This window comes from Bradyrhizobium sp. ERR14, assembly GCF_014198235.1.
Lineage (GTDB): Bacteria > Pseudomonadota > Alphaproteobacteria > Rhizobiales > Xanthobacteraceae > Bradyrhizobium.
This window is the reverse complement of the sequence record NZ_JACIHD010000009.1, coordinates 167,380-222,778: the sequence shown is the minus strand read 5'-3', so window position 1 is coordinate 222,778 and position 55,399 is coordinate 167,380. Positions and strand designations below refer to the sequence as shown.

Annotated in this window: 56 protein-coding genes (1 of these 56 cut by a window edge); 16 read left to right on the top strand and 40 right to left on the bottom strand. The window is 65.5% G+C overall.

Annotated elements, in window-relative coordinates:
• The 7 genes from GGD62_RS25015 to GGD62_RS24985 form a co-directional block, all read right to left on the bottom strand.
• Nucleotides 1-904 carry the 5' portion of a tannase/feruloyl esterase family alpha/beta hydrolase gene (locus tag GGD62_RS25015; RefSeq protein ID WP_246800279.1) on the bottom strand. The gene continues 620 nt to the left of window position 1, outside the view, so the window shows 904 of its 1,524 coding nt (coding positions 1-904); the start codon lies at nt 902-904; the stop codon falls past the left edge of the window.
• Between the two features lie 183 nt (nt 905-1,087).
• A complete protein-coding gene (locus GGD62_RS25010; RefSeq protein WP_018321244.1) occupies nt 1,088-1,963 on the bottom strand; it encodes an amidohydrolase in 876 nt (291 codons plus the stop codon).
• A gap of 14 nt (nt 1,964-1,977) precedes the next feature.
• On the bottom strand, nt 1,978-2,370 hold the full coding sequence (locus GGD62_RS25005; RefSeq protein WP_183710724.1) for a RidA family protein: 393 nt from the start codon (nt 2,368-2,370) through the stop codon (nt 1,978-1,980).
• A 25-nt stretch (nt 2,371-2,395) separates the two neighbouring features.
• Complete coding sequence (gene hpaH / locus GGD62_RS25000; protein WP_183710721.1) at nt 2,396-3,199, bottom strand: 2-oxo-hept-4-ene-1,7-dioate hydratase; 804 nt, start codon at nt 3,197-3,199, stop codon at nt 2,396-2,398.
• Nucleotides 3,200-3,201: 2 nt separating this feature from the next.
• The gene (locus GGD62_RS24995) at nt 3,202-4,062 is read right to left on the bottom strand and encodes a fumarylacetoacetate hydrolase family protein (RefSeq protein ID WP_183710719.1); all 861 of its coding nucleotides are present in this window, start codon (nt 4,060-4,062) and stop codon (nt 3,202-3,204) included.
• A gap of 44 nt (nt 4,063-4,106) precedes the next feature.
• A complete protein-coding gene (locus GGD62_RS24990; RefSeq protein ID WP_179738325.1) occupies nt 4,107-4,724 on the bottom strand; it encodes a flavin reductase family protein in 618 nt (205 codons plus the stop codon).
• Nucleotides 4,725-4,727: 3 nt separating this feature from the next.
• Complete coding sequence (locus GGD62_RS24985) at nt 4,728-5,693, bottom strand: tripartite tricarboxylate transporter substrate binding protein (RefSeq protein WP_183710717.1); 966 nt, start codon at nt 5,691-5,693, stop codon at nt 4,728-4,730.
• A 127-nt stretch (nt 5,694-5,820) separates the two neighbouring features.
• Here GGD62_RS24985 and GGD62_RS24980 point away from each other — a divergent pair, with 127 nt between their 5' ends.
• The 4 genes from GGD62_RS24980 (at nt 5,821) to GGD62_RS24965 (ending at nt 9,522) form a co-directional block, all read left to right on the top strand.
• Nucleotides 5,821-6,612 carry an IclR family transcriptional regulator gene (locus GGD62_RS24980; protein ID WP_183710715.1) on the top strand — a complete coding sequence of 264 codons (792 nt, stop codon included), beginning with the start codon at nt 5,821-5,823 and terminating at the stop codon, nt 6,610-6,612.
• Nucleotides 6,613-6,868: 256 nt separating this feature from the next.
• A complete protein-coding gene (locus GGD62_RS24975; protein ID WP_179738320.1) occupies nt 6,869-8,164 on the top strand; it encodes an O-acetylhomoserine aminocarboxypropyltransferase in 1,296 nt (431 codons plus the stop codon).
• A 4-nt stretch (nt 8,165-8,168) separates the two neighbouring features.
• Complete coding sequence (locus tag GGD62_RS24970; RefSeq protein WP_183710713.1) at nt 8,169-8,951, top strand: alpha/beta fold hydrolase; 783 nt, start codon at nt 8,169-8,171, stop codon at nt 8,949-8,951.
• Nucleotides 8,952-9,018: 67 nt separating this feature from the next.
• Nucleotides 9,019-9,522 carry a DUF6496 domain-containing protein gene (locus GGD62_RS24965; RefSeq protein WP_183235572.1) on the top strand — a complete coding sequence of 168 codons (504 nt, stop codon included), beginning with the start codon at nt 9,019-9,021 and terminating at the stop codon, nt 9,520-9,522.
• Here GGD62_RS24965 and GGD62_RS24960 read toward each other — a convergent pair whose 3' ends face one another.
• Complete coding sequence (locus GGD62_RS24960; RefSeq protein ID WP_183710711.1) at nt 9,523-9,726, bottom strand: hypothetical protein; 204 nt, start codon at nt 9,724-9,726, stop codon at nt 9,523-9,525.
• Here GGD62_RS24960 and GGD62_RS24955 point away from each other — a divergent pair.
• Nucleotides 9,725-9,868 carry a hypothetical protein gene (locus GGD62_RS24955; RefSeq protein WP_157644432.1) on the top strand — a complete coding sequence of 48 codons (144 nt, stop codon included), beginning with the start codon at nt 9,725-9,727 and terminating at the stop codon, nt 9,866-9,868. The genes GGD62_RS24960 and GGD62_RS24955 overlap by 2 nt on opposite strands.
• Nucleotides 9,869-10,213: 345 nt before the next feature.
• Here GGD62_RS24955 and GGD62_RS24950 read toward each other — a convergent pair whose 3' ends face one another.
• From GGD62_RS24950 to phnG, 9 genes are read right to left on the bottom strand one after another with little or no spacing between them, the layout of a single operon-like run.
• Nucleotides 10,214-10,825, bottom strand: coding sequence for a pyridoxamine 5'-phosphate oxidase family protein (locus GGD62_RS24950; RefSeq protein WP_092251890.1), 612 nt, complete (start codon nt 10,823-10,825; stop codon nt 10,214-10,216).
• A gap of 22 nt (nt 10,826-10,847) precedes the next feature.
• Nucleotides 10,848-11,444: a phosphonate metabolism protein/1,5-bisphosphokinase (PRPP-forming) PhnN gene (gene phnN / locus GGD62_RS24945; RefSeq protein WP_183710709.1), complete on the bottom strand. Its 597-nt coding sequence runs from the start codon at nt 11,442-11,444 to the stop codon at nt 10,848-10,850.
• Nucleotides 11,441-12,598, bottom strand: coding sequence for an alpha-D-ribose 1-methylphosphonate 5-triphosphate diphosphatase (locus GGD62_RS24940; RefSeq protein WP_183710707.1), 1,158 nt, complete (start codon nt 12,596-12,598; stop codon nt 11,441-11,443). Before GGD62_RS24940 ends, phnN begins: the two co-directional genes overlap by 4 nt.
• Before the next feature lie 11 nt (nt 12,599-12,609).
• On the bottom strand, nt 12,610-13,308 hold the full coding sequence (gene phnL / locus GGD62_RS24935; RefSeq protein ID WP_179738307.1) for a phosphonate C-P lyase system protein PhnL: 699 nt from the start codon (nt 13,306-13,308) through the stop codon (nt 12,610-12,612).
• Nucleotides 13,309-13,330: 22 nt separating this feature from the next.
• A complete protein-coding gene (gene phnK, locus GGD62_RS24930) occupies nt 13,331-14,128 on the bottom strand; it encodes a phosphonate C-P lyase system protein PhnK (RefSeq protein ID WP_183710706.1) in 798 nt (265 codons plus the stop codon).
• Complete coding sequence (locus GGD62_RS24925) at nt 14,121-15,017, bottom strand: alpha-D-ribose 1-methylphosphonate 5-phosphate C-P-lyase PhnJ (protein ID WP_183710705.1); 897 nt, start codon at nt 15,015-15,017, stop codon at nt 14,121-14,123. Before GGD62_RS24925 ends, phnK begins: the two co-directional genes overlap by 8 nt.
• On the bottom strand, nt 15,014-16,117 hold the full coding sequence (locus GGD62_RS24920) for a carbon-phosphorus lyase complex subunit PhnI (RefSeq protein WP_183710704.1): 1,104 nt from the start codon (nt 16,115-16,117) through the stop codon (nt 15,014-15,016). Before GGD62_RS24920 ends, GGD62_RS24925 begins: the two co-directional genes overlap by 4 nt.
• A gap of 4 nt (nt 16,118-16,121) precedes the next feature.
• Nucleotides 16,122-16,730 carry a phosphonate C-P lyase system protein PhnH gene (phnH, locus tag GGD62_RS24915; protein ID WP_018321225.1) on the bottom strand — a complete coding sequence of 203 codons (609 nt, stop codon included), beginning with the start codon at nt 16,728-16,730 and terminating at the stop codon, nt 16,122-16,124.
• A gap of 4 nt (nt 16,731-16,734) precedes the next feature.
• Entirely contained in the window at nt 16,735-17,199 is a 465-nt protein-coding gene (gene phnG / locus GGD62_RS24910; RefSeq protein WP_183710795.1) for a phosphonate C-P lyase system protein PhnG, read from the bottom strand.
• 119 nt (nt 17,200-17,318) lie between these two features.
• Between phnG and phnF the strand changes: the two genes are divergently transcribed.
• The gene (phnF, locus tag GGD62_RS24905) at nt 17,319-18,047 is read left to right on the top strand and encodes a phosphonate metabolism transcriptional regulator PhnF (RefSeq protein WP_018321223.1); all 729 of its coding nucleotides are present in this window, start codon (nt 17,319-17,321) and stop codon (nt 18,045-18,047) included.
• Between the two features lie 129 nt (nt 18,048-18,176).
• Here the strand turns inward: phnF and phnE (GGD62_RS24900) are convergent, their stop codons facing one another.
• The 4 genes from phnE (GGD62_RS24900) to phnC form a co-directional block, all read right to left on the bottom strand.
• Complete coding sequence (gene phnE / locus GGD62_RS24900; RefSeq protein WP_183710703.1) at nt 18,177-19,025, bottom strand: phosphonate ABC transporter, permease protein PhnE; 849 nt, start codon at nt 19,023-19,025, stop codon at nt 18,177-18,179.
• Nucleotides 19,022-19,906 carry a phosphonate ABC transporter, permease protein PhnE gene (phnE, locus tag GGD62_RS24895; protein WP_092251874.1) on the bottom strand — a complete coding sequence of 295 codons (885 nt, stop codon included), beginning with the start codon at nt 19,904-19,906 and terminating at the stop codon, nt 19,022-19,024. The genes phnE (GGD62_RS24900) and phnE (GGD62_RS24895) overlap by 4 nt, the downstream gene beginning before the upstream one ends.
• A 71-nt stretch (nt 19,907-19,977) precedes the next feature.
• On the bottom strand, nt 19,978-20,913 hold the full coding sequence (phnD, locus tag GGD62_RS24890; RefSeq protein WP_018321220.1) for a phosphonate ABC transporter substrate-binding protein: 936 nt from the start codon (nt 20,911-20,913) through the stop codon (nt 19,978-19,980).
• Nucleotides 20,914-20,976: 63 nt separating this feature from the next.
• On the bottom strand, nt 20,977-21,786 hold the full coding sequence (gene phnC / locus GGD62_RS24885; RefSeq protein WP_018321219.1) for a phosphonate ABC transporter ATP-binding protein: 810 nt from the start codon (nt 21,784-21,786) through the stop codon (nt 20,977-20,979).
• 173 nt (nt 21,787-21,959) lie between these two features.
• Here phnC and GGD62_RS24880 point away from each other — a divergent pair, with 173 nt between their 5' ends.
• The 3 genes from GGD62_RS24880 to GGD62_RS24870 are packed head-to-tail and all read left to right on the top strand — an operon-like array spanning nt 21,960 to nt 24,538.
• The gene (locus GGD62_RS24880; RefSeq protein ID WP_183710702.1) at nt 21,960-22,631 is read left to right on the top strand and encodes a chloramphenicol acetyltransferase; all 672 of its coding nucleotides are present in this window, start codon (nt 21,960-21,962) and stop codon (nt 22,629-22,631) included.
• Nucleotides 22,628-23,821 (top strand): alpha-D-ribose 1-methylphosphonate 5-triphosphate diphosphatase, encoded by a 1,194-nt coding sequence (locus GGD62_RS24875; RefSeq protein ID WP_183710701.1) that lies wholly within the window; start codon nt 22,628-22,630, stop codon nt 23,819-23,821. Before GGD62_RS24880 ends, GGD62_RS24875 begins: the two co-directional genes overlap by 4 nt.
• An 18-nt stretch (nt 23,822-23,839) precedes the next feature.
• Nucleotides 23,840-24,538, top strand: a complete 699-nt coding sequence (locus tag GGD62_RS24870) for a DUF1045 domain-containing protein (RefSeq protein WP_183710699.1) — start codon at nt 23,840-23,842, stop codon at nt 24,536-24,538.
• 3 nt (nt 24,539-24,541) lie between these two features.
• Here the strand turns inward: GGD62_RS24870 and GGD62_RS24865 are convergent, their stop codons facing one another.
• The 6 genes from GGD62_RS24865 to GGD62_RS24840 form a co-directional block, all read right to left on the bottom strand.
• Nucleotides 24,542-25,165, bottom strand: a complete 624-nt coding sequence (locus GGD62_RS24865) for a hypothetical protein (RefSeq protein WP_246800286.1) — start codon at nt 25,163-25,165, stop codon at nt 24,542-24,544.
• Nucleotides 25,166-25,248: 83 nt separating this feature from the next.
• A complete protein-coding gene (locus tag GGD62_RS24860; protein ID WP_183710695.1) occupies nt 25,249-26,649 on the bottom strand; it encodes a selenium-binding family protein in 1,401 nt (466 codons plus the stop codon).
• Nucleotides 26,650-27,022: 373 nt separating this feature from the next.
• Entirely contained in the window at nt 27,023-27,961 is a 939-nt protein-coding gene (locus GGD62_RS24855; protein WP_183710693.1) for a dihydrodipicolinate synthase family protein, read from the bottom strand.
• A 129-nt stretch (nt 27,962-28,090) separates the two neighbouring features.
• Nucleotides 28,091-30,172 carry a methyl-accepting chemotaxis protein gene (locus tag GGD62_RS24850; RefSeq protein ID WP_183710691.1) on the bottom strand — a complete coding sequence of 694 codons (2,082 nt, stop codon included), beginning with the start codon at nt 30,170-30,172 and terminating at the stop codon, nt 28,091-28,093.
• 120 nt (nt 30,173-30,292) lie between these two features.
• The gene (locus tag GGD62_RS24845) at nt 30,293-31,063 is read right to left on the bottom strand and encodes an enoyl-CoA hydratase (RefSeq protein ID WP_183710690.1); all 771 of its coding nucleotides are present in this window, start codon (nt 31,061-31,063) and stop codon (nt 30,293-30,295) included.
• Nucleotides 31,064-31,075: 12 nt separating this feature from the next.
• Nucleotides 31,076-31,555, bottom strand: coding sequence for a MarR family winged helix-turn-helix transcriptional regulator (locus GGD62_RS24840; protein WP_183710689.1), 480 nt, complete (start codon nt 31,553-31,555; stop codon nt 31,076-31,078).
• A gap of 110 nt (nt 31,556-31,665) precedes the next feature.
• Here GGD62_RS24840 and GGD62_RS24835 point away from each other — a divergent pair, with 110 nt between their 5' ends.
• Nucleotides 31,666-33,045 (top strand): ATP-binding protein, encoded by a 1,380-nt coding sequence (locus tag GGD62_RS24835; protein WP_312014291.1) that lies wholly within the window; start codon nt 31,666-31,668, stop codon nt 33,043-33,045.
• Between the two features lie 31 nt (nt 33,046-33,076).
• On the opposite strand, the gene GGD62_RS24830 is transcribed toward GGD62_RS24835, so the two are convergent.
• From GGD62_RS24830 to GGD62_RS24795, 8 genes are all read right to left on the bottom strand, one after another.
• Nucleotides 33,077-34,738 (bottom strand): tannase/feruloyl esterase family alpha/beta hydrolase, encoded by a 1,662-nt coding sequence (locus tag GGD62_RS24830; protein WP_183710688.1) that lies wholly within the window; start codon nt 34,736-34,738, stop codon nt 33,077-33,079.
• A 96-nt stretch (nt 34,739-34,834) separates the two neighbouring features.
• Entirely contained in the window at nt 34,835-36,289 is a 1,455-nt protein-coding gene (locus GGD62_RS24825) for a GntP family permease (RefSeq protein WP_183710687.1), read from the bottom strand.
• A 3-nt stretch (nt 36,290-36,292) separates the two neighbouring features.
• The gene (locus GGD62_RS24820) at nt 36,293-37,312 is read right to left on the bottom strand and encodes a patatin-like phospholipase family protein (RefSeq protein ID WP_026202509.1); all 1,020 of its coding nucleotides are present in this window, start codon (nt 37,310-37,312) and stop codon (nt 36,293-36,295) included.
• Nucleotides 37,313-37,529: 217 nt separating this feature from the next.
• Nucleotides 37,530-38,774 (bottom strand): phosphoglycerate dehydrogenase, encoded by a 1,245-nt coding sequence (serA, locus tag GGD62_RS24815; protein ID WP_183235590.1) that lies wholly within the window; start codon nt 38,772-38,774, stop codon nt 37,530-37,532.
• A gap of 260 nt (nt 38,775-39,034) precedes the next feature.
• A complete protein-coding gene (locus tag GGD62_RS24810) occupies nt 39,035-40,267 on the bottom strand; it encodes a rhodanese-like domain-containing protein (RefSeq protein WP_183710686.1) in 1,233 nt (410 codons plus the stop codon).
• 69 nt (nt 40,268-40,336) lie between these two features.
• Nucleotides 40,337-41,518 carry a PepSY domain-containing protein gene (locus GGD62_RS24805; protein WP_183710685.1) on the bottom strand — a complete coding sequence of 394 codons (1,182 nt, stop codon included), beginning with the start codon at nt 41,516-41,518 and terminating at the stop codon, nt 40,337-40,339.
• A gap of 2 nt (nt 41,519-41,520) precedes the next feature.
• Nucleotides 41,521-43,845, bottom strand: coding sequence for a TonB-dependent siderophore receptor (locus tag GGD62_RS24800; RefSeq protein WP_183710684.1), 2,325 nt, complete (start codon nt 43,843-43,845; stop codon nt 41,521-41,523).
• Nucleotides 43,846-44,056: 211 nt separating this feature from the next.
• Nucleotides 44,057-44,941: a dihydrodipicolinate synthase family protein gene (locus GGD62_RS24795; RefSeq protein ID WP_183710682.1), complete on the bottom strand. Its 885-nt coding sequence runs from the start codon at nt 44,939-44,941 to the stop codon at nt 44,057-44,059.
• A gap of 181 nt (nt 44,942-45,122) precedes the next feature.
• Between GGD62_RS24795 and GGD62_RS24790 the strand changes: the two genes are divergently transcribed.
• Nucleotides 45,123-46,535, top strand: a complete 1,413-nt coding sequence (locus GGD62_RS24790) for an FAD-binding oxidoreductase (protein ID WP_183710680.1) — start codon at nt 45,123-45,125, stop codon at nt 46,533-46,535.
• 9 nt (nt 46,536-46,544) lie between these two features.
• Nucleotides 46,545-47,240, top strand: coding sequence for a GntR family transcriptional regulator (locus GGD62_RS24785; RefSeq protein ID WP_183710678.1), 696 nt, complete (start codon nt 46,545-46,547; stop codon nt 47,238-47,240).
• Nucleotides 47,241-47,246: 6 nt separating this feature from the next.
• Here GGD62_RS24785 and GGD62_RS24780 read toward each other — a convergent pair whose 3' ends face one another.
• A complete protein-coding gene (locus GGD62_RS24780; protein WP_183710676.1) occupies nt 47,247-47,411 on the bottom strand; it encodes a hypothetical protein in 165 nt (54 codons plus the stop codon).
• Nucleotides 47,412-47,536: 125 nt separating this feature from the next.
• Complete coding sequence (locus GGD62_RS24775) at nt 47,537-48,481, bottom strand: DMT family transporter (RefSeq protein ID WP_183710674.1); 945 nt, start codon at nt 48,479-48,481, stop codon at nt 47,537-47,539.
• Nucleotides 48,482-48,610: 129 nt separating this feature from the next.
• Here GGD62_RS24775 and GGD62_RS24770 point away from each other — a divergent pair, with 129 nt between their 5' ends.
• Nucleotides 48,611-50,632: a YgiQ family radical SAM protein gene (locus GGD62_RS24770; protein WP_183710672.1), complete on the top strand. Its 2,022-nt coding sequence runs from the start codon at nt 48,611-48,613 to the stop codon at nt 50,630-50,632.
• A gap of 18 nt (nt 50,633-50,650) precedes the next feature.
• Here the strand turns inward: GGD62_RS24770 and GGD62_RS24765 are convergent, their stop codons facing one another.
• The gene (locus GGD62_RS24765; protein WP_183710671.1) at nt 50,651-50,944 is read right to left on the bottom strand and encodes a DUF718 domain-containing protein; all 294 of its coding nucleotides are present in this window, start codon (nt 50,942-50,944) and stop codon (nt 50,651-50,653) included.
• A 358-nt stretch (nt 50,945-51,302) separates the two neighbouring features.
• Nucleotides 51,303-52,541, bottom strand: coding sequence for an MFS transporter (locus tag GGD62_RS24760; protein WP_183710670.1), 1,239 nt, complete (start codon nt 52,539-52,541; stop codon nt 51,303-51,305).
• A gap of 142 nt (nt 52,542-52,683) precedes the next feature.
• Between GGD62_RS24760 and GGD62_RS24755 the strand changes: the two genes are divergently transcribed.
• Both GGD62_RS24755 and GGD62_RS24750 read left to right on the top strand, forming a co-directional pair.
• Nucleotides 52,684-53,142, top strand: coding sequence for an Rrf2 family transcriptional regulator (locus GGD62_RS24755; protein ID WP_018321192.1), 459 nt, complete (start codon nt 52,684-52,686; stop codon nt 53,140-53,142).
• A 26-nt stretch (nt 53,143-53,168) separates the two neighbouring features.
• On the top strand, nt 53,169-53,852 hold the full coding sequence (locus tag GGD62_RS24750; RefSeq protein ID WP_183710669.1) for a class I SAM-dependent methyltransferase: 684 nt from the start codon (nt 53,169-53,171) through the stop codon (nt 53,850-53,852).
• A 34-nt stretch (nt 53,853-53,886) separates the two neighbouring features.
• Here GGD62_RS24750 and GGD62_RS24745 read toward each other — a convergent pair whose 3' ends face one another.
• The gene (locus GGD62_RS24745) at nt 53,887-54,447 is read right to left on the bottom strand and encodes a group 1 truncated hemoglobin (RefSeq protein WP_049815028.1); all 561 of its coding nucleotides are present in this window, start codon (nt 54,445-54,447) and stop codon (nt 53,887-53,889) included.
• 370 nt (nt 54,448-54,817) lie between these two features.
• Here GGD62_RS24745 and GGD62_RS24740 point away from each other — a divergent pair, with 370 nt between their 5' ends.
• Nucleotides 54,818-55,390: a hypothetical protein gene (locus tag GGD62_RS24740; protein WP_183710668.1), complete on the top strand. Its 573-nt coding sequence runs from the start codon at nt 54,818-54,820 to the stop codon at nt 55,388-55,390.
• The last annotated feature ends 9 nt before the right edge of the window (nt 55,391-55,399 follow it).

Below are 55,399 nucleotides of genomic sequence, written 5' to 3'. Positions count from 1 at the left end.
GAATCCAGCGCCGCCATCCCTCCGTGGCGATGCCGGAATCATAGGGATAGGGCGCATAGATCCTGCGGCCCTGTGCCGTGGTCGGTCCCTCGAAATAGTTCTCGACCGCTGTGACCTGCGCGGCGGAGAGACAACTCGCGGTCTTCTCGGCGGAACACTGCAGCGTGCGCGGCGAAAAACGACAGGCCGGCACGTTGTCGATGATGCCGTCGGCAAGCCCGTCGGCGGCATCGCAGGATTGAACGATGGCCTTGGACAGCAAATCCATATCGGCCTGGGACAAGGCCTGCGCCAGGATGGGGCGACCGTCCGGCGCCTTCGGTGCGATCGCCGCAAAGGCTTGCGTCACGGCGGCGCCCGAGAGCCCCTTCTCGGGCATTCGAAATGCCGGTGCACCGGCCGCCACGCCATCGAAATGGTCGGGGAAGCGCTGCGTGATCACCATGCCGTGCCGCCCGCCATTGGAGCAGCCCAGGAAATAGGAGTATTTTGGCAAGCGGCCGTAGTAAGCCTGGATGAAGTGCTTCGCCTGCCGTGTGACGACATCGTCGGCGCGATAGCCGAAATCGATCCGCGCCTGCGGATCGAGACCGAAGCTGGCGCCGCCGAGAGGGCCCGGCGCGTTGCTGTGTCCGGCGTCGGTCGTAACCGTCGCGTAGCCCTGATCGAGCGCACTCGGCTGTCCGCCGCCGGGCTGTGCATCGCCGCTGCCGAGAACACCGTCGGTGCCGCCCTGTCCCTGGAACACAAAGCGGCCGTTCCATGCGTCCGGCAATCGGAGATGCAGGCCAATCGCAAACTTCTGGCCGTCGGCGCCGGTTCGCTCGTCGAGATAAGCGATCACCTCGCAATGCGCGGCAAGCCCGCCGGCCGCCGGACGCGGCTGCGCCTCGCTGACGCGCATCGTCGGACCGGACTCCTGGTGGAGCCGGTCGCATGCGGTCACGGGCGGGACGGTGTCGCTTGCTGCTGCGATTGCGGTGGAGGCAACACTTGCGATGCAAGCAAGCGCGGCCTGCCAAACCGGACGACGCAGCCTACGTGCCGAAACGATCAACATGCGGTCCCCCGACCGTGAATGCTCCGGCTAGTCCGGAAAGCCGAACAGCTTGGCCGGATTGTGGACGAGAATCTTCTCCAGCTCCGCCTGGTCCGGGGCGTAGCGGTACATCAGCTCGAGCAGATCGGCGTCGTTGGGCGGCTGCTTGACGGAGACCGGATGCGGCCAGTCGCTGGCCCAGACGCAGCGGTCGACGGCGGCCTCGATATAGGCGCGCGCGATCGGGATCACGTCGTCATAGGGCGCGCCGGCCTTCGAGGTCTTCTCGCCGAGCGACAGCATCACCCAGAAATTGCCCTTCTTGAGCAGCTCGAGCATCTTGCGCAAATTCGGATCGCTCTTGCCGGCTTCCGGATCGGGGCGCGCCATGTGATCGATCAGCACGGGGACGTCGAGATTCTCGTACTTGGCGACGCTGGAGACGATGCCGTCCTTCTCCGGCTGGATCTTGACGTACCAGCCGAGCTCACGGATGCGGGCGATGGCGCGGGCGAAATCGGCATCCGAGAGCACGGCGCCGAGCTCCTGGCGGAAGCTGAAGCGCGCGCCACGCACGCCGGCGTCATGCAGCTTGGCGAGATAGGCGTCGTTCGCCTCCGCGAACACCAGTGCGTTGGCGCAGCCGCGATAGTTCGGGCCCATCGCGGCGAGGCCGTCAAGCACGACGGCATGGTCGGCGCCGTAGGTCGTGGTCTGCACGATGATGCCGCGCTCGATGCCGAGCGCCTTGTGGACGCGCAGCGCGGCCTCCCAGGTCGCGGTCGGCATGCGGTAGGCCGCGCCGGGTCGTTCCGGATATTTGTCGATCGGACCCAGCACGTGAAACTGGCTGTCGACCGTCTTCGGCGGCGGCGCCTTGATGGGGCGGCGCGGATTGGGATCGAATGGCAGATAGGTCGGCATGCGCTAGAACTCCTTCAGTCGATCACGGCGGTAAAGTCGCACTGCACCAGCGCGCCGCCGTCCATACTGTCCATCGGCAGCGCATGGCGCGCCGGGCGCGAATGCTCGTCCGGAAACATCTTGAGCCATTCGACATTGACCGGGCCGCGCTGCGTGCGGTCCTTCAGCCATACCGTCATCTTGATGATGTCGTCGGTGGTGCCGCCGGCGGCTTCCACCGTCGCCTTTATGTGCGCGAACATGTTGGCGCATTGCGCATCGAGACTTTCCGGCATGACGCCGGCGTTATCGCGGCCGAGGATGACGCCCGACATCACGAGATTGCCGATGCGGCAGGCGTTCGGAATCGGATTGGCGTGCTTGAAGCCGCCGATATGAATGCTCTTGCGTCGCGTGTGACCACTCATGGTGCGCTCCCTCTTTGTTATTGATTCAGACGAACTGGCACGACACCGAGCCGAAGGCGCCATAGTCGGCATGGAACGTGTCGCCGCGGCGGATGTCCACGGGGCGCGTGAACGAGCCCGCCAGCACGACTTCGCCGGCCTTCAGATGCTCGTCATGCGGCGCGAGGCGGTTGGCGAGCCAGGCGATGCCGTTGGCGGGGTGATTGAGCACGCCGGCCGCGAGCCCGGTTTCCTCGACCTCGCCGTTGCGGAACAAGAGCGCGCCGATCCAGCGCAAATCCGCATCGAGCGGGCGGAACGGCCGGCCGCCGAGCACCAGCGCGGCATTGGCCGCATTGTCCGAGATCGTGTCCATGACCTTTCGCGTCTTGCCGGTCTCGGGATCGACGCGGTGCATGCGCGTCTCCAGAATCTCCAGCGCCGGCGTCACGTAATCGGTGGCGTTGAGCACGTCGAAGATGGTGCAATCGGGCCCGCGCAGCGGCGCCTTCAGCACGAAGGCGAGCTCGACCTCGATCCGCGGCGCGTGGAAACGATCGAACGGAACAGGCATGGCGTCGGCATAGAACATGTCGGCGAACAGCACGCCGTAATCGGGCTCGTTGATGCCGACCGCGTTCTGCATCGCCTTCGAGGTCAGGCCGATTTTGTGGCCCTTGATGATTCGGCCGCGGCCAAGCTGGAGCTTGGTCCAGGCGCGCTGGACGGCGTAGGCATCCTCGATGCTGAAATCGGGATATTCCTTCGTGAACATCGGGATCAGCGACTTGGTGCGCTCGGCCTCATCCAGGCGCGCGGCGAGGCGCTCGATCGTGGCGGCATCCAGCATGGTTACTGCTCCGCGGCGACGGTGTTCCGGAGCACGCCGATGCGGCGCGACTCGACCTCGACGACGTCGCCGACCTTCAGCCAGCGCGGCGGATCGAAGCGAACGCCCGCCCCCGTCGGCGTGCCCGTGACGATCATGTCGCCGGGCTTCAGCGTCGCGAAGGTCGAGAGATAAGAGATCAGATAATCGAACGGGAACATCAGCCGCTCGGTCGTGTCCTGCTGCCGCACCTCGCCGTTGACACGCGTGGTGATGTCATGAGGGCCGCGCGGGTCGAGCTCGTCCGACGTGACGATCCACGGGCCGATGCTGCCGGAGCGATCGAAATTCTTGCCCTGCGTGACGTTGAACTTGCCGTGACGCAGCCAGTCGCGAATGGTGCCCTCGTTGCACAACGTCATGCCGAAGATGTGCGACCATGCTTTTTCGCGCGGAATGTGACGGCCGCCCTGCCCGATCACGATGACGAGCTCGCCCTCATAGTCGAGCTGCTCCGAAACCTTGGGCTTCTCGAGCGGCTGGCCGGAGCTTGTCATCGACGACATGCTGCGCACGAACAGGCTCGGATATTTGGGCAGGTCCGAATTGTCCTTGTACTCGGCATTGCGCTCGGCGTAGTTGACACCGATGCACCAGAGCTTTTCCGGCGCCAGCACCGGCGGCAGCAGGACGAGATCGTCGAGCGCATAGTCCGGCTTCGCGCCCGCGATCGCTTCCTGCGCGTCGGACAGCGCGTTGGCCGCGATCAGCGCCTTGACGTCGGAGAAGTCGCGGCCGATCCGCCTGGTCAGATCGATCACGCCGTCAGCGACGGCCGCGCCGTAGCGCGGTTCTCCGTCCACGAGATAGCTCAGGAGTCGCATAGTCGTTCTCCAATTTGTGTCGGGCAGCGCGGCAGGCGGCGCGCTCAGTCTTTCGATTTGGGCGTCTGAAATACGGTGTTCAGCGTCACGATCTCGCCGAGGCGGGCGTAACGGGGCCCGCCGATGCGGGCGATCGGGTCGAGCGCCTTAGTCTCGACCTTGCCGTCGTTCACGAGGCCGTCGCGCAAATGGAACATCACGACCTCACCAACGATCAGCCGGCTCTTGGCCTCACCGAATTCGAGGCACTGCCGGAAGCGGCATTCCATCGCCACAGGCGCGGCGGCGAGCCGCGGCACCCTGATGCGCTCGCTCGGAATCGTCTCCAGGCCAAGATGCTCGACCTCACTGATTTCAGGCGGATGCTCGACCGATGAGTCGTGCACCGCCGACATCAGCGGGGTATCGGCGATGTGGATGACGTATTCCTCGGTATCGAGGATGTTGTGCGCGGTGTCCTTGTAGTCGGCGCCCTTGCGGCCGACGCTGATGGCGAGCATCGGCGGCTTCTGCGAGACGAAGGTGAAGGCGCTGAACGGCGCGAGGTTGAGCACGCCCTTGCTCGACAGGCTGGTGACCCAGGCGATCGGACGCGGCACCACGATGCCGGTCATCAGGCGGTAGATGCGCTCGGCGCCGAGCTCGGTCGGATCGATCCGCATCGATCAATCCGCCCTGATGTTGGCCTTGCGCACCACCGGAATCCACTTGGCGTCCTCGCGCTCGAGGTAGGCCTTGAACTCGTCCGGCGTCATCGGCGTGGCTTCGCCGCCGAGCTTTTCGAATTTGTCGACCACGGCAGGATCCTTCAGGATCGCAACCAGCGTCTCGTGCAGCTTGTCCACGATCGGCGCCGGCGTGCCGGCAGGCGCGAACAGGCCGGTGAACGTCTGGCCGTCAAAGTCCTTGTAGCCGAGCTCGGCGAAGGTCGGCACGTCGGGCAGCGATTTCAGCCGGTGCGGGCTGGTGACGGCGAGCGCGCGGAACAGGTCGGCCTTGATGTGCTGGAGGCTGACCGTGAGCTGGTCGAATGCGAACTGCACCTGGCCGCCGAGCAGATCGTTGATCGCCGGCGCGTTGCCGCGGTAATGCGCGGTGACCCATTGCAGCTCGAGGTTCGACTGCATCAGCTCGCTGAGCAAATGGTTGGTGGTGCCGGGGCCAGGCGAGGCCATCGTCAGCTTGCCGGGCTCGCGCTTGGCGAGATCGAGGAATTCCTTCAGCGTCGTCGCCTGCACCGACGGATGCACCTCGAGCACCAGCGGCGTCATCGAGATGGTCGAGATCGGCATGAAGTCCTTTTTCCAGTTATAGGCTTCACGCTTGTTGATCTCGGTTGCGAACAGCACCGGACCGTTGGCGCCGACGAACAGCGTGTAGCCGTCGGGCGCGGACTTCGCGAAGGCTTCGCCCGCGATCATGCCGCCGGCGCCGGCCTTGTTCTCGATGATGAAGGGCTGGCCGAGCTTTTCCTGAAGCTTGTCGGCGACGATGCGCGCGGCGCTATCGACATTGCCGCCGGCCGGATAAGGCACGATCAGCTTGACGCTGCGGGCCGGCCATTGCTGGCCCGACGCGGGCCCTGCCAGCATCGCGGTGGCGGCAGCTATGGCAATCCAGATTAATCTCATGTTAACCTCCCGGCAGCGCTTCCAAATTCACGTCGCGTGCGGCGATGCGCGCGGCAGATCGACCGGGGCGCAATCTCCAGACACGCGCTTGTCCTGTCGAGCGAATTGTGGCGTTCTTGTCCATATTATGGACAAGACGAAAATCGCCCGCAACGCGATATCCCCGCGGCAGGGCGCGCAGGCGATCCGGCGCGCGCTCGCCGTGCTGCGCATTCTTGCCGCAGGCCGCGAGGACGGTGTGCCATTGGCCGAGGTGATCCGGGCGACCGGCCTCACCCGTCCGACCGTGCACCGCATCGTCCACGTGCTGATCGAGGAAGGCATCGTCGAGCGGCACGAGCGGACCGGCCGCTACGCGATCGGCAACCAGGTGCCGGAGCTGGCGCTGGCACGGCCACGGCCGTCGCGGCTGCTGATCGCCGCCAATCCATCGCTGCAACGTGCCTCCACCGAAATCGGCGACACGATGTTCCTGACGGTGCGCACCGGCAACGACACGCTGTGCGTCGACCGCAGGATCGGAATCTATCCGATCCAGGTGCTGTCGATCGAGATCGGCGCGCGCCGGCCGCTCGGCGTCTCCAGTGCGGGCGTCGCCATCCTCGCGGCGATGCCGGCGCAAGACGCGCGAAAGATCGTCGCAGCGAACGAGAAGCGGTTCGAGGCTTACAAGACCGATGTGGCGACAGTCCTCGGCGAGGTCACCGCCGCGCGACGGCTGGGATATGGCCTGAGGGAGATCGGCCTCGTGCAGGGCACGAAATCGATCTCGACCTGGATCAAGACCCCGGACGGGCGACCGGCTGCAGCCATCACTGTCTCCGCGGTGCGAACGAGGCTCGGCCCCCGCCGCGAGCAGGAGGTCGCGGAGATCTTGTTACGGGAGGCGCGGAGTATCGAGCAAGCGATCGGGGGTTAGGCGCGGACGGTGCTAGTCCTTCGCCTCTCCCGCCTGCGGGAGAGGCCGACGCGCGAAGCGCGGCGGGTGAGGGCTCTCGCCACGCAGGGACATTCTCCGCAATCAGCAACAATCCCGACGCGGAGACACCCCCTCCCCAGCCCTCCCCCGCAAGCGGGAGAGGGAGCGCACCGTCATCGCGGCTATCAATGGGCTGACGTCCCGCACAATTTTATGGCACAACGCCTCCTCCGCCGACCGACAACGAGGCCCCCGCATGCCCGCGCCGAAACCGCCTGCCTTCGAGACCCTGAGCCTGCATGCGGGCCAGCATCCGGATCCCGTGACCGGGGCCCGCGCGGTGCCGATCTACCAGACCACGTCGTACGTGTTCCAGGATTCCGATCACGCCGCCGCACTGTTCAATCTGGAGCGCGCCGGCCACATCTATACGCGCATCTCCAATCCGACCACCGGCGTGCTGGAGGAGCGGCTGGCCGCGCTAGAGGGCGGCGTCGGAGCGATCTGCACCGCGAGCGGCATGGCCGCGCTGCACCTGGCCATCGCGACGCTGCTCAATGCCGGCGACCACATCGTGGCGTCGAGCTCGCTCTATGGCGGCACCATCAACCTGCTGGCACACACGCTGCCGCGCTTCGGCATCACCACCAGCTTTGTGAAGCCGCGCGATCTCGATGCGTTCCGCGCGGCGATCAAGCCGAACACCAAGCTCGTGATCGGCGAGACCATCGGCAATCCCGGGCTGGAGGTGCTCGACATTCCCAAGGTCGCTCAGATCGCCCATGAGGCAAAGATTCCGTTGCTTATCGACAACACCTTTGCCACGCCCTATCTCAGCCGCCCGATCGAGCTGGGCGCGGACATCGTCATGCATTCGGCGACCAAATGGATCGGCGGCCACGGCATCGCGATCGGCGGCGCGATCATTGACGGCGGCCGCTTCGACTGGCGCGCTTCCGGCAAGTTCGGCGTGCTGACCGAGCCCTATGGCGGCTATCACGGCATCGTCTTCGACGAGCAGTTCGGCACTGCCGCCTTCATCATGCGCGCGCGGACCGAGGGCTTGCGCGATTTCGGCGCCTGCCTGTCGCCGACCAACGCGTTCCAGCTGCTGCAGGGCGTCGAAACGCTGGGCGTGCGCATGGACCGCCACATGCAGAACACGCATCTCGTGCTGGAAGCCCTGAAGTCCAACAAGGCCGTCGACTGGGTGCTGCATCCCTCGCTGGAGACGCACACGGACTATCAGCTCGCCAAGCAGCTCCTGCCGCGCGGCGCCGGCTCGATCATCTCCTTCGGCATCAAGGGCGGCCGCCCTGCGGGCCGCAAGTTCATCGAATCGCTGCGCATGATCAGTCATCTCGCCAATGTCGGCGATGCCAAGACGCTGGTCATTCATCCCGCCTCGACCACGCATCAGCAGATGGACGCCGAACAGCTCAAGGCGGCCGGCATCGGCGAGGAGCTGGTGCGGCTGTCGGTCGGCATCGAGACCGCCAGCGACATCATCGACGATCTCGCGCAGGCGCTGCGCATCTCGCAGAAGGTCTGACACCATGAAGTTCTCCGTCAACGGCGCTGATGTGTTCGTCGCAACCGGCGGCCGCGACTTCGACAAGTCCCTGCCCGCGGTCGTCTTCCTCCACGGCGCCGGCTTCGACCGTTCGACCTGGGCGCTGCATACGCGCTGGTTCGCCCATCACGGTTTTGGCGTGCTGGCGCCGGACCTTCCCGCTCACGGTCGCTCCAGCGGACCTTCGCTCGGCAGCATCGCCGAGATGGCCGACTGGACCGCGGCGCTGCTCGATGCGGCGGGAGCCGCGAAGGCGCATCTGATCGGCCATTCCATGGGATCGCTGATCTCGCTGGAGACGGCGGCGCGTCACCCCCACAAGGTTTCCGCGCTGAGCCTGATCGGCACCGCCGCGACCATGACGGTCGGCCCGGATCTGCTGAAGGCCGCCGAGGCCAACTCGCAGGATGCCAACGACATGGTTTCGATCTGGGGCCTCGGCTTCAACGCCGAGCTTGGCGGCAGCCTCGCGCCGGGCCTATGGATGCATGGCGGCGCGCAGGCGGTGCTGAAGTCTTGCGAGCCCGGCGTGCTGTTCAGGGATCTGTCGGCCTGCAATGCCTACGCGAATGCGCTGACCGCCGCAGCGAGCGTGAAGGTGCCGACGACATTAATTCTCGGCGAACGGGACATGATGACCCCGGCGAAGGCGGGCAAGGCTCTTGCGGCCGCCATCCCGCATGCAAAGACCGTCATGGTGCCGGGCGCCGGGCATATGATCATGGCAGAGCGGCCTGACGAATTGCTTGCGGCCTTGCGGAACTGAGAAGGATCAATCGATCATTCTGCGCGTTGCGGTGAGACATCCCTGTACATCTTGAGGGAACTCACCCATGCCAAGACAAGAAGTGATCCGCAAAGCGAAGCGGGACAAGCGCGCGGGCAAATCGGCAAGCACGCAGGCCGGCGAATTCGTCAAGGACGAGATCGACAGGATCCGGAAAGGCAAGCACGGCGCACGGTCGACCAAGCAGGCCATTGCGATCGGCCTGTCCGAGGCGCGCCGCGCCGGCGTCGATCTGCCGCCGCCGCGCAAAGGACGAACCAAGAAATCGACACGCCGCAGCGCCAAATATGCTTACGAGGTCGGCCAAGGCAAACGCACGCCGAAGCGCCGGCCGAAAGTGTCGCGCGCGGTCGAGAACGTCCTGAAGAAAGAGCCGCGCTCGACCGCATCGCGCAGCGCGCTGTCGAAGCAGGGCAAGCGCGCCGCGAGCGGACGAACCGCGGCGTCGCGTTCGGCTGCCGCACGGAAGGCGAGCCAGACCAAGGGCGCCAAGACCCGCTCCGCTGCCGCGAAGAAGGCGGCACGCACCAGGGCACGCCGCCGGAGCTGATCAGCTCAGGCGATTGCGACGCTCGGAGAACACGGCGCGGGCCGCGCGCTCCGCCTCGCGCGCCGAGCGGAACTGGCGGCCTTCGAGACTGTCGAACAGGCGCTCGGAGGAGAAGAAGCGGAAGCCGCGGGCATCCCTCGTGATGATGCCGGCGGCACGATCGTGGATCTCGATGATATAGGCGTCGGACTGGGTGTGGGACATGACTGCTCGTTCGCCGGAATTCCGGCGCTCCTGTCTGGCAATTGCGATGTGGATGTTGCTAGGACGCGGTCAGCAACAACAACAGGCACCCGTCGCCGCCGAGAAACAGCGCCGCGTCATGCATGCGAGCATGTCGTTCTGATTGCGCTGGCGATCGGTTCTCATGGTGCGGCTTGGACTCGAGGAGCAGTTTCGATGTGCGACTATCGAGCGATTGCCGCGATTGGTCAATGAAATGGCTATCCATATTTGCCGTGAGCGCGCTGAAGCGCTTCTCCCGCGGTGAGCAGTGGCAGCCGGATTTACCTCGCGCGGCTTCGCTCCTCTTCCTTCTCCCCTTGTGGGAGAAGGTGGCGCGAAGCGCCGGATGAGGGGTTCGTTCCGCAGGTTCAAATGAGAGAGACTAGCGCGCGGAGAGAACCCCTCACCCGTCTCGCCGCTATGCGGCGAGCCACCCTCTCCCACAAGGGGAGAGGGGAAGAAAGTCTCACCACATCGTCGCAGCGGCGCGCTCGGGCCAGATGCGATCGTACTCCGCGCCGCCGACCTTGTTGTCGCTCATCTCGGCGAGGATCTGACCGGGCGTCGGCAGCGTCTTGGGATCGATACGCTTGTCGGGATTCCAGAGGTCGGAGCGGACGATGGCGCGAGCGCACTGGAAGTAAATCTCGGCCACCTTCATCACCATGACGCTGCGCGGCGCCTTGCCCTCGACCTTGAACGAGGCCAGCAGCTCGGGATCGACCGAGAGATGGGCGCGGCCGTTGGCGCGAACCGCATTGCCGGAGCCGGGGATCAGGAACATCAACGACACGCGCGGGTCGCGCACGATGTTGCGCAGGGAATCGACCCGGTTGTTGCCGCGACGATCCGGCAGCATCAGCGTCTTGGGATCATGGATGCGGACGAAGCCGGGCAAGTCACCACGCGGCGAACAGTCGATGCCCTCGGGGCCGATGGTGGCAAGCGCGGCGAACGGCGCCTTCTCGATGAAGACGCGGTAGAGCGGGGTGACGTGGTCGGCGACTTTCACGGTCGAGGCGTCGTTGGTGGCGCCGTAGATGGCCTCCAGCTGTTCGATCGTTTCGATCACCGACATTCCGTTCTCCTTGCTGTACTGGCTAATCGTGCCAGCCTTCATTCCTGATCACGCGCACGAGCTGGCGGGCATGATAGTCCGCGCCGCCGGCATTGAGGATGGTGACATCAGCCTGCGCCGACCTGTCGTCGACGCTGCGGGCGAGACGCTCGGCGATGTTGCTGTCGCTTTGTCGCGCGCGGGCAGCCAGCCGTGCGGCCAGCACATCCGGCGGCGCCGTGATCGCAACCACCACGATGTCAGCATAGGCCTGGCGCAGTGCGCCGATCACGGTGCGCGAGACGTTGGCAACGACCGTGCGGCCGGCGCGGATATCGTCATTGATGTCGAGCGGCAGCGCATAGGAATGCCCGTGCGCATCCCAATGCACGGCGAAATCGCCATGCTCGCACGCGCGGCGGAACTCGTCGGGGCCAAGCGCGACATTGTCTTCGTCGGCGGAGGATTCACGCGTCACGATTCGGCGCGGGAAGACAATGTCGTGATCGTCAGCGCAGGCCGCCTGCGCCAGCCGCAGCAGCGTGTCCTTGCCGGCGCCGCTGGGACCGACCACCAGCACGAGCCGTCCGGGTCCGATCGCACCGGTCCGCTCGCCCGCCATGGTTGCGCTCGCGCTCATGCGACACGGCTTCCTTCGCGCCAGACGCTGCGGACGACGGGAACGTGGCCTGCGACATGCACGCGGATGAGGTCGGCGCGCTTGCCGATCGCAACCTCGCCGCGGTCGGTGAGGCCAACCGCCTCCGCAGGTGCCTTGGTCACCGTGCGGATCGCCGCGGGAAGGCCGATGGCGGGCACGTGCTCGGGCAATTGCAGCGCCCCCATCAGGAGGCTCGACGGGATGTAGTCCGACGACAGAATGTCGAGCAGGCCCTCACGGGCGAGATCGACGGCGGCGATGTTGCCGGAATGCGAGCCGCCGCGCACGACGTTCGGCGCGCCCATCAGGATGTCGATGCCGGCCTCATGCAAGCTGCGCGCGGCTTCGAGCGTGGTCGGGAATTCCGCCACCGAGACGCGATCGCGCACGGCATCCGCGACGTTCTCCTCGGTGGTGTCGTCGTGGCTTGCGAGCGGGATCTTGTACTGATGCGCCAGCGCCACGATCTCGCGCATGTTGCTCGCGGCATAGAGCTTCTGATATTCGAAGCGCTTGGCGAACAGCTCGTCGAGCTCGGCATCGGTCTTGCCGCCGCCCTTGCCGCGATAATAGTCGCGCAGCTTGACCTCGTCACGGAACTGACGCTGGCCGGGCGTGTGGTCCATCAACGACATCAGCTTGACGTCGGGACGGTCGATCAGCTCCCTGGCCTCCTCGACCACGCTCGGCATCGGGATCTCGCAGCGCAGGTGCAGGAAGTGGTCGGCGCGCAGCAGGCTGGCGTCGCGCGCGGTCGTGATCGCGGCGGCGAGCACGCCGGCGCGGCCGTCGACCTCCTCGGCGCCGTCCTCGCGCCAGACCCGGAGCGAATCGAACACGGTGGTGATGCCCGAAGTCGCGAGCTGGCCGTCATAGGAGATCACGGCCGCGACCGGATTCCAGAACACCTTTGGCCGCGGCACGTAATGGGCTTCGAGATGGTCGGTGTGCAGCTCGATCAGGCCCGGCATGATCAAATCGCCGCCGGCATCCTCGGCGCCCGCAGGCGCAGTCCCATCGCCGATCTCGGCGATGCGCCCGTCGGCAAGAGCGAGCCAGCCCTGCTCGATCACCCGGTCAGCCAGCACGATCCTGGCGTTGGCGATCACAATGTCCTTCGGCTTGGCGTTCATTTCCATTTCCTTCAGGCCGCGGCGGCAAAGCTGGTGACGTCGACGATGCGGTCGGCAATCAGATGACGGATTTCGTCGTCATGGACAATGGCAACCATGGCGACGCCCTGGCGCTTCTTCTCGGCGACCAGCTCGACCACGACCGCGCGGTTGGCGGCATCCAGCGAGGCGGTCGGCTCGTCCAGCAGCAGTATCGGCAGGTCCGAGATGAAGCCGCGCGCGATGTTGACGCGCTGCTGCTCGCCGCCGGAGAAGGTCGCGGGCGGAAGCTGCCACAGACGCTCGGGGATGTTGAGGCGGTGCAGCAAATCGCCGGCGCGGGCTTGCGCGTCGGCGCGTGGCATGCCGTTCACGATCAGCGGCTCGGCGACGACGTCGATAGTGGCCACCCGCGGCACCGCGCGCAGGAACTGGCTGACATAGCCGATGGTGGCGCGACGGACGTTGAGCACCTGGCGCGGCTCGGCGCTGGCGAGATCGATCAGCGCGCCGCGGTGGCGGATGCCGATGCGACCGCTATCGCAGCGGTAATTGCCGAAGATCATCTTCAGGATCGACGATTTGCCGGCGCCTGACGGCCCCGACAGCACGACGCATTCGCTCGCGTTGACCTGGAAGGTCACGCCGCTGACGACAGGCAACTCGATGCCGCCCTGCAGGTGCATGGTGAAGGTCTTGTTGGCATCGGTGACGTCGATCATGGCGGTCATTGGAAAGCTCATATTGATAGGTTCATGGCGGCAGGATCGAGGAGACGAGAAGTTGCGTATAGGGCTCGCGGGGATCGTCGAGAACCTGGTCGGTGAGACCGGTCTCGATGACGCGGCCGCCCTTCATCACCATCACGCGGTGCGAGAGCAGCCGCGCCACCGCGAGGTCGTGGGTGACGATGATGACCGCGAGGTGCAGCTCGGCGACGAGGCTGCGCAGGAGGTCGAGCAGGCGCGCCTGCACGGACACGTCGAGCCCGCCGGTCGGCTCGTCCATGAATACCAACCGCGGTTCGGTGACGAGGTTGCGCGCGATCTGGAGGCGCTGGCGCATGCCGCCGGAATAGGTCCGCGGTGCATCGTCGATGCGGGCGGTGTCGATCTCGACGCGGGTGAGCCAGTCGGACGCGGTCTCGCGGATGCGGCCATAGTGATTCCAACCCACCGCCATCAGCCGCTCGCCGACATTGGCGCCGGCCGAGACCGCCATGCGCAGGCCCTGGGCGGGATCCTGATGCACAAAACCCCAGTCGGTGCGGTACAGGAAGCGCCGCTCGGCTTCGCCGAGCGTGGCGAGATCACGGGCGACACCGTCGCGCATCCGATAGGACACGTGGCCGCCGCTGGCCGCGAGCTGGCCCGACAGGAGTTGCAGCAGCGTCGACTTGCCCGAACCGGATTCGCCGACGATCGCCAGCACTTCGCCGGGATACAGCGCGAAGGAGACGTCACGGCACGCGGCGATACGGCCGAAGGTTTTGCTGAGGGAGGTCGCGACCAGCAGCGGCTGATCGTTTTCGAGCGCCGCGTGATCAACCATTGGTGCCTCCTTGCGCCTTCTCCTTGTACGGCGCGGCGCTGAGGCTGCCGTGATGACCGGCGGCCTGGTGGCTCTCGCAATAGTCGGTGTCCGAGCACACGAACATCCGTCCGCCCTTGTCGTCGGTGACGATCTCGTCGAGATAGGAATTCTCCGCGCCGCACAGCGCGCAGGGCGCGTTGAAGCGATAGGGCTCGAACGGATGATCCTCGAAATCGAGCGACACCACCTTCGTGTAAGGCGGGATCGCATAGATGCGCTTCTCGCGGCCGGCGCCGAACAATTGCAACGCCGGGCAATTGTCCATCTTGGGATTGTCGAATTTCGGCGTCGGCGACGGATCCATCACGTAGCGCGCATTGACCTTGACCGGGTAGGCGTAGGCGGTGGCGATGTGGCCGAAGCGGGCGATGTCCTCATAGAGCTTCACATGCATCAGGCCGTATTCGGCCAGCGCATGCATCCGCCGCGTCTCGGTCTCGCGCGGCTCGAGGAAACGCAGCGGCTCCGGGATCGGCACCTGATAGACCAGCACCTGGTTTGCGTGCAGCGTCGCCTCGGGGATGCGGTGGCGGGTCTGGATCACCGTCGCTTCGTCAGTTGCGGTCGTCGTGGCAACGCCCGCGGTCTTGGCGAAGAATTTCCGGATCGAGATCGCGTTGGTGGTGTCGTCGGAGCCCTGGTCGATCACCTTCAGCACGTCGGCGGGACCGAGGATCGCGGCGGTGACCTGCACGCCGCCGGTGCCCCAGCCATAGGGCATCGGCATCTCTCGGCTGGCGAACGGCACCTGATAACCGGGGATCGCGATCGCTTTCAGGATCGCGCGGCGGATCATCCGCTTGGTCTGCTCGTCGAGATAGGCGAAGTTGTAGGCGGGCGCGTTCATTCCGCGGCCTCCTTCATGGCATCAGGCGTCTGGGCATCGGCGAACTCTTTGCGCAGCTTGCGGAGCAGGCCGAGCTCGGACTGAAAGTCGACATAGTGCGGCAGCTTCAAATGCTCGACGAAGCCGGTCGCCTGGACGTTGTCCGAATGCGACATCACGAATTCTTCATCTTGCGCGGGGGCGAGTGCCTCCTCGCCGAGCTCGCGGGCACGCAGCGCGCGGTCGACCAGGGCCATCGACATGGTCTTGCGCTCGCTCTGGCCGAAGGCGAGGCCATAGCCGCGGGTGAAGCACGGCGCTTCCGTCGCGGAGCCCTTGAACTGGTTGACCATCTGGCACTCGGTGAGTTCGATCGAGCCGAGCGGCACGGCGAAGCCGACGTCTTCCGCCGAAAATTCCACCTCGACCTCGCCGAAGCGGATCTCGCCGGCGAAGGGATGGTTGCGGCCATAGCCGCGCTGGGTGGAATAGCCCATCGCCAGCAAAAATCCTTCATCACCACGTGCGAGATTCTGCAGGCGCAAATCACGGTCCGCAGGAAAGTTCAGCGGCTCGCGGGTGAGATCGCCGACGCTGGCGCCGTCCTCGGCCTGCGGAGAGGATTCGATCAGTCCGTCGCGGCCGAGGATGTCGGTCACGCGCGGCGTCGGCGCCGTCGAGGCTTCCGCCGTTGCCGGCGCCTCCGGCACGAAGCCTTCGGCGAGCGCGGGATCGAGCAGGCGATGGGTGTAGTCGAAGGTCGGCCCGAGGATCTGGCCGCCGGGAATGTCCTTGAAGGTCGAGGACACCCGCCGCTGCACGCGCATCGCGCCGGTGTCGACCGGCTCGCTCGCGCCGAAACGCGGCATCGTGGCGCGGAAGGCGCGAACCAGGAAGATCGCCTCGATCAAATCGCCGCGCGCCTGCTTGATCGCGAGGGCCGCGAGCTCGCGGTCATAGAGCGAGCCTTCGCTCATGACGCGGTCCACGGCGAGGCCAAGCTGCTCCGAGATCTGGTCGAGCGTGACCTCCGGAACGCCTTGGTCGCCGCGCCGCTTGTCTGCGAGCAGGCGATGGGCGTTCTCGATGGCGCGTTCGCCGCCTTTGACTGCGACATACATGCTTCTAGCTTCCCTTGCTCACGATTCGCGTGGTGCGGGGGATCGCGACCACGGCGTCATCGGCCACCAGCACCACATCGATGCCGCGCGGAAACAGCGCCTCGTTGATGTGCATACGCTCGAACAGATCGAACGGCTTGATCGACGCATTGAGCATGGCGGCGCCGTCGATGCCGGGGCCGCGCAGCTCGAAGCTCCGTCCGGAGTCGAGGCTATCGACCTGCAGGATCACCGTGGTGGACCGATCCGGATATTCGCTGGTTCCGAGCGCGAAGCGTTCGAGCGGCGGCAGCGCACCGCCGTCGCTGATCAGCGCAAAACTCGCGATCGAGGAATCCTGCACCACGGGCGCGCCGGTGTGAAACTTCAGCCATTTCACCACGTTCGGGCTCTCCGCCAGCCGCGCGTCGAGCCAGAGCGGCGTGTCGTGGTCGAACAGCGTCAGCGCGATCGCGGCCGTGCCGCGCATCATCCTGTCGGGCGCGCCCGCCCCCGGTACGATGCGCTGGACCGAGCCCGGCCGCGCCATCGCGTCCATGACCGAGCGAAAGGTCGATTGCGCCGACAGCACCTTGTCGGCGAAGCCCGGCGGCAGTTCCGCAATCGTGGTCATGATCTCACCCCTCACCGCGCACCATGGTGTAGAAATCAACCTTCGTCGCAGCGGTCTCGGCCGCCGCCTGCGCGCGGCCAGCCATAAGCTGCTCACGCAACGGGGCGATAACGTCCCGCTCCACCACTCCGCCAAAATCCCTCGACTGCACCAGGGCGTCGCACAAAGCGATCAGCCGCGCTTTCTCGCCGTCGCGCCCGAGCGTGTAGCCGAATCCGACCTCGCCGCTCGCAAGCCGCACCGCGGCGCGCGACACCGTGGCTTCACCGAGATTGAACGGCGCGCCGTCGCCGCCGACCCGGCCGCGCAGCATGACGAGACCGTTTTCGGGCGCGCGCAGATCCTGATGTGCCGGGAGCGCCAAGTTGCGGAGGCGGGCGGCGATCTCGCCCGCCTCCGCGTGCGCCAGCACGGCCATGGCGGCCTGGCGCTGGGCTTGCTGGTTGTTGTGCAGGGTCACCTGATCCACCGAACCTTTGACAGAACTTGCCGCGCTGAAGTTGTCTATGATAATAGACAACTTCATACGGGAGCGCCATGACTGTTTCGTGACAAAGCTGTGATTTCTGGGCTAGGCTGGCCGGCGATATGAGCATGCAAGACACTGCGTCGTCCGGCGTCGCGCTATGGCGCCTCGTTGCCGACGGCATCGAGCGCGGCATCGCCGACGGCCGCTTTGCGGCCGGCGACAAATTGCCGGGCGAGATGGAGATCGCCGAAACCTATCGGGTGAACCGCCACACCGTGCGGCGCGCGCTGGCAGCGCTTGCCGAGCGCGGCCTGGTGCGCGCCGAGCGCGGCAGCGGAACTTATGTCGAAGCGCAGAAGCTCGCTTATCCCCTGCGCTCGCGCACGCGCTTCTCCGAGATCGTCGGCGCCGGTGGCCGCGAGCCGCGCGGTCAGTTGATCGAGGCGACCGACGATGTCGCGACCCGCGAGCTGGCGCGTGAGCTCGGATTGAAGGCCGGCGCGCCCTTGGTGCGGATCGAGGCGATTCGCCTTGCCGACCGCACGCCGATCTGCGTCTCCACCACATGGCTGTCGGCGGAATTGTTTCCCGGCGCCGGTGCCGTGTTCGCGGCGACGCGCTCGATGACGAAGCTCCTGGAGCATTACGGGGTGCGGGACTACCGCCGCGGCGCGACCCGGATTACCGCCGGCATCGTCGACGCAACCGATGCGGCCCGGCTCGATCTCGCGCTCGGACGGCCGATCCTCGTGGTCGATGCCACCGACCACGATCTTGACGGCAAGCCGCTGATGACCAAGCATTCGCGCTTTGCCGCGGAACGGGTGGAGTTTCTGGTGGAGTCGTAGGGGATTCTCTCTCCGCGAGTCCGGAATCGTAGGGTGGGCAAAGGCGCACTTCGCGCCGTGCCCACGATCCTTCTCGATCGTTAAAAATCGTGGGCACGCTGCGCTTTGCCCACCCTACGGCACTTTTGATCAGGCCACGGCCCTGCGCCCAATGATCGCAAAGCGCAGCTTGCCCGAGATGAAATCGATCGCGGCGACCGCGACCAGGATCATCAGGATCAGGAACGACACCTTCTGCCATTCCAGCACGCGGATCTGCTCGGCGAGCTGCAGGCCGATGCCGCCGGCGCCGACGATGCCGATGATGGTGGCCGAGCGGGTGTTGGATTCGATGAAATAGAGCACCTGCCCGGCGATCACGGGCAGCACCTGCGGCAACAGCCCGAAGCGGATCTCGTGCAGCGGACTGCCGCCGGAGGCGCGGATGCCCTCGACCTGCTTCTGGTCGGCGCCCTCGATCGCCTCCGAGAACAGCTTTCCGAAGGCGCCGAAATCCGACACCGCAATGGCGAGCACGCCGGCGAACGGGCCGAGCCCGACGACGTTGATCCACACCAGCGCCCAGATCAGCGTGTCGACACCGCGGATCGAATCCAGGACGCGGCGGACAGGAAAGCGCAACAGCTTCGACGGCACCACGTTGCGCGCGGCGAGCAGGCTGACCGGAAGCGCGAATACCGCGGCCAGCGTCGTGCCGAGCAGCGCGATCGACAGCGTCTCGCCGAGCGCCTTCAGATAGATCGGCAGTGAGGAGCCGGGATCGGGCGGGATCATCATCAAGGTGATCCAGCCGAGCTGGCTGAGACCTGCGAAGAAGCGCGACGGCGAGAAGTCGAGATCGACCAGGCCGTAAACGAGGATCGCGAACGCCGCGACGATCATCGCGGGTGTGGCAAGCCGCGCCGAGGCCGGCCGGTCGAACACGTCCGGATAGCGCGCGCGAAGCTCTCGCGTGTCGACCGCTTGCCGCCTCGTCACGTCCGCGCCTCCTTGCCGAACAGGCGGCCGCGCAGCCAACCGGTGCTGATGTCGATGATGAAGACGGTGACGATGATGGTCAGCAGGATCGCGCTGACGTCCGAATAGTAGAATTTGCGGATCGCGACGACGAGTTCCTGGCCGATGCCGCCGGCACCGACGAAGCCCATCACGGAGGCTTCGCGGACGTTGATCTCGAAGCGCAGCAGCGCGTAGCTCGCATAACCCGCGGTCACCTGCGGCACGACGGCGAACCGCATGCAGGACAGCCAGCTCGCGCCGGTCGAGCGGATGCCTTCGACCGGCTTCATGTCGGCGTTCTCGACGATTTCCGAGAACAGCTTTCCGAGCGCGCCGGTGGAGTGGATCGCGATCGCGAGCACACCCGCCATCGGTCCGAGCCCGAAGGCGATCACGAAGATCAGCGCGAAGACGATGCCCGGAACGGTGCGGGCGAACTCGAGCAGGCGCCGCACGACGAAGCGCAGCCAGGGGGCGGGCGAGGTGTTTTCAGCCGCGAAGAAGTTCAGGCAAAATGCCAAGGTCGCGCCGATCAGCGTGCCGACATAGGAGATCAGCAGCGTCTCGCCGAGCATTTTCAGCCATTTGCGCCAGCCCCAGAGCCATTCGCCGACATCGGTCCAGACGCGCTGGCCGTTGTCGAGCGTGAGGATGCGATCGAAATAGCTGATGAAATTACCGAAATAGGTGAAGAGCGTGCGCAGATTCACCTCCGCGCCGATTCCCGCGAGAGCCAGCGCGGCGGCGAAGACCGCGATCCCCAACAGCAGGCGGAGCCGCCTGCGCCCGACCGCCTGGCGATAAGCGGCGTTGAGCACGGCAAGCTGCTGCTCGGGGAGGATCGAAACCGCTGTTGTCATCGGCCTGAGCTAAGTTCCGTCAAAGAAAGAGCCGGGTCCAAGGACCCGGCTCCAGTTGCATCGCCCTGAGATCAGGACGCCTTCTTCTTACGCAGCGCATCGACGAACTTGATCAGCTCGATCGTGCCATCCCAGTCCTTGGTGGTGGCGGGATGAAAGCCCTTCTTCTGACCGTCGGAGAGGCGGTCGAACGCGGCCTTGTCCTTGGCCGGCGCGTCGAAGAACGCTTTCGCAATGGCAGCCTTGGCGTCTTCCGGCAGGTCGGAATTGTAGGCATAGGGGCCGTTGATGATCGGCGCCGACTTGTGGATGATGCGGAAGTCGTCCTTCTTCATCGCCGAACCGTCGGCATTCTTCAGCATGCCCTTGGTCAGCATCTGCGCCAGCGTGGAATCGTCGTCGCTGGTCCACTGGTTGGCGGCAACGTCGACCGTGCCCTGCGACAGCGCCAGCATTGCGTTCTCGTGGCTGCCGGTGAACACGACCTTGCCGAAATAGCCGTCGGCATCGGGGATGCCCATCTTGTCCAGCTCGAAGCGCGGCACGTTGTTGCCGGAGGTCGAGTTCGGATCGACGAGGCCGAGATTCTTGCCCTTGAGATCGTCGACCTTCTTGTAGGCGCTGCTCGCCTTGACGAAGAACACCGAGTAATAGCCGGTCGAGCCGTCGGCATTGATGTCGTTGGCGAAGGCGTCGGACTTGACGCCGGTCAGGCGGGCGCGGGCGAACGAGGCCGAGCCGTAGCTAGCGATGTGGATGTTGCCGGCGCGCTGGCCCTCGATGACGGCGGCGTAGTCGTTGGCGATGCGCAGCGTGACCTTCACGCCCAGTTCCTTGGAGAGATAGTTCACGAACGGCGCCCAGCGCTCGGTGACGCCGGAGGCGTTCTCGGCCGGGACGACCGCAAAGGTCAATTCGGGATATTTCGCCTTCCAATCGTCGGCGGAGGCGGAGGCGGTGAACGCGAGCGCGGCGGCGCCGGCAAGAATTAATCTGCGAGTGATCATGATACCCTCTTCATCCGTTGGGGTCGGTGGACGCAAAACTGGCAACAAAACAGGTGGCGCGGCTCAGGCGGCCGCGGCGGTTCCGAGCGCCGGGACGCCCTCGGGCGCCGGGACGGGCACGGTGCCCATGACGTCGGCGGCTTCGAGATCGTAGAGCTCACGCGCAACGTGCTCGGTCAGCGCGGACGGCGCGCCGTCGAACACCACCCGGCCCGCCGCCATGCCGATCAGGCGGTCGCAATAGCTGCGGGCGAGATCCAGCGAATGCAGATTGCAGAGCACGGTGATGCCGAAATGCTTGTTGATGCGCAGCAGCGCATCCATCACGATCTTGGTGTTGCGCGGATCGAGCGAAGCGATCGGCTCGTCGGCGAGGATGATGTCGGGCTGCTGCACCAGCGCACGCGCGATCGCGACGCGCTGCTGCTGGCCGCCGGAGAGCTGGTCGGCACGCTGGGCGGCGAGCGATGCGATGTCGAACTGCTCGAGCGCCGACATCGCCAGCGCCTTGTCCTGCTCGGGCCACACTTGCGACAGCGAGCGCCAGGCCGGCATCGTCGCAAGGCGTCCCATCAGGACGTTGGTGAGGACATCGAGCCGGCCGACCAGGTTGAACTGCTGGAAGATCATGGCCGACCGCGCCCGCCACTGCCGCAGCTCCTTGCCGCGCAGCGCGGTGACGTCGATGCCGTCAAACAGGATGCGGCCCTGCGTCGGCGTCGCGAGACGATTGATGGTTCGCAGCAGCGTCGACTTGCCGGCGCCGGACCGTCCGATCACACCGACGAAGCCGCCGGGGGAGATTTGAAACGAAGCGTCGTCCACCGCGGCTTTCGCGCCGAAGCGACACGTCAGACCTTCCACCACCAGCATGCGGGACTCCAGATTAGCTGGAGCCAACCGCTAACGCCCGCGCTTGACACTTGTGTGACACGGGCGTTGCGGTGCGGCGATCCTACACAGCTCATCCCCTGTCATCGCCGTGTCATGACATCGTCATCAAGCCGCTCGAAGAGGAACGCCCGCCCTCGCGCTTCGGATGCAACATGGCCGCCAAGATTCTCTCGGTCCAGCCGACCGTCGACCCCTCGGCCAAGCTGCACGAGACCAGGCTCGGCGCCTATACCGAGGTCGGCGCGCGCACGATCCTGCACGACGTCGCGATGGGCGATTACTCTTATGTCGTGAACGATTCCCAGATCACCTACACCACCATCGGAAAATTCTGCTCGATCGCGGCGATGACGCGCATCAATCCCGGCAATCACCCGATGCACCGCGCGACGCAGGCGCATTTCACCTATCGCTCCAGCGCCTACTTCGACGGCGAGAGCGACGATGCCGAGTTCTTCGACTGGCGGCGGCAGCACCACGTCCATATCGGCCACGACGTCTGGATCGGCCACGGCGCGATCGTGCTGCCGGGCCGCAACATCGGCACCGGCGCGGTGATCGCGGCCGGCGCCATCGTCACCAAGGACGTGCCGGCCTACACCATCGTCGCCGGCAATCCCGCCCGCATCGTGCGGCGGCGATTCTCCGAGGAGATCGCCGGACGGCTCGCGAAGCTCGCCTGGTGGGACTGGGATCACGACAAATTGCGCGAAGCGCTGCCCGATTTCCGCAAGCTCGGGATTGAAGATTTTCTCGCGACATACGAAGCACGAGCGACTCCCCAGACCAGATCCCTTACCAGCAAACGAAACGCGGTCGCGTGACAGACATTTTCCTTGAAGGCGGCCGGGCCCTAATCGGCACTGAGGTCGTCGAATCGTCATTGGCGGTGTCCGGACAGGACATCGCCCAGATCGATGCTTCACGGGGCCGGGCGCGGCTGGTGATCGATGCGCGCAACCTGCTGGTGCTCCCCGGCATCGTCGACCTGCATGGCGATGCCTTCGAGCGGCAGATGATGCCGCGCGCCGGCGTCGACTTCCCGATCGATGTCGCGCTCGCCGACAGCGACCGCCAGGCGATCAGCAACGGCATCACCACGGTGTTTCACGCCACGACTTGCTCGTGGGAGCCGGGCCTGCGCAGCGCCGGCAATGCGCGCGGCCTGATGGAGGCGATCGAGCGGCAGCGCCCGCAATTCGCCGCCGACACCCGCTTCCATCTGCGACACGAAACCTACAATCTCGACGCCGAGGCCGAGATCAGCCAATGGCTCGCCGAGGGCCGCGTCGATCTGTTCGCTTTCAACGACCACATGGATGGCACCGTCGCCGACATGGCCAAGCCGCGCAAGCGCAACCGTATGGTCGAGCGCACGGGGCTTTCAGCTGAGGAATTCGACCGGCTGGTCGAACGTGTGGTCTCGCGCGCCGACGAGGTACCGGCTTCGGTTGCGCGTCTGGCCGCCGCAGCCCGCGCGGCCGAGGTGCGGATGCTCTCGCACGATGATGCGACGCCGGCAATGCGCCAGGAGTTTCGCGATCTCGGCGCTGACATCGCGGAGTTTCCGATCAACGAGGAGACGGCGCGGGCGGCGGCAAGCCACGGCGACGCCATCGTCTACGGCGCGCCCAACGTCGTGCGCGGCGGCAGCCACACCGGCTGGACCAAGGCCTCCGACATGATCGCCAAGGGGCTCTGTTCCGTGCTGGCCTCGGACTATTATTATCCTGCGCAGCTGCTCGCAGCGTTCCGCCTCGCCGCCGACGGCGTGCTGCCGCTGACGGACGCCTGGAATCTGGTCTCCGCCGGCCCGGCGCGCGCCACCGGTCTTGCCGATCGCGGCGTGCTCGCGGAAGGACGCCGCGCCGATATTCTGCTGGTCGACGACACCGTGCCGCTGCGGCCACGGCTGATTGCGGTGATCGCGGGCGGAAAGCTCGTCCATCTCACCGATGCGACGCGGGTGCTAACTGCTATGGCGACGCAGCGCGAGACTGTCGTCGCGGCCTAAATTGGTTATGCTGAGGCGATGACAGGTTTCCCCCGCTACGCGATCTATTTTGCCGCCGGCAGTGATAGCGCCCTCTCCCGCTTCGGCGCCGAACTGCTCGGCTACGATGCCTACACTGGCAACGAACTGGCCTTTCCCGCCGACGCATTGCGCGTCGCGCCGGACTGGCGTGACGTCAGCGCCGATCCCCGCAAATACGGCTTTCACGCCACGCTGAAGGCGCCGATGGCGCTCGTATCAGGCAGGACCGAAGCGGAGCTGATGGCCGCCTGCGCCGCATTCGCCGGCAAGCCTCGGCCGCTTCCCGTGATCCTGCCGGTGGTCGATTCCATCAGCGGCTTCATCGCCGTCATTCCAGCCGAGCCGGTCGAGGCGCTCCAGCAACTCGCCGCCGATTGCGCCCGCGATTTCGATTCCTTCCGCGCCGCGCTGTCGGCGGACGACCGCGCGCGACGCAAACCCGAGAAGCTGAGCGAACGGCAGCGCGACTATCTCGACCGCTGGGGCTACCCTTACGTGATGGAAGAATTCCGCTTCCACATGACGCTGACCGGGCGGCTGGATGCCGAGCGCCGCGGGCCGATCCTGGAGATGCTGCGGACGCGGTTTGCGGCGCTGGGGATCGAGACGCTGGCGATCGACCGCATCGTGCTGTTTCGGCAGGATGATGCGTCGGCAAGATTCCACATCGTCGACGAGTGGCCGCTGGCGCGATAGACCTCAGCGCCAGCTCGCAAGATTCAAGCCGAGCGCCACCGCGCCAACCAGAACGAGGCTGGCCGCCCAGACTGCATCCAGATTGAACCAGCTTCGCGAGACGAACCTCAATCCCAGATGGCGGTAGACCAGCCACGCCAGACATCCGCCGGCGCCGACCATGGCGGCGACGTGCACCAGCGACACCAGCACCGCCATCCCAAGACTTGTCTTAAAAAGACTTGTCTCGATAAGTCTTGTCTTCATCAGCGCGCCCGCCGCCTCATGGCCGGCATCGAATTCGAAAGCCTGGCAGAGCCCGAGATAGATCGGCACGAGCATCAAGGCGGCGCCGTGAGCAATGGCGACGGCAAATGACCAGAGCGCCAATTGCGTCGGCGGAATTCGTGCCAGCGCGCGGGGATGACGCCGCGCGATCAGCCGATAGACGCCGAAGCCGATGACGAGGAGGCTCGCGCCAATCTGGATCGAACGCTGCCACTCGACCAGCACGAGCAGGAACGCGAACGGCACGAGCACGAGAAATGTTGCCAGGAGATGCCCGGCCGCCAGAGCCCACAACGCACGGAAGAGTGCGGATGGGCTCTTGTCCATGAGCCCGGCCGAAACGGCGAGCGGCCATCCCATCCCCGGATTGACGCCGTGGTAGAGACCGCTCGCAACAAGCGCGAGCCACAGCCAGCCAAGCGCCGGGCTCGCGTGCCCCCAATCTAGACCGACGGGTAGCAAAAGGAGTCCGTCGAACAATCGCCGCCCTCCAGCCTGATCTGGTGCGCGCGATAGCCGTCCGGGAAGCTCACGAAATAGTCCTTGTCGAGCTCGAGGCCGCCGTTGCGACCGACATTGGCCATGACCTCCGCGCCCGGAACCCCATCGGGATAGAACTGGTCGTCCCAGGTGGAATAGAGCGAGTTGGTCCAGTACACGCGCCTGCCGTCGCGGCTGATCTCGACCATTTGCGGGCCGGCCGCAAAGGCCTTGCCATTCGGATGCGCTGTACGGCGTGCGATGCCGCCGATGTGGACGGAGCCCGCAAGCTTCGGCTTTCTGGGATCGCTGACGTCGTACTGGCGCATTTCACCGGTGCCCCAGCACGAGACGTAGAGAAACCGGTCATCCATCGACAGGTCGATGTCGGTGACCAGCGGTGGCACGGCGCCAAATCCCTGCAGCAGCGGCGGGAGCTTCTCCTTTGGTGCGGGTTCGGGCGGGATCGTTGCCGTCTTCTCGGCATGGAATTTCCCGCCTTCGCGCCACCAGGTCCAGATCGATGCTTCGAGATTGGTGGTGTCGACCACGACGCCCACGAAACCGTATTCGCGAACCGGATCGTGCGCAGGCCGCACCTCCAGCGCCATCTGATGATTGGCGCCAAGGTCGATGGTCTGCACATTGCGCCGGGCGCGGAGATCCCAGAAGTGGAGACGATGGCCATACTTATTCGCCAGCAGATCCTCCGGGACGATGCCGTTCTCGAACTGCGGCGGCAGCGCCCATTCGCTCGTCACCATGTAATCGCGCGGCAGATTCCACCAGAAGTCATAATGCAGCGTCTGCGGGCCACGGTCGATCTCCCATCGTCCGAGGACCTCGAACGTCTCGCAATCCATGATGAAGACGCCCGGAGGCCCGTTGGTGCCGTCCTTCCCGCCGCCCCCCAGCGTGCTCACGTAAATGCCGTCCGGTCCGCAATGGATGGTGTGCGGCCGCGAGTAGCCGGTCTTCTTGAAGATTTCCTCGGGCTCGACGATCTTGTGGATCTTGGCTTTGGTCGGATCTGGCTTGGTATCGATGATGTAGATCCGCGACGAACGGATTCCGGGGATGATGAGATAGCGCCGCTCGATGAAGGCGTGTCCGGCGAGCGGCGACAGGGCGGAGGAGCAGGCATTCCAGCCGAAGTGATGAAATTCGTCGCCCTTGTTGGGCATCGTCACGGTGTGGACGATCTGGCTGTAGGTCGGCGATCCCGGCTTGACGTCGATGACGGCGAGAGCATCCGGCTTCGAGAAATCCGGACTGAGCAGCAACGTGTAGGCAAAGTTCTCCGCAGGTGCTTCCATCGCAAGCCTGGGCGATGCGTGAAAGGTGGGGTCCGGCCTCATCGTCATGGCACTGCCTCCCTGATCTGTCGGTTCGCGCCAACCTGGCTCGGGATAACGGCATTATGAAGAGGTGTTACACGATGGCTCGAGATGCTCCGCGGGGCCTGGTTGGCGACGTATATTACTTCATCGCCGGGCCGCGGGAAACGGCTCGAATCGCGCAAATTCGACGCCTTCAGGCGAAAGGGGCCGATGAGATGAGGCGAGCGCGCAACTCCCCTTCGGGGTCGTTTCGGCAAAGCCCGGGACGACAGCTGAAATATTCACTTCGTAGGGTGGGCAAAGCGGAGCGTGCCCACCACCTGTCGCCGTCGGTAAAGATGGTGGGCACGGCGCTCCGCGCCTTTGCCCACCCTACGACAGCGACGCGTTTGGCCCGTTACTTCCCCCACCGCAGCGCCAGCGCGTCGCGCTCCTTGGCGAGTTCCAGCAGGCCCGCGCGCGTGGCCGGATGCAGCGGCTGGAGCGGATGGCGCACCGAGTCCGACTTGATCACGCCGCCGGCCTGCATCATCGCCTTGCAGGCGATCAGGCCGCATTGACGGTTCTCGTAATTGATCAGCGGCAACCAGCGCTCATAGGCGGCCTTCGCTTCCTCGCGCTTGCCGGCGAAATAGGGATCGATGATCTGGCGGATACCGTCGGGATAGCCGCCGCCGGTCATCGCACCGGTGGCACCGGCATCGAGATCGGCGAGCAGCGTGATCGCCTCCTCGCCGTCCCAGGGTCCCTCGATGTCCTTGCCGCCCGCCTCGATCAGGCTGCGGAGCTTTGAGGCCGCGCCCGGCACCTCGATCTTGAAATAACGGATGTTGGCGAAGTCGCGCGCCAGCCGCGCCAGCAGGTCGACCGACAGCGGCGTGCCTGCGACCGGCGCATCCTGGATCATGATCGGAATGGTGATGGCGCCCGAGAGCACCTTGAAGAATTCGACGATGCCCTTCTCAGGGACCCGGAACGTCGCGCCATGATAGGGCGGCATCACCATCACCATGGCGGCGCCGGCGGCTTCGGCTTGCTGGCTGCGCGCGGCGCAGACGGCCGAGCTGAAATGCGTGGTGGTGACGATCACGGGAACCCGGCCCGCGACATGCTCCAGCACCGCATGCATCACAGTCTCGCGCTCGGCATCGGTGAGCACGAACTGCTCGGAGAAATTGGCGAGAATGCAGAGGCCGTTCGAGCCGGCATCGATCATGAAATCGATGCAGCGGCGCTGTCCCTCGAGGTCGAGCTCACCGCGCTCGTCGAAGATGGTGGGCGCGACCGGGAACACGCCGCGATAGGGGCGCTGGGCCTTGTGTGGGGTGACCGGCATCGAACTCTCCATCCCTGATCTATTTTACGTCTGGCGCCGCATAGTTGATGCGGCGGCACAGATGTAGCCGCCGCGCGGACCGGCGGCAATGCCGAACCCACGACGTCAGGTTGGAAGAATGAGGCGAAACTACGCGGTCTTGACCGCGCCCAAAAAGCCCTCGACCGCGACGCGGAGGCGGTCGGCGTCGGCTGACATCTTCTTGACGGATTCCGACAACACCGTGCCGGCGTTGCCGGTCTCCTGGTTGAGCCTGGCGACGCTGCCGATGGTATCGGTGACTTCGCGCGTACCCTGCGCGGCCTGCTGGAAATTGCGCGAGATCTCGGTGGTGGCCGCGCGCTGCTGCTCGACGGCGGCGGCAATCGCCGTCATCTTCTCGTCGATGCCGCTGATGGCGCCGCCGATGGCGCGGATCGCGGTCACGGCCTGGCCAGTGGCGCCCTGGATCTCCTCGACCTGACGCGAGATCTCTTCCGTCGCCGTCGCCGTCTGTGCGGCCAGGTTCTTGACCTCGCCCGCGACCACGGCAAAGCCCCGGCCCGCTTCGCCGGCGCGCGCGGCTTCGATGGTGGCGTTCAAGGCCAGAAGATTGGTCTGGCCGGCGATGGCGTTGATCATCTTGACGACTTCGCCGATGCGGCTTGCGGTCTGGTCGAGGATCTCGACCGTCGCGTTGGTCTGCTCGGCCTGCGACACGGCTTCGCGAGCCTCGCGGGCGCTCGACTGCACCTGCGCGGAGATCTCGCCGACCGATGCGGAGAGTTCCTCGGTCGCCGCCGCGATGGTCTCGAGATTGTTGGTGGCCTGCTCGGCGGCGGAGGAGACCGCCGCGGTCTGGCTGCTCGATTCCGACACCAGCGAGCGCACGCCGGTTGCGGTGGCATCGAGCTCCCGCGTCGAGGCCACAACGCTGTGGATCACCGCCTGCACGGTGTCATCAAAACTGCGGCAGGCCTCGTCGACGGTACCGGAGCGGGCCAACTGCAAGGCCTGCTGCGATTCACGCTCCCGGCCCAGGCGCTCGGCGGTCGCCGCGCTCTCGCGCAGGCTTTCGAGCGCCGCGGCCATGGTGCCGAATTCGTCGGGATGCCGGGATTGCGGCACCGGCGTCGCATAGTCGCGCGCGCTGATGCGGGCGATGGCGTCGAGAATGGCGCGCACCGGGCGCATCAGACGATTGCGCACCACGAACACACCGGTCAGGGTCACGGCAAGCGCGAGCAGGAAGGCGAGCGACTGTACCATGAGGTTGGTGAGAGCCTTGGCCTGAACGGCCTCGGCACGCGCGATCGACTGATCCAGCGCCTTGGTCGCGACGCCGACAATGAGCGCGAACGGTGACTGGCAGAGCGTATTCCATTCTGCCGCAGGGAGCGCCGGCTTGCCGCTGCCGTCAAAATTTTTGGTGAGCTCGTTGATCTGCTTGAGGACACCATCGGTCTTGGCCTTCGCGTCCGTCGCTGCCGTGACCAGCTCCGCCGACACACCGGGCGCAGCCAGCAGCTCGGCCATGCCGGCCCATGCGGAGGTGATGGTGCCGTCCCATTGCGCCACCGACCGCTTCTGGGCGTCGTCGAGCGGCTTGCTGCTGTTGACGTTCGAGCGCAGTGACGAACAATGGATGCCATAGCGGTCGCGCACCTGCCAGGCGAAGCGGCGGACCTGGATCATGCGTGCGATATAGGGATCGTTCATCCAGGCGCGGTTCGACACCGCCGTGGAGGCGAGGTTCGCGGTGTCGATGACCTTGGTGACGGAATCGTACCAGGAGTTGGTTCGCTCAAGCTTGCGCTCGGCGCGCGGACGCTTGGCCTCGTCGTAGAACAGCTGGAATTGCGGCGCGGTCTCGCTCCAGCGCTGCTTCAGCGTGCCGGCGAGCTCGTCGCGGCGGGCGAAGTCGACGGTCGAGAGCGCAGCGCCGACGGCCTCATAGCCGGCCTGCTCGGCCTTCTCCGCCGCTTCGAGGTTGGCGCGCGGATCGTCCTCGCCGAGCAGCGCACTCTGGGCATCGCCGCGATTGGTCCGCAGCGACAGCACGCCCTGGAAGATCGCCTTATCGGCCGCGGCAAGCCGCTCGGTCTCGAGACTTTCGCTGTAGCGGCCAAAAGCCCCGGCCATCTGGAACGCCGTCGAGGCCAGCGCGCCGGCAGCAAGGAGGGCCATCAGCGTCAGGAGAAGCGAGCTTACCGATTTCTTAAACATTGCCATGGGTCGGGGGCCTACTCTTCACGAGCGGCCACCTTGCATCGCGACATGCCAAGGTTTGGTTAAGACTTTAATCAAGTACCTGCGGTTGTGCCCGCCGCGCCTCCTGGCGGGGCGCGTCCCTCACGCGACCTTGGTGAAATCCGGCGGACGGCGCTCGGCAAAGGCCGTAAACGCCTCGCGCGCCTCGGCGGTGCGCAGGCGCTGCGCGAACTGCTCGCCTTCGGCCTGCATCTGCGCGACCAGTGCTTCGCCGTTGCGCATCAGCTTCTTGGTCGCCGTGAGCGCACCGGCCGGCTGGCGGGCAAGACGCTGCGCCAGCGCGAGCGCCTCGGCATCGAGCTTGTCGAGCGGTACCACGCGGTTGGCGAGCCCCCATTCCAGCGCGGCCTTCGCCGGTACGGTCTCGCCCAGCGCGAACATCTCGTAGGCGCGGGCATGGCCGATACGCGCCGGCATCAGCAGGCTCGATGCGGCCTCCGGCACCAATGCGAGGCTGACGAAAGGCGTCGACAATTGCGCGTTGTCGGCGAGCACGACGAGATCGCAATGCAGCAGCATCGTGGTGCCGACGCCGACGGCGCGGCCCTGCACGGCGGCGACCAGCGGCCGGGTGCAGCGCGCCAGCGACTGGATGAAGCGCACGACGTTGCGGCTGCCTTCGGACTTGCCGGCCGCGACCGCGGCGAATTCGCCGACGTCGTTGCCGGCCGTGAACATGTCGCCCTCGCCACGGATCAGGATTACGCGGGCCGACGGATCGAACTCGGCGGATTCGATGCTGTCAGCAAGCTTGCCGTACATCGCATCGGTCAGCGCGTTCTTCTTGTCGGGACGCGCCAGCGTGAGGGTGAGAATTCCGCCATTGTTCTCGATCCGGACGTGCTCGGTCATCGCTCTCTCCTTTTATTCGTCTGAATGTCGTGTTTCTGAAGATCTTGTATCTGAAGGCCTTGGAAACTTGTCCTGAATGCTCGTCAGCCAGCGCGCGACGATGTCGATCTCCGCAGCCGTGAATCCGTCCGTCAGCGCCGCGTTGACCTCTGCCGCGCCTGCCTTTGCTTGCGCCAGCGCGGTCCGACCCTTCGGCGTCAGCCAGATGCGCCAGGCGCGTCCGTCCTCGCGATCGGCCCGCCGCTCGATCAATTTCGCCGCCTCCGTGCGGTCGACGAGGCCGGAAATGCCGGCCGGCCCCATGTCGAGCGCCGCGCCCGCCTCGCCCATCAGGACGCCGTCCTGCCTGCCGAGGATGAACAACAGCCCTGCCTGCGCCGGCGTCACCTCGCTCGAAGGCCGCGCCGCCATCCAGCGCTGCAGCCGGCGCTGCGCAACGCTCAGCAGGTAGATCAGCCGATGATGCCGCGCGTCAGCCGGTTTATTTCGCATGCGAAGCAAATAGCGCCTGTCGGTCTCTTTGTCAAAGCGCTTGACGTTCTCGCGCGTTCATGTTCCTTATTTGTTCCAAACTCGTTCTAGTTGCAACAGAAAGGTGAGCCGTGGCGCAGAAGCTGGAGCAAGCGGAAGAGCAAGACCAAGAACACGAAACGGAAGGCGAACTCGCCTATGCGTTCGGGGTTCTGGACGCGTACTTCCATGGCGTTCCGCTCAGCAAGCTCGTCACGACCACCCGGCAGTTTCCCGGCCACATGCGAGTGGACGTCCAAGCCGCCCTCGACAAGCTGCTTGCAGCGCACGTCGACTTGTTCGGACTTGCCGAGGAACACTACGAAACGCTGTCGTTTGCGCGCCTGCTCTGCGACGATCGGACCGCCGTGGCGATCGCCCCGCTGCAATATTCCGACGTCGATGTCGGCGAGAGCAGTCCGTCGCGGTGCCTCGACAACGGCTTGTGGCTCTGCGAGCACGACGGCTTGCGCCATGCCGTCCTGCTCTGCGCCGACCGCGACCCCCGTCGCGAGCCCGGCATCCGGATCGAAATCATGGTGTCCGCGGGAAGCACGGGGGCGGCCGTGGTGCAGCATTGCTTCGGCGCGCTCGAAGACGCCGTGCAGGCCGCGCGCACCTATCGCGGCAAGATCCTGTCGCTCGAGGAATCTTCCGACTACCGCGGCCAATCCCGCGGCATCAATGTGCACCGGCTACCGACCGTTCGACGCGACGAGGTGATCCTGCCGGAGCGGACTCTGCGGCTGCTCGAACGCAACGTGCTCAATTTCGTTGGGACGCGCGAGCAACTGCGGCGGCTCGGACAATCGACGCGCAAAGGCATCCTGCTTTACGGACCGCCCGGCACAGGCAAGACCCATACGATCCGCTATCTCGCAACGCATCTGCCTGGACATACGACCCTGATCATCACGGCCGGGCAGATCGGCCTTCTCAGCGCCTATATGGGCCTGGCACGGCTGCTGCAGCCCGCGATGGTGGTGATCGAGGACGTCGACCTGATCGCGCGCGACCGCCGCAACATGGGGCCGTGCGAAGAAACCATGCTCAACAGGCTGCTCAACGAGATGGACGGATTGAAGCCGGATGCCGACATCCTTTTCGTTCTCACCACCAATCGGCCACAGGACCTGGAAGCTGCCCTGGCCGGTCGCCCCGGTCGCGTCGACCAGGCCATCGAAGTGCCGCTCCCGGATGAAAATGGCCGCAGCAAGCTGGTGCGCCTCTATGGCAAGGGATTGCCGCTCGACGACGCGATCGTCATCGAGGCTGCCCGCCGCAGCGAGGGGACGAGTTGCGCCTTCATCAAGGAACTGATGCGGCGGCTGGCGCAAGCCAGCTTGGCGCGCGACGGCGGCAAGTCGATCGTCTCGGCCGATATCGACGAAGCCCTCGACGACATGCTGTTCTCTGGCGGCCGGCTCAATGCGCGTCTGCTCGGCGGGGCGCAGGCGATGGCAGCGGAGTGACTTCGCGGTCATCCATCCGGCCTGTGCCGCCTTACGGCGCGCAGGTGAAGCTTGCCGCCTCCGTTACCGGTCCCGCTTTGTAGTGCGGCCAGGCCGGCCAGCGGCACAGCGGCAGCGCGCGCAGCGTCGCGAATGAGGGCGCCTCGATCTTCGGCTCGCTGACTTCGAGGTCGCCGGGCGCCTTGCCTTTCTCGACCCAGTCGACCAGCACGCTCAGCATGTCGACATTGGCCGGCGCACCGGAGCCGACATGATCCACGCCGGGTGCGGTGTAGAGCCGCGCGAACTCTGCCGTTTCGGCCTTGCCCATCTTGCGCTCCACGCTCTCGAAATAGCGGATGCCGGCATAGGGGCTCTGCGCGTAGTCGGCCATGTGCTCGAGCATGATCAGACGGCCGCCGCGGGCGCGGAAGCGGCTGAGATCGGGATCGGTCGAATCCATCAGCTTCGAAACCTCGAGCAGCCGCGCCTTGTGCTCCTCAACCTTGTAGGTGGTGACATCGAGCTTGGGATCGCGCGCGAAGACATATTGGATGCCGCCGGCGCCGTAGATCCAGGCGATGCCGTTGTTGGGCGCAGGCGGCTGCGCCGGCGGCGCGGTGCCGAGCCACCACGCCACCCAGCCGCCGGTCGGGCCGATCGCCGGCGTATCCTCGCCCGACACGCCCCAGCCGGGATAGTCGTCGAGACCGTTGGCGAGCGCGAACGGGAATCTGTAGGTCCCGTGCAAGGTATCGATCGCCTTGATCTGCGCATCGGTCAGGCACTGATCGCCACTCTTTCCGGCCTCACAGCGCAGCGTCTCGACCTTGAAGGCCGCCTTGCAGGCGACGGGATCCTGCACCAGCGCATCGTCGGAGCCATCGGCCTTGTCGCAAGCCGCCCGCACGGCATCGCCGACGAGCTTCACCTGCGCCGGATTGATCCAGCCCGCGCCCATGGTGACGAGACCCGAACGCGTGCCGGCGTGCTGCAGGCCGACCCAGTTGATCACGGGCACCCGTGCGAAGATGCCGTCGAAATCGTCAGGGTAACGCTGCGCCATGGTCAGGCCTTCACGGCCGCCCTCGGACGAACCCATGAAATACATCTTGTCCGGCTTCTTGCCGTAGGCGCGCTCCATCAACCCAACGGCCACATCGCGCACTTTCTTGTAGGCGCGGTGAGCAAAATTCTCGAAGGCTTCGTCGTTGAGCGCGAAGACCTGTGGCGGCTCGCCTTGCTTGGTCTCGTGACCCGAGTCGGTGCCATAGGTGACGAAGCCGCGCGCCAGCGGCGACGGCTTGTCGAAGGGATAGGCCGGCGGCAGCGCAAGGCCGGTGATCAGCACACCGTTGAAACCGCCGCCGCCATATTGCAGCGAGCGGCCGTTCCATTCGACGGGAAGGTTGACCTGGAATCTGATCGGCGGCGCCTTGGGATCGACAGGGTCGATATGACCGAGCACCTTGCAGAAGGCTGGATTGGCCGGCGTGACGCGCCCTGACGGCGTCGGTCCGCGTTCGGCAACGGCGATCGGCGAGGGCGCCTGCAAGGTTGCGGAGTCGATCTTCACGGCATCGGCCCCGCCGACGAGACCCTTGCAGACCACATCGGCGTCTTCCGCCAGCGTTGCCGCCGACGCCGTGCCCGTTCCCAGTGTCGCCATCGAGCCTACAAGCAACGCACACAGCTTCGCTCTCTTTCGCGTCATCGTTTCCACCCGGCTTTCTCGATTTGTTGCGTCGACGGCTTGCCGCATTGAATGCAACCTTCGTCCTCCCGTCAATCGCTCACGCCGAGCCGCCCATCAGAATGATCCGAGTGCGCTCCCCAAGGCGATCACGGCCACCAGCGCCAATAGCGACGTCACGATGCCCACCATCACAATGTCGAGATAGCTGTCGCGATGGGTCAGGCCGCAGATCGCGAGCAGGCTGACCACCGCACCGTTGTGCGGCAGGATATCCAGCGTCCCCGAACCGATCACCGCGACGCGATGCATCAGCGCAAGGTCGATGCCGCTCCGCGCGGCGATCTCGACATAGGTCTGGCCAAGCGCGTCGAGCGCGATCGTCAAGCCGCCGGATGCCGAGCCGGTCAGCGCGGCCAGAATATTGGTCGCAACCGCGAGCGAGACCAACGGGCCACCTTCGATCGCAAGCACCCAGTCGCGCACCGTTTCGAAAGCCGGCAGCGCCGCGATGACCGCGCCGAATCCGACGAGGCTGGCGACGCTGAGCGCCGGCAGAACCGATGCATTGGCACCGGCGTCCATGGTCTGCCGCAGAGAGGGAAGCCGGGCCCAATTGAGGAAGATGGTCGTGACGATGGCAGCACCCAGCGCCGTGCTGACCGACCACACACCAGCGACCGCCGCCAACGATGTACCGCCGAAGCGCTGCTCGCTCAGATACGAGACATCGAGCCGCGGCAACACCAGCAGCGACATCACGAGATTGACAGCCACGACGACGGCCAACGGCAGGATGGCACTCACCACCGGAGCAGACATTTCACCGCGCCGTCCATGCCGGATCTCGGCCGGATCGAATTCCCGTGCGGTGGTCGCGTATTCGCGGACCAGTTCGTCGTCGACGGCACGTTCGGCCGCACCCTCCATGTCCTCGCCATAGCCTTCCCCCGCACGGCGAGCCGCGGCTTCGGCGCGGCGCAACCACCACAATCCCGCGCCAACCATGATCAGGGAGGCGATGATGCCGAGTCCGGGCGCGGCAAAAGGCGTCGTGCCGAAGAACGGCATCGGGATCGCGTTCTGGATCGATGGCGTGCCCGGCAAGGCCGACATCGTGAAGGTCGACGTGCCCAGCACGATCGCGGCCGGAATCAATCGCCGCGGAATCGCGGCGGCACGAAACAGCGAGCGGGCCATGGGGACGATCACGAAGAACGCAACGAACAGGCTGACGCCGCCATAGGTGACCATCGCACCGGCGAGCACGACCGCCAGGATCACGTGGCGCTGGCCGAGACGTCTCGCCATGAAGGCGGCAACCGAGGTGACCGCCCCGCTGTCGTCCATCAGTTTCCCGAATACGGCGCCAAGCAGAAAGATCGGGAAGAACTGCGCCAGGAATGCTGCAGCATTCACCATGAAGATCTGCGTCAGGTTCGCAAGCAGCGGCTCGCCGCCGAACAGCGCCGCGACGAGCGCGGCGAACGGCGCCAGCAGGAGGACGCTCCAGCCGCGAAAGGCGAATAGGACGAGAAGGCCAAGCCCGACGAGAATGCCGAGAAGCCCCACCTCTCAGCACTCCGACAGCAGGATGTCGAGATCGGCGGTCGAGCGCCGACCGATATCCGGGCCGTGCTCGTCGAGGAACGTTTCGGCCGCCCGACGTCCTTCGCCGTGCAGCATCGAGACGAACTCCCATTCGGCGTTGAGCTTGGACGAGGCGCCGAACTTCGCCAGCATGTCGCTCTTGACGCGGTGGGTCCGCATCTTCGCCCAGCGCGCGCCCTCGCCGCTTCCCGGGTCGGCCGCCTGACGCAGCAACGCGATCATACGCAACTCCTTCATCAGCGGCGAGTTGAACGAAATCTCGTTCAGCCGATTGAGTATCTCCGCAGCCGTCCGCGGCTCTTCCGGCTTTTCAGTCGGATTGATCTGCACCAGGATGGTGTCGTGCGCGTCGCTTTCGCGAATGAGCGGTGTGATGGTCGGGTTGCCGGCATAGCCGCCATCCCAATACGGTTCGCCGTCGATCTCGATCGCGCGGAACATGGTTGGCAGGCAGGCCGACGCGAGCAACACGTCAGCCGTGATCTCCGCGTTGCGGAAGATGCGTCCTCGCCCGGTGCGCACCCGCGTCGCAGTGATGAACAGCTTGATCGGCGAGCGCGCGAGGCGCTCGAAATCGATGCTCTCAGCCAGCACCGCATGCAGCGGATTGTAGCCGGTCGGATTGAGGTCGTAGGGAGAGAGCACCCGCGACATCAGGTCGGTCAGGATGTAGGCCGGCGAGGTATCGAGCGTCCAGCGCCCCATCAGCCGGTCGAGCGGCGAGCGCTGGAGCGGGCTGAAGGCCGCCGCCTTCGAAACGCGGCGCCAGTATCGTTCGAGTGCGTCACGCGCACCCTCGGCGCCACCGGCCGTCCACCCATCCGCCAGCACCGCTGCGTTCATCGCGCCCGCGGACGTCCCGGAGATCGCGGCGATCGTAAGCCGCTTCTCTTCCAGCAGGCGATCGAGCACGCCCCAGGTGAAGGCGCCATGCGAACCGCCGCCTTGAAGCGCGAGATCAATCAGTACGGTGTCCGGTTCCATCGCGGCACTCACGCAACTGAAGCTCAAATCCGACGCGATTTGTCACGTGCGCGTCGAAGTCGATGGCGTAGTGTAGAGAGCCTTGGCGAAGAAATGCAACCGGAACGTGGGCCCCGCGCCGTCTAGAGCGCGATGCGATGAGGATGAAATCGTCATCGCGCTTTAGGTCGTTGTTTAAGCATGATCTTTTCGGAAAACCGCTGCGCGCTTCTCCGCTTTAGTGCTCGAACACCAGCCGCGCGCCGACCGTGCCGTCGAGGGCGCGGATCTGCTGGAGCAGCGCCGCAGAATCCTGCCCCGCGAGATCGGCGTCGAGCACGACGTAACCGAGATCGCCTGATGTCTCCAGATATTGCGCGGCGATGTTGATGTCGCGCTGGAGGAAGACCTCGTTGAGCCGGCGCAACATGCCGGGGACGTTGCGATGGACATGGCTGAAGCGCGCGCCGGAGGGGCGCAAATGCAGCTGCACTTCCGGGAAATTCACCGCGCCCATGGTCGAGCCCGTGATGAAATAGTCGACCAGCTTGCGCGCGACCTCGCCGCCGATGCGCTCCTGCGCCTCCTCGGTCGAGCCGCCGATATGGGGGGTGAGGATGACGTTCTCGAGGCCCTGAATGGGGCTCTTGAAGCGATCGGAATTCGACGACGGCTCGACCGGAAACACGTCGACGGCCGCGCCGGCAAGATGGCCGTCGCGCAAAGAGCGCGCGAGCGCGTCGAGATCGACCACGGTGCCGCGGCTGTTGTTGATCAGGAACGAGCCAGGCTTCATCGCCCGCAGCTCCTTCTCGCCGATCATGCCCGCGGTCTCCGGCGTCTCCGGCACGTGCAGGCTGACGACGTCGCTCTGCGCGAGGAGCTCTTCGAGCCTCTCGACCGGCTCGGTGTTGCCGTGGCGGAGCTTGTCGGTGCGATCGAAATAGATCACGCGCATGCCGATGGCTTCGGCGAGCGTCGACAGCTGCGAGCCGATATTGCCGTAGCCGACGATGCCGAGCGTGCGGCCGCGCACCTCTCGGCTGCCGGTCGCGGACTTGTCCCAGCCGCCGTCATGGGCCGACACCGAGCGCGGAAAAATCCGCCGCAGCAGCATCACGATCTCGCCGATCACGAGCTCGGCGACGCTGCGCGTGTTGGAGAACGGCGCGTTGAAGACGGGAATGCCGCGCTTGCGCGCCGCCATGAGATCGACCTGGTTGGTGCCGACGCTGAAGCAGCCGACGGCGAGAAGCTGATCGGCGGCTCCGAGCACATCATCGGTGATCTGGGTGCGCGAGCGGATGCCGAGCAGCGACACGCCTTTGAGCGCGCGCCGCAGATCCTCGCCGTCCAGCGCCTTGGTCAGCCGCTCGACATTGGTGAAGCCCGCGCTCTTGAAAAGGTCGACAGCGCTGTCATTGACGCCTTCGAGCAGCAGCGCCTTGGCACTCCGCTCAGGGCTTTGGCCTGGGGCTGGCATGGTGTCTCCATAGATGATGAGCTTTGTCGCAGCTCATAGACCGCGGACGGTGCGCGGCACAATAGGGGTCGGATACGGGGAGAAAATGGCGGATGGTCATGCTCGCATCAGCCACTCGGTCATCCTGAGGCGTGAGCCCTGCGGTGCGAATGCACCGCTGGGGCCCCGATGCAGCCGCGCGGAGAGAGTTGGGCCGTCGCCCTTCGAGGGCCGCTAAGAAGCGGCCACCTCAGGGTGACGGATAATCCACCCGTTCAAGGTCAAATCACATAAAACCCGTGCGTGCCGTCACGGCGGAGTTGCACGACCAGCCCATATTCCCAATCGAGATAGGCCTGCATCGCAGCCTGCGCGACGTCGGTGCCTTCATAGGGCCTGCGGTAACGATGGGCCGGATCGGGCTTGGGCAGCATGCGCGGCGGGCCGATCTCGAGCGCGGCGTCATAGCCCCCTTCCAGCACATAGACCTCCCAGCCCATCTGCCCCAGCCACGACGCCGTCATGTCGGCACGGATACCCCTGTCGTCGGTCAGCAGAATGCGCGCGCCGCGCACGGGCGCGGCCATGTCGGTCTCCTGGACCAGCTGGCCGCCGGGATAATGGCGGAAGCCCGCGAGATGGCCGGCCGCATATTCCTCGGCGTCGCGCACGTCGAAGCGATAGAGCGTGCGATCCGTCTGCGCGACAAGCGCAGCCATCTCGCGCGCGCCGATATGGCGAACACCGGCGCGATAAGCGACGTCGCGCGCGTTGGCCGGGCCGCCCTCGAACGGCCCGATCTCGCCGCGCCTGCCAGCACCGTGGTTGAGCGTGTGCCGCGCCAGCGTCCAGCCGATGGTGCCGTTGCGCAGCGCCCGCACCTTGTTGGGCACGCCGGCATTGATCAGCGACTGCGTGCCGATGATGGAGCGGGTGCGGCCGGCGCAATTGACGATGATGGTGGTTTCAGGATCCGGCGCGGCCTGCCCTGCGCGCAGCACCAGCTCGGCGCCGGGCACGCTGATCGAGCCCGGAATGTTCATCGTCGCATATTCGTCGAAACGGCGGACGTCGAGGATGGCGATGTTGGCCTTGTCCGCGATCAGCTTTGCCACCTCATCGGCGCTGAACGAGGGCGTGTGGCGGCGCGCTTCGACCAGTTCGCCGAACGCCTTCGAATAGGAATTGACGTCCTCGAAGACTTGATAGCCCGCGTCGCGCCAGGCCTTCAGGCCGCCATCGAGCGCGCTGATATGGGTGTAGCCGAGCGCGGCGAGACGTTCGGCGCCGGCCGCGACCAGCCCCTCGCCGTCATCGTAAAGCACGATCGCCACGTCCTTGCGCGGCAGCCGCACCTCGGCCTCGATCGCGATCCGATCCACGGCCATGTTGGCTGCGAACAGCGGATGTCCGGTCGCAAAACCTGCCTCGTATCGGAGATCGAGCAGCGCGATTTCTTCGCGCAGCAGCAGTGTGCGGCGGATATCGGCGGGGGTGACGGTCGGAAGCTTCATGGCACGGACCTTGAGAAGAGGGCCATGGGCTTTTGACCGATTAGAAGCGCGTTGGCTAGCCTCGTCCGCTCACTCGCCAGGAACGAGCCGCCCGAGCGGCTGCCGCGCCGGACGGCGCAGCTTGCGGCGCGACAGGTAGAGCAGGATGCCGGTGATCGCGAACAAGGGCATCGACATCGCGGCAATCATGAACGCGAGCTTGCCCGGCCAGCCCAGGATCTCGCCGCGATGGATGTCGTAGATGGCCGCGATGATCTTTTCGCCGAACGTCTTGTCAGCAAAGCGCTCCGCTGAGACCAGCTGCCCGGTGACGGCGTCGATGCGGAATTCGTCGCGTGTGGTTTCCAGCAACGAGGCTTTCCCCCACGACCGGATCCGTATTGTCGTGCCGGGACCAGCCGGCAGCGTCAGCAAGGCCTTCGAGAACCGATCGCCCTCCTCACGCTGGAACGTCACCCAGGCCGGATCGAATCCGATCGGCGGCGCCGGTTCGGAATTGGCCGCACGCGGCAGCTTTGCGGGCATTTTCGCTGCTGTGACGTGCGGACGCGCGAGCAGCCAGGTCACGCCGTCCTTGTACCATTCGAAGGAGAAATACAGGCCGGTGAGGGTCATCGTCAGATAGACCGGAAGGACCCAGGTGCCGATCACGGTGTGCAACGACCGGTGCAGAGCGCGGCCACCGAGCCCAAGATTCGGCTTCAGCCACATCTTCACGCTGCCTACACGACGCGGCCAACGCAGCACGAGGCCCGTGACCAGCATGACGATCAGGCCGAGCGCGATCGTGCCGGTGATCGGACGTCCCCAACCCTTGCCGTCGCCCGGAATGAGCAGCCAGCGATGCAGCCGGCGCACGGTCGCGAAAAACGCTTCGCCGCGCGGCGCGCCGAGCACGCTAGCGTCATAAGGATCGACATAGAGCGAAGTCGGCCGGTCGCCCCGGTCGTCACGCGCAAAGCGGACGTGAACCGCCGCAGACGGATCGCTCGACAGTGTGACGGCGGCGACCTTGCCGAGGTCCTGCGAGGCCTTCAGCCGCGCAACCAGCGCATCAGGCATTAACGCCGGTGCCTGACGCGGTGCGACCTGCATGATGCCGGCGTTGAGATGATCGACGATCTCGTCCTCGAAACTCATGATCGCGCCGGTCAGCGCGATCATGGACACCAGCAGCGCAAGGACCAGGCCCGCGATGGAATGGACCTGGAACAGGACCGCCTTGATGGTGTGTCCGAGCCGCGCGGCCATGGCTAGAACTTCACCGTGGCCGACAGCGAGACGCGCCGCGCATCGCCGATCGCGACGTTGAGATTGTTGACGGCTGAGGGATAGTAGACGGTGTCGAACAGGTTCTTGACGTTGAACTGATAGATCACCGGCGTGTTCTGGTATCTCGTCTCATAGGTCGCAAAAATGTCGGCGACCACATAGGACGGCAAGAAGAAGGTGTTGGTGGAATCGCCGGGACGGTCGCCGACATAGCGCGCACCGCCGCCGAGGCGGAGCTGACCGGGCAATGCGGTGCCGAAGTCATACACCAGATAGAGCGATGCGGTGTTCAGCGCGACGTTCTGCAACTTCCTGCCGAGCAGCGTCGCATCCTCGGACGCCGTCACGCGGGCATCAGTATAGCCATAACTGCCGATCAGGGCCCAGCTATCGGTGAGCCTGCCGGTGACGTCCAGCTCGACGCCGCGCGAGTGAGCCCGGCCGACGGTGTGGAGCTCCACGTTGCCCGCGCTGTTCGTCTTCGTCGTCTGCACGTTCTTCTTGTCGAGATCGTAGAGCGCCAGCGTACCGGAGATGCGCTTGTTCAGATCGAATTTGACGCCGGCCTCGTATGACACGCCCTCTTCCGGAGCGATGTTGGAATCGATCACCACGCCGATCGGCGCAATGGTCGAGTTCGGCTTCAAGGACTGGGTGTAGCTCGCATAGAGCGAGATCTGGTCGGTCAGCTTGAAGATGGCGCCGCCGAGCGGAAGTACCTTGTCCTGTGACACATTGGTATTGGTGTTGAAGGGCTTCCCGCGGCCGGCGATCTGCTCATAGTCCATGTAGCGCGCGCCGCCGACCAGCGCGAAGCGCTCGGTCAGATGCAGCGTGTCCTGGACAAACAGAGACCACTGGCCGAGCTTGTCGGTCTGGGCGCTATCGCTGTTCGACGCCGTCGTCCCGGGCCCGATCAGCCCATAGACGGGATTGTAGACATTGAAGGCGGGCGTCGTCTGCCGAATCAGGGTGTCGCGGTAGATGGTGCGATACTGACCATCGCCGCCGAACACGACGTCATTGCGCATGTCGCCGAGCCAGAAGCTGCCGGAAATATACGACGTTCCGTAGCTGACGTTGCTGAGCGAGCTTCCCGTGCCATCGTTGCTGCGCGTCTCCCTGCCGGTCGTGAAGTCAATACCGGTGATACGGAGCTGGTTGGCGCTGAAGGTCTCGGTGTTGTAGCTGTAGCCAGCGTAGAGCTTCCAGTCCTGGTTGAAGCGATGCTCGACCGAGGCCTGCATCAGGTCGGACGTACCCCACGTGTTGTTGAAGGGCTCATCTAACCGGCGCGTGGCGGGCACCGCGAGCGGCGCCTTGGTCACCGGGTTGAACGCCGTGCCGCGATCGAACGGGTAGATGAACTCGCGATGCTCGTAGTTGAGCTGGACCGTGGTGTCCTGGCCGTACCAGGCCAGTGACGGCGCGATCAACATCTCGCGGTGGCGACCGAAATTGCGCCAATAGTCCTCGCTGACACCGTAGCCGATAAATCGATAGGCGAGACCTTGGTCGCCGATCGGGCCGGTGACGTCGAGCAGGCCGTCGGCGCCGGTCTTGGAGGCGTTGAAGGCCGAGCCGAGCAGCGTGACCGAGCCGTGCTGGTAGAGCTCGGGGCGCTTGCTGATGGTATTGACGATGCCGCCGGGGTCCATGATGCCGTAGAGCAGCGAGGCTGGTCCCTTCAGCACCTCGACACTTTCGACGGCGGCATTGAGGCTGCGGCCCTGCACCAGCGGCATGCCGTTGCGCATGATCGAGCCGTCGCGATTATCGCCGAAGCCGCGCCGGATCACCGCGTCCTGGCTGCCGGCAAGCGTGTTGGTCTGGGTGACGCCGGAGACGTTGATGAGCGCATCGTCGATGTTGCGCGGGAGCTGGTCCTTGAGCACCTGCTCGGGCACGACGTTGACGGCTTGCGACGTATTGAGCGGCGAGGCGCCGCTGCGCAACGTGGTCGCGCTCGGCATCGCGCGATAGCCGAGCTTGGCGGCCTGCTGCGCGGCGGCTTCCGCGGCCGCGCGCTCCGAGAGTGTCGGTGCGGCCGGCGCAGGGTTACGATTGCGCTGGCGCGCGGCGGCCTGCGTGCGGCGTGACGTCTGATCCGATGCACGCACCGGCTTCGGCCGCTGCGCCGGCGCCTCCACCGTCACCGGGGGCAGGGCCGATTGCGCCTGCGCGGTCGTCATGATGGAGGGGCATTCGGCGAGCAGCACGGCCGCTCCGATGAGAAGACCCGCACGGCTCTTGCCGGCATGAGTTCGATGGCCGCAGACACGCTGGCCATCCAGATGAGCACGCACGTTCGATTCACTTCCAGGTCAGACGCAGCATTGAAGCTGGCGCGTCTAACAGCCGCGGTGCCCGAAGAGAACCGCAGGCAGAGTTGAATCGCTCTAGTGTTGAATCGTTCTAAGAAGGAGCGACATCGAACGGCAATCTTCAATTGCCGTCGTGCCGGTCGCAACACGCAACACGCGAATTCGCGGCGGCGTATCACGGTTCTGTGCGGTCTCAGGCGATGGCAGGAGCCGTCAACTCGTCGAGCTTCCGCTTGAACGCGGAGCCGTCGGACGAGGCGCGGAGCGGCGGGCGCACGCGCTGCCAGGCCGCATCGCCGGTCTGTGCCGCCAGGATTGCTTTCAGCGTCGCAGTGAACGAGGGCGTCTTCAGCACGACGTCGATCGCAGCCTGCATGCGCGCTTCGACATCCTTGCCCTCGACCATGCCTTTGACCAGCTCGGGCACGACATTGGCCATGCCGCAGATGGTGCCGGCACCGCCGGCGGCGATCGCTCGGGTGATATCGGCTTCATTGCCGACGGTGATGGCGAGCTCGGGAGCCGCGGCACGGAACGCCTGGAACTGCTTGAAGTCGCCGCTGGAGTCCTTCAGGCCGGCAATCACCTTGCCGTAACGCTTGCGCAAGTTCGCGGCGACGGCGGTTGGGATAGCAACGCCCGACGTCTGCGGGATGTGATAGAGATAGGCGCGCAGCCGATCGTCGGCGACGCCGTCGATGATCGCGGCAAAGGCATCCTCGATGCCTTCGGGCGCGACGCTGCGGTCGAAGTAAGGCGGCAGCACCAGCACGTGGCGCAGGCCGAGGCCGAGCGCGGCGCGCGTCAGCGCGATGCCGTCGGTGATGGCGGGGAAGCCGCCGCCGATGCCGATGCGCTCCGGCGCAACGCCCGCCTTGAGCACGGCTTCGATGGTCGCGATGCGCTCGGCGACATTGAAGGAGGTGCCCTCGCCGGTGGTGCCGAACAGCACGACGCCGTCGACCCCCTTGCCGAACAGCTGCTTGGCGTGCGCCGCGAGCTTGGCGGAGTCCACGTTGCCGTCGGCCGCCAGCGGCGTCGCCGATGCCACCCAGAACCCGCGAATTGCCTCTGTCATCACACCGCCCTCTAAGCTGCGATCTCGGACCAAGCCCCTGATCTCCCCAATGGTCTTTAAGGGGGCTTCCGAGCCTTGTTTTTGCTTTACTTTCCGTCTTGTACCTTACATACAAGAAAGAGGCAAATCCTTTCCACCGTCACGGCGCGCATGGGCGCAGCCAGATTCAGGAAGGTCTCGCATGAACATGGTGACCCCGGTGAAGCGTCTCGACCAATTGCTCGGCGCCCTGCGCGACAAGCTCGGCGCAGCCGCCGTACTGATCGGCACCGACGTGCCGGCGCGCAATTGCAACGACTGGAGCGCGAGCCTGCCGCAGACGCCGCTTGCGGTGATCCGTCCCGTCGATGCGCAGGGCGTGGCCGATGCGATTGCGACCTGCCGGCAGGCGCAGCTGCCGTTCGTGCCGCAGGGCGGACTGACCGGGCTGTGCCGTGGCGCATCGCCCGAAGCCGGCTGGGTCGCGATCTCGCTCGAGCGCATGAGCGGCATCGAGGAGATCGACCGCGCTTCCGCGACGATGACGGTGAAAGCAGGCACGCCGCTGGAGACGATCCAGAAGGCCGCGGACGAAGCCGGCTTCTTCTTTCCGCTCGACCTCGGCTCGCGCGGCTCCTGCGTCATCGGCGGCAATCTCTCGACCAATGCCGGCGGCAACCGCGTGATCCGCTACGGCATGACGCGCGAGCTGGTGCTCGGTCTCGAAGTCGTGCTGCCCGACGGCACCATCATCACTAGCCTCAACAAGCTGATGAAGAACAATGCCGGCTACGATCTGAAGCATCTGTTCATCGGCTCGGAAGGCACGCTCGGCATCATCACCCGCGTGGTGCTAAGACTGTTCCCGAAGCCGCGCTCGACCATGGCGGCGCTCTGCGCGCTGAAGGATTACGCCGCGGTGATCGCGCTGCTCGATGCGGCGCGCAGCGGGCTCGGGCCGCTGCTGTCGGCGTTCGAGGTGATGTGGCCGGACTATTGGGACGTGATCACGACTCGCGCCGGCGTGAAGCCGCCGGTCGCCGCAGGTCACGGCCTCTATGTGCTGGTGGAAGCACAAGGCACCGACGAGAGCCTGGACGCGCCGCGCTTCCAGGCCTGGCTCGAAGAGCTGATGGAGCGCGGGCTGCTGGCCGATGCGGCGGTGGCGCAATCGCTGGCGCAGACGCAGGCCTTCTGGCGGGTGCGCGACATCTGCGCCGAGTTCGGCCAGGTGCTGGGCCCGCATATCTCCTACGACATCGGCCTTGCGGTTGCGCGGATGGACGAGTTCGTCACGCGCTGCAAGGCGGCGCTTGCTTCCGGCATCGCGGGCTGCGAGAGCGTCTATTACGGCCATATCGGCGACGGCAATCTGCATCTGGTCTCCTGGGTCACCGGCCTCTCCGTCGAGCAGCAGCCGAAGGAAGAGATGGACACGATCATCTATGGTCTGGTCCGCGAGCTCGGCGGCAGCATCTCGGCCGAGCACGGCATCGGCACGCTGAAGAAGAAGTGGCTGGGCCATGCCAGGAGCGACGCCGAGATCGCGCTGATGCGGACGCTGAAAGCGGCGCTCGATCCCGACCATCTGCTCAATCCCGGCAAGGTGGTCTGAGAAACGCCAATGCGCTCGCTCAAGCTCGATACGCCGAAATCGCTGTCGCAGCGGGTGATGCAGCGGCTGCGACAGGCGATCATCGACGGCGAGTTCGCGCTCGGCGCTGCCATCTCCGAGGAGATGGTGGCCAATTCCTTCGGCGTCAGCCGCACGCCGGTGCGCGAGGCGATGGGCCAGCTGCAGGCGCAAGGCCTCGTGGTGATCCGCCCGCAGGTCGGCAGCTTTGTGTTCACGCCGAGCGCGGACGACATCAACGCGCTCTGCACCTTCCGCATCGCGCTCGAACCCAAGGCCGCCGAGCTCGCCTATCGTCACGATCGTGACGGTGCAATCGCCACAATGGGCGAGGCCATCGCGGCGATGGAGCCGGCGGTCGCGGCAAAGGACAACATCGCCTATGGCCGCGCCGATGCCGCGTTTCACGAGGCGCTGTTCACCCATTGCGGCAACCGCTACCTCGCCGAATCCTATCAGCTGGTCTCCGGCCGTGTCGCCGCGCTCCGCACCAATCTGACCTCGCCGATTGACGTGCGCACCCGCACGTCATTCGACGAGCATCGCAGGCTGCTCGATCTGTTCGCGCGCGGCGAGTTCGCCGCCTTCGAAGAATTGATGACCACACATATCACCAATTCGGGCGTGGTCTACGCCAAGGCCTTGAAGGTGGAGACCTTGAAGGTGGAGGCGTCGGGCGTGGAATGAGCGCCTCTAGCGCCCTTCCCTCGGTCCCGGCCTGTCCAGAAAATCCAGCGCGGTATTGATCTGTTCGAGCTGGTGCTCGATCTTGTCGCGGTCCTCGACCGATGGCGCCTTTTCGAGCTGCTCCACGAGCTTCTGCTTTCGCAACAGCAGGTTCTCTATGACTGTACTCACAGCTCCCCCATCGCCAGAGGCGAACATCGCGAGTGCGCGCGAGCCGGGCTCGCGGCAACCCCTCATCAGAATGTCCGCGAAGGCCGATGGTTCCTGCGGGTGAACCTGGACGCATGCGGATGGAACTAGCGGCGCAAACTGGCCCAGACGCCACCCAAAATCAGCAAACCACCGAAAAGATGGATCAGCTGCGGCGGTTCGCCGAGGATGGCGAAAGACAGCAGCGCGCTGGCGATCGGCCCGAGATAGAGCACGAGCGAGGTCCGCACCGAGCCGAACTTGCCGCCGAGCCAGGCAAAGCCCGCATAGGCGAGCAGGCCGGGAACGATCCCGGCGAAGACATAGGCCGACAGCGCCTTGGTGCTGAAGACCTGCCCCGGCATCGCCCACATCTCCATGGCCGCGAGCGGCAGCGAGAACAGGGCGCCGGCGCCCGAGAACAGGCTGATGCGTGCCAGCAGCGACGCCTTCGGCGCGGCGCGCGATTGCAGCAGCGTGTAGCCGGACCAGCCGAGCATCGCGATCACGACGAGGCCGTCGCCGGCCGCAGTCTGAAGTTCGATCAGTGTCTGCGGATGGCCGCCGGAGATGATGAGCAGCGCGCCTGCGAGCGCCAGCGCCGTGCCGAGCCATTGCAGCGGGCCGACATGCTCCATGCCGCGCAGGGCGGAGATCAGCAGCACCGTGATCGGCGACAGCGCCATGATCAGCGCGATGTGGATCGCCGTCGTCGAGACGCCCGCGGCATAGACCGGACCGCCGCACAGGAACATGCCCATGAAGCCGGCGGCGAGGATCGGCCAGACGTTTCGGCCGAGAGGCACGCGGCCGCCCTGGATCTCCTTGAGCGCGATCGGCGCGAGCCCGATTGCGACGATGCTCCAGCGGAAGAAGGCGAGCGCGAAGGGCGGGACGGAGCCCGCGAGCCCGCGCGCCAGAATCTGATTGGAGGCCTGCGCGGTCGCCACCAGGATGAAGCCGACCAGCGCAATCACGCCAAGCCAGGCATTCGCGGACGGCGATACGCTGCCCACTGCGTCATGACCGCCGTCGGAGGTTTCCTTGCCCATGGAGCAACCGGATATCCGATGGCGGCCGCGGTGAGAACCCTGACGACGCCCCGGCTGCGGCCCGGGAACCTCAACTTTCACGCGCCCGTCGGTTGAATTCGGAGGCGTGGGGACTTATCCCTTGGCGCCATGGACACCCAGATGATCACCGCCGCAATGCCGCTGATGGCCCGGGCGCAGCCGCGCAAGCCGGCACCTTTCCTCCCGATGAGCCGCGCCGAGATGGACTCGCTCGGCTGGGACGCCTGCGACATCGTGCTGGTGACCGGGGACGCCTATGTCGACCATCCGAGCTTCGGCATGGCGATCATCGGCCGGCTGCTGGAGGCGCAGGGCTTTCGGGTCGGCATCATCTCGCAGCCGGACTGGCACTCGGCCGAGCCGTTCAAGGCCCTCGGCAAGCCAAAAGTGTTCTTCGGCGTCACCGGCGGCAATATGGATTCCATGGTGAACCGCTACACAGCGGACCGGCGCCTGCGCAGCGACGATGCCTATACGGCCGGCGGCGAAGGCGGCAAGCGGCCGGACCGCTGCACCGTCGTCTACGCCCAACGCTGCCGCGAGGCGTTCAAGGACGTGCCGATCGTGCTCGGCGGCATCGAGGCCTCGCTGCGCCGGATCGCGCATTACGATTACTGGTCGGACAAGGTGCGCCGCTCGGTGCTGGCCGACGCCAAGGCCGACCTGCTGCTCTACGGCAATGCCGAGCGCGCCGTGGTCGAGGTGGCGCAGCGGCTCGCCGCCGGCGAAGCGCCGCGCGCGCTGGACGACATCAGGGGTGTCGCGCTGTTCCGCAAGGTCCCCGAGGACTACACCGAGCTGCACGCCGACGATCTCGATTCCGCCGACGAGGGCGCGACCCGCCAGAAGGGTGCGACCGTCATCCGCCTGCCGGCGCTGGAGCAGGTCGAGCAGGACAAGGAAGCTTATGCCCGCGCATCGCGCGTGCTGCACCGGGAGAGCAATCCCGGCAATGCGCGGCCGCTGGTGCAGCGTCACGGCGATCGCGATCTCTGGCTCAACCCGCCGCCGATCCCGCTGACCAGCGACGAGATGGACGCGGTCTACGACCTGCCCTATGCGCGCGCGCCGCATCCGTCCTACGGCGAAGCAAAAATCCCGGCCTGGGACATGATCAAGTTCTCGGTGACGATCATGCGCGGCTGCTTTGGCGGCTGCACCTTCTGCTCGATCACCGAGCACGAAGGCCGCATCATCCAGAACCGCTCGGAAGGCTCGATCCTGCGCGAGATCGAAAAGATCCGCGACAAGACGCCGGGCTTCACCGGCGTGATCTCAGACATCGGCGGCCCCACCGCCAACATGTACCGGATGGCGTGCAAGGATCCGAAGGTCGAGGCGGCGTGCCGGCGGCCGTCCTGCGTCTTCCCCGAGATCTGCCCGAACCTCAACACCTCGCATGACGACCTGATCCGGCTCTATCGCAAGGTGCGCGAGACCAAGGGCATCAAGAAGGTGATGGTCGCTTCCGGCGTGCGCTACGATCTTGCAGTGGAGAGCCCGGAATACATCAAGGAGCTCGTCACCCATCACGTCGGCGGATACTTGAAGATTGCCCCCGAACATACCGAGCGGGGGCCGCTCGACAAGATGATGAAGCCGGGCATCGGCGCCTACAACAAGTTCAAGCGGATGTTCGACGAAGCGGCCGAACGGGCCGGCAAGAAATATTACCTGATCCCCTATTTCATCGCGGCGCATCCGGGCACGACCGACGAGGACATGATGAACCTCGCGCTGTGGCTCAAGAAGAACCGCTATCGCGCCGATCAGGTGCAGACCTTCCTGCCCTCGCCGATGGCGACCGCGACCGCGATGTACCACACCGGCGTCAATCCGCTGCGCGGCGTCCGCCACGGCGGCAGCGACAAGGTCGAGGCGATCAAGGGCCTGCGCCAGCGCCGCCTGCACAAGGCCTTCCTGCGCTATCACGATCCCGACAATTGGCCGGTGCTGCGCGAGGCCCTGATCGAGATGGGCCGCCGCGATCTGATCGGCTCGCAGCCCCACCAGCTCGTGCCCGCGCACCAGCCCCCCGGCACCGGCAAGGCCGCCGGCACGCGGCGACCGGTGCGGCCGGGCGAGAAGACCCAGCGGTTCACGACCAAGGGGCTGCGGGTGATGAAGTGAACGCGCGCGGCAGCGTTCCTAGAGATCGAGCACGACCGGCCCCGACACCGCGTCCGTCACGCCGCGTCCATTGCCCTGGTCCTCGAGCACGGACCTGAAGCTGTCGAGCGTCTTGATCATCGCCGATCGCGCCGCGACCAACGCGTCCTGACTGGCCCATGTGCCGATGAGGCAAAAGGTCTGCTCGCCGGTCTTGATGATGACGCCGTGCTCCAGCCCCGGCCATTTGGTCTTGCCGTTCCGATGCGCGTCGAGGAAGGCAGCTTCCTCACCCGGTTTCACCTTGAACCTGACCACATTATAAACCTGCATGATGCGCCTCCAAAAAATGGACTGATGAAAAACGGGCGCCGCGCGAGGTGAGGACGAAAAGTCCTTGCGGTCGCCCTGGCCGATTGTTGTCCCCGCGCGCGGCGGCGTCACCGTGACAAATCAGCATGGTCTATCCCGGCCTTCCTGATCGCAGGACAGAATTGTGCGAAAACAACCCCATGCACAGTAGCCGGGGATAGCAAAATCAACAGCATAGGACGCGGCAAGAGAGCATGATCTTTTCGGAATTCGCGGCGAGAATTCCTGATTTTACGAGACGATCATTGATCCGTCGGGCAAAACAGGAGCAGGATGACATCATCGGCGCGCCCGATGTTGCGTGTCGGCCCTGACGGCTTCAGCGCGGCGCACGGCGCCCCGCCCAGAAAGCGTAGATCGCCAATCCCTGCACCAACGCCGTGGCAACATAGAAGCCTGGCGCGGTACCAGAGGCGGCGGCCGAAAACCATTCGCGGATCAAGCCAAAGACCGCCGGCGCGAATGAATAAGCGCCTTGCGACATCGCAACGATCAGCGCGACGACACGCGGTACGTCCTCTGGTGCAAATTCGACCTGGGCGATCAACGGCGGCAGGAACGTGCCGTTGCCGAATCCGAGACCGAACAGGACGACGCCAAGAATCAACAGCGGAACGTTCGTTCCAGCCGCGGCGATGAAGATCATCGAGCCCATGATTTGAACCGTGTAGCTGGCGCAGGCAATCAGCCGCCGGTCGGTGCGCTCCGGCATGAGCCAGCCCAGCAGCGTTCGACCCATGATCGCCATAGCGCCGATCAAGCCGACCACCAGTCCGGCCCATTGCGTGCCGAGCGCGGGCAGCAGCAGCGAGAACAGGTGCGCGGTCAGGCCGATCTGCGCAAACAGCCCGAGGCTCATGCCGGCCGCGAGCGTCAGGAATTTGCGGTCTCGCCAGATCAGCGATCCCGGGAGCCGCCGCGCAGCGTCCGCAGGCCCGGTCGCCGCGGCTGGCTCCGCTCCGTCCGGCAGCGATCCGATCTGCGCAGGCGTGCGTGACAGCACGGTGCTTGCGAGCATCCACACCAGGATAACCATGATCACGCCGAGGACGGCCGCTGCGATGGCGAAGCCGTACATTGCAATGGCCGCGGCCCAGAGCGGCGGAAAGATGATCCCTCCGACGTTCGCGCCGTTATACGCGACGGCGAGCGCCGCAGGGCGGTGGCGGACGAACCAGGGCGACACGATAGCGTTGACGGCGGCGACGCCCATCGTCACCCAGCCCGCGCCGCTCAGCAGCGTCGCGCCGAACAGCTGCCACGGCGTTGTTGCACTCGCCCATCCCAAGATGCCGACGGCCAGCGCGAGGGCGCCGGCCTTCGTCACGGCTGCAATGCCGAAGCGCCGATAAAGCGCCGGCAGATTGGCGGTCACGATCGATCCAGTCAGGAAGTGCACGGTGACGGCCATCGAGACCAACGCCAGCGGCCAACCCCTGGCTTCACAAACCGCGTTCAGGAAGATCGGCGGACCATAGAAGCCGAAACCAAGGCCGAGAACGGCGAGACCAAAGCTCGCCGCGACGACTCGCCAACCATAAAACGTGCCGTTCTGCATCTTTGTCGACAGCCTGCGCCCCGCGGCGCGATTGTGCACAAGCCTGACGGCGGGTCCTTCGCTCGCGGTCGAATTATGGGATCGGAAAGACCTGCGTGGGGCCCGCTTGACGTCGCCGCCATCATGTAACATATAAAGTTACATGAAACGAGATTCCCGACTCTCTGGCGTTCTGCACGTGCTGTTGCACATGGCGCAGCAGCCTGGGCCGTTCACGTCCGAGACGCTGGCCAAGGCCATGGACACCAACCCGGTGGTGATCCGCCGCATCATGGCGGGCCTCAGGGAAATCGGTTACGTGCGCTCCGAGAAGGGGCACGGCGGCGGCTGGACCATCGCCTGCGACCTGTCGAAGGTGACGCTGCGCGACGTCTATGCCGCGCTCGGCAATCCCCCGCTTCTGGCCATGGGCAACCGGACCGAGGCGCCCGGCTGTCTGGTCGAGCAGGCCGTCAATGCCGCCCTCGATCAGGCCTTTGACGATGCGGAGGCGCTGCTGCTGGCGCGGCTCGGCGAGGTGACGCTGGCGATGCTGGGCGAGGACCTGCGCAAGCGGCTCGGGTCCCGAAAGATCCACGACATCAGCGCGCATCGCGCGTGAACGGCTCCATTCACGGGGACAACATCATGACCGACATGCAAGCCGCATTTTCCGATCCGCAATTCGTGGCGAGATACACCGAGGGGCCGCGGCGCTTCGTGCCGGGCTATGACGCCATGCAGTCCATGACGGCGATTCTGCTCGCCGAAAGCGTCCCAAACGATGGGCAGGTGCTCGTCCTCGGCGCGGGTGGCGGCCTGGAGCTCAAAGCGTTTGCGCAAGCGCATCCCGGCTGGCGCTTCGACGGCGTCGATCCGTCCGCGGCGATGCTGGCGCTGGCCGGGCAAACCCTGGGATCGCTCGCATCCCGTGCACGCCTGCATCAAGGCTATATCGATGATGCCCCGGAGGGACCGTTCGACGGTGCCACCTGCCTCTTGACCCTGCACTTCGTCGGCGTCGAGGAGCGGCGCCGCATCGCCTCGGAGGTCCGTCGCCGCCTCAAGCCGCGCGCGCCGTTCGTGGTCGCGCATTTGAGCGCGCCCAATGGCGAGCAGGAGCGCCCGCTGTGGCTGTCGCGGTACTCGGCGTTCCTGGCCGCCTCCGGCGTCGAGCCCGAGCAGGCGGCCGCCGCGCGGAACGCCGTCACCAACCATCTGGAGATTCTGGCGCCCGCGCAGGACGAGGTGATCTTGCGCGAGGCCGGCTTCACGGACCCAACCCTGTTCTATACCGGCTTCGCCTTCCGCGGCTGGGTCGCCTATGCGTGAGGTCGCAATTCGTCGTTCGGCACCACGGGATGCTTCAACCGCGCTTGGCTCTCGATACGTAACCGGCGGTCACCTCATCTTTGTGGCTGGCGAACGCAGCTAGTACTTCGGTCTTCTCGCGCTTCGGGACCTTGGCGAAGTCAAGTGTCCGTCCGAGTTCAGCGGCGACCTCGTCGAATTCCGCCGGGGAGATCCGCAAGCCCCGGTGCGCCTCCTCAAGGCCAAGGGGCGTCGTCCCCGGCCTGGTGGCTTTGAACTGGAACGGCCCACCCGAAACGTCACAGACCCAAAGTGTTCGCATGAACTTGAGACCAGGCAAGCGTTTCAGATTTTTGGTGTGCCATTCCCTCAACTGCGGATTTTTTGACTTCTGACCGACGACGGCGTTCTTTACGACAGCGTCGCTGAAGTGATCCACGACCGCTGCAATGGCGAAGACGCCGCCAAGTCGTTCATACAGGCTTTGATCCGGAGTGGTTTGCTGGGCCTGCGCACGCGCTTGATTGGCTCCGGCCAAAGCCACGGGGGCGGCTGTCAGCGCCAGTCCTGCGACCACACTTCGTCTGCTGATGGAAGTCGAACGAGGCCTTGCCATGGGCACCTCCTTACATCGGTTTCCTGAGGCATTGCAGCCAGCATATCCCGTGCAACGGCCGCCGTGCGCGTTGCCGTCCGGAGGCCTGTCGGTGATTGCCGCGCACCCATTGGATGATTCGGAACGGAAATGGTTCCTGGAAATTTTGAGCTGGACGCCGACCCATGCCCGCCGAACTGCGAAGAAACTTGGTATGAGCAAATCTAGCCCGCCGCGCCCCTGAGAGCTGGCGTCGAGCCAAGCGTCGAACCCGGACGAAAAGGGCCAGGCCCGGACTCTTGCCGCAAAAAGGAAGTAGCAACACTACGTCCTTGCAGGGCGGGCTGTGGTGGAACTAGGGGGCTGTTTGAGAAGCGACGTTCGATTTGTGATGCATCCGGATGACGAGGCTGTGCTGATGTCGGAGGTGTTACGCGATCCCGTGGTTCTTCTCGTCGATGGCCCGCGGTGGAAGTCGGCCGCGCCCCCCACAACTCGAAATGTCGCCTCTGTCGGTTACCACTGCATCATCTGGTCCCCCGAGGACCTGCCAAAGCTACCGGCCGAATTCATCCCATCGTGCAACGATTGGTATTGCAGAGCTGAGCATGCCACAATTCAATTCATAAGGTGCGTAATCACCGGCACGGTGATCACACAAGGCCGATTTGCGATCGCGACTGATCAGGCAAGCGAGAAGACCGCGGCGAACGTCGAGCGCCGTTACAATTTGCTGCGTCGTTGGATCAAGAAAACCTGCGTCAACTCCGTCGTTCGCTGGCGCAATCCTGGGATTCCGGAAGCCCCGGCTGGACCAAACAGATCCGCCAATCCAAGCAGCCCAGACCGATCGCTATGGGTTGGACCCTCTGCGATGAACTGGCTGACCGCCGATGCAACACGGCGGATCAAAATCTCGCCGGAGACTCTGGTAGAAGGGTTTACCAGCCAACGATCGATCTGACCTCGGACC

Excerpts from the sequence above, each read along its gene's own strand:
- phnE (WP_092251874.1), bottom strand. The coding sequence starts at position 19,906 with ATGACAACAGCGGTTTCGATCCTCCCCGAGCAGCAGCTTGCCGTGCTC.
- GGD62_RS24755 (WP_018321192.1), top strand. The coding sequence starts at position 52,684 with ATGAAACGAGATTCCCGACTCTCTGGCGTTCTGCACGTGCTGTTGCAC.
- GGD62_RS24970 (WP_183710713.1), top strand. The coding sequence starts at position 8,169 with ATGAAGTTCTCCGTCAACGGCGCTGATGTGTTCGTCGCAACCGGCGGC.
- GGD62_RS24880 (WP_183710702.1), top strand. The coding sequence starts at position 21,960 with ATGGCCGCCAAGATTCTCTCGGTCCAGCCGACCGTCGACCCCTCGGCC.
- GGD62_RS24795 (WP_183710682.1), bottom strand. The coding sequence starts at position 44,941 with ATGACAGAGGCAATTCGCGGGTTCTGGGTGGCATCGGCGACGCCGCTG.
- serA (WP_183235590.1), bottom strand. The coding sequence starts at position 38,774 with ATGCCAGCCCCAGGCCAAAGCCCTGAGCGGAGTGCCAAGGCGCTGCTG.
- GGD62_RS24820 (WP_026202509.1), bottom strand. The coding sequence starts at position 37,312 with ATGGAACCGGACACCGTACTGATTGATCTCGCGCTTCAAGGCGGCGGT.
- GGD62_RS24810 (WP_183710686.1), bottom strand. The coding sequence starts at position 40,267 with ATGAAGCTTCCGACCGTCACCCCCGCCGATATCCGCCGCACACTGCTG.
- phnC (WP_018321219.1), bottom strand. The coding sequence starts at position 21,786 with ATGCTGGTGGTGGAAGGTCTGACGTGTCGCTTCGGCGCGAAAGCCGCG.
- GGD62_RS24860 (WP_183710695.1), bottom strand. The coding sequence starts at position 26,649 with ATGACGATGAGGCCGGACCCCACCTTTCACGCATCGCCCAGGCTTGCG.
- GGD62_RS24785 (WP_183710678.1), top strand. The coding sequence starts at position 46,545 with ATGCGCTCGCTCAAGCTCGATACGCCGAAATCGCTGTCGCAGCGGGTG.
- GGD62_RS24840 (WP_183710689.1), bottom strand. The coding sequence starts at position 31,555 with ATGCGAAATAAACCGGCTGACGCGCGGCATCATCGGCTGATCTACCTG.
- GGD62_RS24955 (WP_157644432.1), top strand. The coding sequence starts at position 9,725 with ATGACTGCTCGTTCGCCGGAATTCCGGCGCTCCTGTCTGGCAATTGCG.
- GGD62_RS24985 (WP_183710717.1), bottom strand. The coding sequence starts at position 5,693 with ATGAGATTAATCTGGATTGCCATAGCTGCCGCCACCGCGATGCTGGCA.
- phnD (WP_018321220.1), bottom strand. The coding sequence starts at position 20,913 with ATGATCACTCGCAGATTAATTCTTGCCGGCGCCGCCGCGCTCGCGTTC.
- GGD62_RS24975 (WP_179738320.1), top strand. The coding sequence starts at position 6,869 with ATGCCCGCGCCGAAACCGCCTGCCTTCGAGACCCTGAGCCTGCATGCG.
- GGD62_RS24925 (WP_183710705.1), bottom strand. The coding sequence starts at position 15,017 with ATGAACGCGCCCGCCTACAACTTCGCCTATCTCGACGAGCAGACCAAG.
- GGD62_RS24920 (WP_183710704.1), bottom strand. The coding sequence starts at position 16,117 with ATGTATGTCGCAGTCAAAGGCGGCGAACGCGCCATCGAGAACGCCCAT.
- GGD62_RS24940 (WP_183710707.1), bottom strand. The coding sequence starts at position 12,598 with ATGAACGCCAAGCCGAAGGACATTGTGATCGCCAACGCCAGGATCGTG.
- GGD62_RS24865 (WP_246800286.1), bottom strand. The coding sequence starts at position 25,165 with ATGGGATGGCCGCTCGCCGTTTCGGCCGGGCTCATGGACAAGAGCCCA.
- GGD62_RS24965 (WP_183235572.1), top strand. The coding sequence starts at position 9,019 with ATGCCAAGACAAGAAGTGATCCGCAAAGCGAAGCGGGACAAGCGCGCG.
- GGD62_RS24765 (WP_183710671.1), bottom strand. The coding sequence starts at position 50,944 with ATGCAGGTTTATAATGTGGTCAGGTTCAAGGTGAAACCGGGTGAGGAA.
- GGD62_RS24960 (WP_183710711.1), bottom strand. The coding sequence starts at position 9,726 with ATGTCCCACACCCAGTCCGACGCCTATATCATCGAGATCCACGATCGT.
- GGD62_RS24980 (WP_183710715.1), top strand. The coding sequence starts at position 5,821 with ATGGACAAGACGAAAATCGCCCGCAACGCGATATCCCCGCGGCAGGGC.
- phnF (WP_018321223.1), top strand. The coding sequence starts at position 17,319 with ATGAGCATGCAAGACACTGCGTCGTCCGGCGTCGCGCTATGGCGCCTC.
- GGD62_RS24770 (WP_183710672.1), top strand. The coding sequence starts at position 48,611 with ATGGACACCCAGATGATCACCGCCGCAATGCCGCTGATGGCCCGGGCG.
- GGD62_RS24790 (WP_183710680.1), top strand. The coding sequence starts at position 45,123 with ATGAACATGGTGACCCCGGTGAAGCGTCTCGACCAATTGCTCGGCGCC.
- GGD62_RS24995 (WP_183710719.1), bottom strand. The coding sequence starts at position 4,062 with ATGCGACTCCTGAGCTATCTCGTGGACGGAGAACCGCGCTACGGCGCG.
- GGD62_RS24760 (WP_183710670.1), bottom strand. The coding sequence starts at position 52,541 with ATGCAGAACGGCACGTTTTATGGTTGGCGAGTCGTCGCGGCGAGCTTT.
- GGD62_RS25005 (WP_183710724.1), bottom strand. The coding sequence starts at position 2,370 with ATGAGTGGTCACACGCGACGCAAGAGCATTCATATCGGCGGCTTCAAG.
- GGD62_RS24990 (WP_179738325.1), bottom strand. The coding sequence starts at position 4,724 with ATGCGGATCGATCCGACCGAGCTCGGCGCCGAGCGCATCTACCGCCTG.
- GGD62_RS24830 (WP_183710688.1), bottom strand. The coding sequence starts at position 34,738 with ATGACGCGAAAGAGAGCGAAGCTGTGTGCGTTGCTTGTAGGCTCGATG.
- GGD62_RS24855 (WP_183710693.1), bottom strand. The coding sequence starts at position 27,961 with ATGCCGGTCACCCCACACAAGGCCCAGCGCCCCTATCGCGGCGTGTTC.
- GGD62_RS24740 (WP_183710668.1), top strand. The coding sequence starts at position 54,818 with ATGCATCCGGATGACGAGGCTGTGCTGATGTCGGAGGTGTTACGCGAT.
- phnK (WP_183710706.1), bottom strand. The coding sequence starts at position 14,128 with ATGGTTGATCACGCGGCGCTCGAAAACGATCAGCCGCTGCTGGTCGCG.
- GGD62_RS24775 (WP_183710674.1), bottom strand. The coding sequence starts at position 48,481 with ATGGGCAAGGAAACCTCCGACGGCGGTCATGACGCAGTGGGCAGCGTA.
- phnH (WP_018321225.1), bottom strand. The coding sequence starts at position 16,730 with ATGACCACGATTGCGGAACTGCCGCCGGGCTTCGCCGACAAGGTGCTG.
- GGD62_RS24850 (WP_183710691.1), bottom strand. The coding sequence starts at position 30,172 with ATGGCAATGTTTAAGAAATCGGTAAGCTCGCTTCTCCTGACGCTGATG.
- phnN (WP_183710709.1), bottom strand. The coding sequence starts at position 11,444 with ATGAGCGCGAGCGCAACCATGGCGGGCGAGCGGACCGGTGCGATCGGA.
- GGD62_RS24845 (WP_183710690.1), bottom strand. The coding sequence starts at position 31,063 with ATGACCGAGCACGTCCGGATCGAGAACAATGGCGGAATTCTCACCCTC.
- hpaH (WP_183710721.1), bottom strand. The coding sequence starts at position 3,199 with ATGCTGGATGCCGCCACGATCGAGCGCCTCGCCGCGCGCCTGGATGAG.
- phnL (WP_179738307.1), bottom strand. The coding sequence starts at position 13,308 with ATGACCGCCATGATCGACGTCACCGATGCCAACAAGACCTTCACCATG.
- GGD62_RS24805 (WP_183710685.1), bottom strand. The coding sequence starts at position 41,518 with ATGGCCGCGCGGCTCGGACACACCATCAAGGCGGTCCTGTTCCAGGTC.
- GGD62_RS24870 (WP_183710699.1), top strand. The coding sequence starts at position 23,840 with ATGACAGGTTTCCCCCGCTACGCGATCTATTTTGCCGCCGGCAGTGAT.
- GGD62_RS24745 (WP_049815028.1), bottom strand. The coding sequence starts at position 54,447 with ATGGCAAGGCCTCGTTCGACTTCCATCAGCAGACGAAGTGTGGTCGCA.
- GGD62_RS24950 (WP_092251890.1), bottom strand. The coding sequence starts at position 10,825 with ATGTCGGTGATCGAAACGATCGAACAGCTGGAGGCCATCTACGGCGCC.
- GGD62_RS24750 (WP_183710669.1), top strand. The coding sequence starts at position 53,169 with ATGACCGACATGCAAGCCGCATTTTCCGATCCGCAATTCGTGGCGAGA.
- GGD62_RS25010 (WP_018321244.1), bottom strand. The coding sequence starts at position 1,963 with ATGCCGACCTATCTGCCATTCGATCCCAATCCGCGCCGCCCCATCAAG.